The sequence below is a fragment of the Actinomadura chibensis NBRC 106107 genome, from assembly GCF_001552135.1.
GTDB lineage: Bacteria > Actinomycetota > Actinomycetes > Streptosporangiales > Streptosporangiaceae > Spirillospora > Spirillospora chibensis.
In genome coordinates this window covers 1-57671 of the sequence record NZ_BCQP01000036.1, presented here as the reverse complement: position 1 = coordinate 57671, position 57671 = coordinate 1, and the positions used below count along the sequence as shown (strand labels likewise).

Genomic DNA, 57671 nt, shown 5'->3' with positions numbered 1-57671 from the left:
CGAGCATCAGGCCGCGGGAGTCGTCATCTCAGGTCCGGTCGAGGACCGGTCGATTCGCGTGCGGGTGTTCACATCGTCGCTCGGCGGCGCCGAGGACTCGGCGACCGGCGGAGCCGTGATCGGCGTGGGCATCCTCGAATCGGTGGACGGGGTGCGCGGCGACGTCGTCGCGACCCAGGGACCGGAAGACGCCGCACGGCAGGGGCGCCTCGGGCTGAGGATCTCCGGCCCCTACGAAGTCGGGTTGGGCGGCGCGAGCCGAACGATCATGGAGGGCGAGTTCCGGGTCGGAGGCGCGCGGTGAACGCCGAAGTGATCTACCTTCCCGGCGCGGGCTCCGCCGGGCTCGCGTTCGAGCCGCTCCAACGGCTCGTCCCTGGACGCGTCATTCCGATTCCGGACCATGACACGGTTCAGGCCATGGCATCCGCGATCGCCTGTGAAATGGAGGACAGGGGCGGGCCGCGCATCCTGGTCGGCGCCAGCCTCGGTGCGATGGTCGCCCTCGAACTCTACGGTCGGGTGCGGATCGACGGCTGGGTGCTCATCGCCGCGGGCACGGGAATCCGAGTGGACGGCTCGCTCTTCCGGATGCTGGAGGCGACCCCCGAGTCCGCCGCCGGCAAGCTGGCACGCGCCGGTCTGGTGGACGCCGAGCATGACCGTGACCTGCTCGAAATTCGGGTCTGCGACTTCGAGGCCCGCGGGGTCGCGACCATGGCCAATCACTTTCGGGCACTGGCGGCCTATGAACCGGCTCCGATCGAGAACCCGCCGCCCACGTTCGTCATCTGGGGCACCAGGGACCGGGCGGTCTCGTTCGAGTCCCACCTGGAATTGTCGACCGCGCTCGCCGGCGCCCTGATTCCGATCGACGGTGCCGGCCACGCTCCCTTCCTCGAACGGCCGCCGGAGGTCGCCCGTTGGATCGACGACCTCGCCGCCATCGTGTCGGCCCGTGAATTGACCGGCAAAGGAGCAGACGCGTGAATCTTCTCGAAGGGCGGGTCGCCGCCGTCACCGGCGGCGCCCAGGGGATCGGACTCGCCATCGCGCAAACTTTCGCCTCGCATGGGGCGCGGGTCGTGATCGGCGACTTGGACGACGTCAAGGCGAAGGCGGCTGCCCAGGAGATCGGCACCGGATGCGCAAGGGGCACCGGGTGTGATGTCGTATCCGTCGACGACGTGAGGGCACTCGCCGACCTCGCGCGCGACACGTTCGGGGGCTTGGACATCTGGGTCAACAACGCCGGGATCACCCGGGACGCGATCATGTGGAAGATGACGGAGACCCAGTTCGACGAAGTGATCGACGTTCATCTGAAGGGCACCTGGAACGGGATCCGTGCCGCCGCGGAGGTCATGCGCCCGCGGAAGCGCGGATCGATCATCAACATGTCCTCGATATCGGGCAAGATCGGGCTGCCCGGCCAGACCAACTATTCCGCGGCCAAGGCGGGCGTCATCGGCCTGACGAAATCAGCGGCGAAGGAACTGGCCCGGCACAGTGTGCGCGTGAACGCCATTCAGCCCGGCCTGATTCGCTCGGCCATGACCCGGGCATTGGCCCCCGAGGTGTGGGAGAGCAAGGTGAAAGAGGTTCCTCTCGGACGGGCCGGCGAACCCGATGAGGTAGCGGGCGTCGCCCTCTTCTACGCGTCCGACCTGTCTTCATACATGACCGGAACGACGGCGGAAGTGACAGGCGGACGCGCGATGTGACCCGGTTGCGGCTGTTCGGAGACCAGTAAAAAACGCGGAGCTGACCTTTTGGCATGGCGTCCTCATCTGCGGCCGTTCTTGAATCTCCAGTAGGCGGCCGTCAGGAAGACGACGGCGTAGCCGGTCAGGGTCGCGGCGGCCAGGCCGGTGGACGGGACGCGTGCGGCGGGCGGGCCGGTGACCGGGCGGATCGTGGTCAGCGCCTCTGCCGCGTTGACCAGGAGCAGCTTGCTCGGCAGCGTCGAGACCCCCTCGACCGCGCGGGCGATCGGCCAGGCCAGGAACACCAGGCCGAACATGACGGCCATCGCCCCGGCGGTGTGCCGGATCAGCGTGCCGACCGCGAATCCGACCAGGGTCACCACGGTCATGTAGAGCGCCGCGCACACGACGGCCCGCAGCACACCGGGATCGCCGAGCGAGACCGACGCGTGGTGCCCGGACAGGACGGCCTGGCCGAGGAGGAACGCGGTGAACGCGCTGGCCGTGCAGATCGTCAGCGTGAAGGCCGCGAGGACGACGATCTTCGCGGCGTACAGGGTGCGCCGTCGCGGCACGGCGAGGAAGGTGGTGTCGATCAGCCCGGTCCCGTATTCGGAGCTGATCGCCAGCACCCCGAGCGCCGCGAACGCAAGTTCGGCGAACTGGAATCCGGCGAACGACTCGCTGACCGGGTCGAGCGAGGCCGGGTCGACGGCCGTCCAGTCGATGGAGGAGACGTCCAGGAGCCCGACGCCGAGGCCCAGCAGAACCGCGATGCCGGGGACGAGGACGGTCGAGCGGACCGTCCGGAGCTTGGCCCATTCGGCCCGGATCGCGGCCTTCACCGGTCACCCGCCCGGTATTGCACGGACCGGTCGGTGAGGCGCAGGTAGGCGTCTTCGAGCGAGCCCTCGCCCAGCGCGGCCAGCGGCGCGTCGGCCAGCAGCCGGCCGCGGCCGATCACCACCAGGTGGTCGGCGGTCAGCGCCATCTCGCTGATCAGGTGGCTGGAGACCAGGACGGTCCGGCCCCGCGCGGCCAGGCCGCGCAGCAGGTCGCGGGTCCAGCGGACGCCCTCGGGGTCCAGGCCGTTGACCGGTTCGTCCAGGATGAGGGTCGGCGGGTCGGCCAGCAGCGCCGAGGCCAGGCCCAGCCGCTGCCGCATGCCGAGGGAGAAGCCGCCGACGCGGCGGCCCGCGACCCCGGTCAGCCCGGTGAGCTCCAGGACCTCGGCGACCCGTGACCGCTCCAGCCCGGCCGCGGCCGACAGCCAGCCCAGATGGGCCCGCGCGGTCCGTCCCGGATGGACGGCGCCCGCGTCCAGCAGGGCGCCCACCTCGCGGAGGGGACGGGCGAGCGCACGGTAGGGGCGGCCGTTGACCAGCGCGGCGCCGGCGTCCGGCCGTTCGAGGCCGAGCAGCAGCCGCATCGTCGTGGTCTTGCCCGCGCCATTGGGACCCAGGAAGCCGGTGACCCTCCCGGGGTGGATCGTGACCGACAGCCGGTCGACCGCCGTGGTCCGCCCGTAGGTCTTGGTGACCTCGCGTAGTTCGAGCACTCGTACCTCCTTGGTAGGTACGTCCACGGTGTCGGCCCTTGGGCGCCGAGCGCGTCCGCCGCCGGAGCGGTCTGGGCGCTCTGCCCCCGGGCCCGGGTCTCTGCCTGTAGGCATAGGTCTCCGGAGGGATGTGGACGCCGCGATAGCCCTCTTACGCTGGGGCGATGAACGATCGTCCGGCACTCGCGGAAGGGCAGGACCGGCCAGGGGCGCCCGGAACCGCGCGTCCGGTGGAGCGGCTGAAGGCCACGGTCACGGCCGTCCTGGCACCGCACGTGCGAGACCGGGTGGCGGCGGTCGCATTCGCAGTGCCCGCTGCGCTGATGATGGGCAACCACGCGGACCGGGGCATGGCCGCGGCGCTCGGACTCGCGGCCGGCGTCGTGCTGTTCTCGCTGCCGATCGCCTTGGGCCGGCGCCGGCCGCTGCTCGCGCTCGGCCTGCTGCTGACCGGGCTGTGCCTGGTCCGCGTCGTCGACCCGCCCTCGACGGTCGCCGGGCTGGCGGCGCTCGGCTACGTCCTGTGGCCCCTGGCGTCGGGGCCGTACGCTTACGCCGCCCTCGCCCTGGCGCTGGCCTGCGCCTGGACGACGGCGCTGCCCGACTTCCGGCACCGGGGCGGCGCGGTCGCCTTCACCCTGCTCTACCTGCTGATCTGGACGGCCGGGCATGCGCTGGGCATCCAGCGCCGCCAGGCCCGGGCCCGCGCGGAGCAGGCGGCGACCGACGAACGGCTCCGGATCGCCCGCGAGATGCACGACCTGCTCGCGCACGGCATGAGCGTGATCACCGTCCAGGCCGGGTACGGCGCCCTGATCGCCCTCGACCAGCCGGACAAGGCCCAGGCCGCGCTGACCACGATCCAAACGACCGGACGGCACACGCTCAACGAACTGCGCGCCCTCCTCCACCTCCTCCGCCCCGCCACGACCGACCCCACCGGCGTCGGCGCTGATCCTGGCCTGGGCCCCGCGCCGTGCCTGGGCGACCTTCAGCGACTGGTCGACCAGACGGCCCGGGCAGGGGTCCAGGTCGCGCTCGAACTGGACGGCCCGCTCGACGGCCTGCCCGCGCCCTTGGACCTGTCGGCCTACCGGATCGCGCAGGAAGCCCTCACCAACGTGATCAAACACGCCGCCGTCGAGCGGGCCCACCTCCTGGTCCGGCGGACGTCGGACACGCTCACCGTCCAGGTCACCGACCACGGCGGCGGGGCGCCGCGCGGCTACCGCCCCGGACACGGCCTGCTGGGCATGCGGGAACGCGCACTCGTCCACGGCGGCGCACTCGACGCCGCCCCGCTCCCCGAAGGCGGCTTCCGCGTCAGGGCCGTCCTCCCGCTCCCCTCATGATCAGGGTCCTCGTCGCCGACGACCAGGCCCTGGTGCGGGCGGGCCTGGCCGGGATCATCGACACCGCGCCCGACCTCCAGGCCATCGGCGAGGCCGCCGACGGGGCCCAGGCCGTCGCACTGGCGCGTGAGCTGCGCCCCGACGTGGTGCTCATGGACATCCGGATGCCGGTCATGGACGGCGTGGAGGCCGCCCGGCGGATCACCGGCTCCCGCGTCCTGGTCCTGACCACCTTCGACCTGGACCAGTACGTCTACGCGGCCCTGCGCGCCGGAGCCAGCGGCTTCCTGCTCAAGGACACCCCGCCGCGTGAACTACTCGACGCGGTGAGGATCGTCGACCGCGGCGACGCGCTGCTGTCCCCGTCCATCACCCGACGCCTGATCACCACGTTCAGCACCCGTCCCTTCCCACCCGATCCGGGCTCCCTCCCCCACCTCACCGCGCGGGAACGCGAGGTCCTCCTCCTGGTGGCCGACGGCCTGTCGAACGCCGAGATCGCCGCCCAGCTCGGAATCGCCCCCGGTACCGCCCGCGCCCACGTCGCCGCCCTGCTCGGCAAGCTCAAGGCCCGCGACCGTATCCAGCTGGTCATCCTCGCCCACCGCGCGGGCCTGGCCACCTGACCGGCGCCGCACTCGCCGACCCCGCGTCCTGCCGGAGGTGCTTGTCGATCCGCTCAGCGGTCGGGTCGGGCTCTCACGGGCACAACGCGGTGTTGAGCGCGGCGCCCAACGTGGTGATGAGTCCCTGGACGGCTTGCGGCCCGTTGAGGGTCGCCGAGGCGGCGAACCAGCGGCGCCCGTCCTTGGAGGCGGCGGTCAGGGTGAAGTATCCGGGGACGCCGCCCGCGTGGCCGTAGAAGGTGCCGCACTTCAGCGGGATGTTCTCCACTCCGGCGCCGTAGCTGCCGCCGGGTGTCGGGGTGCGCATCTCGTCCAACTGCGCCGGGGCCAGGAGCCGGGGCAGGCCGCGCTGGAAGGTCGCCAGATCGCGGGTGTCGGAGACGATCCGCCCGGCCGCGTCCATGATCGAAGGGTTCAGGGCGGTGACGTCGACGTACCGGCCCGTCCCGCCGTCCAGGACGTAGCCCCGGTTGTGCCTTCCCTTCAGGAAGGTCTCGGTGCCCGGCACGTAGGTGTGGGTCAGGTTCAGGGGGCGCAGGACGCGTTGCCTGACCGCCGTCGCGTAGCGCGTCCCCGTGACCTTCTCGATGATCATGCCGAGCAGCACGTAGTTGGTCTGCGCGTAGTGGAACGTGCCGAGCGGCTCGCGTGGCCGCCCCTTGATCGCCGAGAGGAGCGCGCGCGGCGTCCAGGTGCGGAACGGGTCCTTCAGCGCCCCGCTGTCATCGAACGCCGACTCGTCGGGATACTCCGGCAGCCCCGAGGTGTGCCGCAGCAGATGCCGCACGGTGATCCCCGACGCCCCGTCCGGGACGGCGCCCGGCAACAGCCGTTCCACATCGTCGTCCAGCGAGAGTCGGCCTTCTCCGACCAGCTGGAGGATCACCGTGGCCGTGAAGGTCTTGGTGACGCTGCCGATCCGGAACACACCCTGCACGGCTGGGGCGTGCCCACCAGCCCTGCGGACCCCGTAACGGAACTCGTAAGACCTGCCGTCCACGCCCCACCGGGCGATGACCGAGGGCGCCTTCGCCTCGGTCACCACCTTGGTGAGCGCGTCCTTTGCCGTTGGCGTCTGCGCCACGGCCGTCGCGGGCATGGCGGCGACCATCACGACGGCCAGCGCGGTGGCTCTCATCACTGTCATGCGGGCCAGCCTCTCCAATGACCACCCCCGCCCGGCATCGGGGAAGACCCCCAGATCCCCCGTAGACCGCCAGGAGGACGCGAATTGCCCATCCGGCCGATTGCGCTGGTCGCCGTTGATCGATCGGCTGCCTTCCGACCTAGTTAGAGTTCGACTATGGACAGCCGGGCGTGACCCTAGTTAGAGTTCAAGTGTGGCTTTCAGGATGACGTTGCAGACCCAGATGGTCTTGCAGGCGCTGCTGCGCGACCCCACCCGCGAGCTCTATGGCCGGGAACTCTCGCAAGAGACCGGGCTGATGCCCGGCACCACCCACCCGATCCTGCTGCGACTGGAGACCGAGGGCTGGGTCACCTCCCGCAAAGAGGACATCGACCCGCACATAGAGAAGCGGCCCGCCCGCCGCTACTACCGGCTCACCGCCGGCGGCGCCGCGCAGGCCAGCGCCGCCCTGGCCGGTGCCCGCCGCCCCCGCGCCCTGCGCGGTCTGGCCGAGGGCGGTGCGAACTTCCAATGACCGCCTACGACCGCCTCGGGGTGCGCGGGTCCTTGAAGCTCGCCACGCACAGCTTCGGCGCCCTGGTCTTAGCCTGTCTCGTCGTCACCCTGACCAGTCTCGTCGCCGGCTACATCGGCTACGCCACCGGCCACGCCGAGACCGTGACGCGTCTGATCGAGCACGTCATCGCCAGCGGCCCGGAAACCTCTGAGGGCGCGACGTACTTCAGTTGCGGATTCGCAATCCAGAGCACCACCGCGGGCGGCGCGATCACCGGCCTGGTGTTGATCGTCGGGCTCTCGTCCGGCCGCCTCCGCGCGAAGCTGACCGCGATCTTCGACCGTGCCCACCGCACGCTCACCGTCCTCGCGATCATAGGAAGCGCCTGCACCGCTCTCTTCACTTTCCTGGTGATCACGGGGGCGGCCGAAACCGACCCATCGGACCCGCTCATCCGCGATCTCTCCCTGCTGGCCACCGCCGCGGGTGGCATCGCCGGGGTGCTCGCCCTCGCCGCGGGCGTCCTGACCGCGACCGTGTTGACCGTTGGTGTCCTGGTCCGGGTTCCGGCCGCTCTCCTCGGTGCGGCTTTCACACCCAAGAGACGGGCACCGGCCGACGTCATCGACGGCAGCGTCGTTCCCTGGTCGATCCGAGCGGCCGCGGCGCTCATGCCCCCCGAACACGCACGACGGTGGCGCGACGACGTCGCCGAGTCCCTGTTCGACTACGAGCCCGATGAGCACCCCACCCTACTGCGCGACTTCCTCCTGCACGCCCCGGCCGCCGTCGTCTGGGCCTGGACAGCCACCCTGCAACGCCATGTCTCCAGGGCCGGTCACACCCGAGGACGCCGAGAATGACCACTCCCACCAAGTCCGCCGCCGGCGTCCCGTCCAGCCGTGGAGCCTCCTTCGGCCTGGCCGCCACGATCCTGGCCGTACCGACAGGCGTCGCGCTCATCTACCCGGACCTTGCCGCCATCCTCGCCAGCGCCGAACTCACGCTCCTGCTCGTCATCCTGCTCGCCGCCGTCTTCGCCCCGGACACCATCAGCGAACGCGCCTTCCGCCTGCTTCGCTGGATGACCGGCCGCCCCGAGCCGACCCACACCACCAACCCCGACCAGACCTCACACACCCGCCGTCGATCCGCTGCATGACCGGCACAGATCGAACCCGACCGCTAGACGGGACTGGTCAACCGTCGCCACCAGGTCCCCATCGGCGACGCCCATGGCGCGCAACAGGATCTCGATCGCTTGAGAGCGCAGCGGTCCTAGTCTGACGGCCCGGTCTCGATTTCGCCGCTGGCGGTGAGGCCGAACCGCGCCAATCGGCTGGCCTCGTCAGGATTGTGGGCCTTCAAAGAATCGGCGAGATGCTCGGCGAACGGGCCGCCGTTGTCGGCGAGGGTGCGCAGGATGCCGAGGGCTTGCTCGGTCCGGCCTCGTTCAGCGAGCAGGCCGCCCAGCCGCATGGTCGCATATGGGTCGCCGTTCTCGGCACGGGTGCGTAGTTCCTCTGTCCGGTCTTCCTCGGCGAGCAGGCGAGCCAGTCGCAGGGCCGCGAGGTGGTCGCCGTCGTCGGCGCGGCTGCGCAGTTCATCGGTCTGGCCTTGCTCGGCGAGCAGGTTGGCCAGCTTCATGGCCGCGAACATATTGAGTTCGTCCGCGAGGGTGCGCAGGATGCCGAGGGCTTGTTCGGTCTGGCCTTCCCTGGCGAGCAGATCGGCCAGTTCCGTGGCCGCGTATTGGTCGCCCTTGTCGGCGCGGCTGCGCAGTTCGTCGACTTGGCCATGCTCGGCGAGCAGGTCGGCCAGCCGCATGGTCGCGTGCAGGCCCCCGTTGTCGGCGAGGGTGCGCAGTTCATCGATCTGGCCTTGCTCGACGAGCAGGTTGACCAACCGCGCGGCCGCGTGTGAGTCACCGTTGTCGGCGCGAGTACGCAGCACGCTGAGGGTCTGCTCGGCCCCGCCCTGCTCGGCGAGGAGGTTGATCAGCCGCGTGGCGGCGTATGGGTCGCCGTTGTCGGCACGGGCGCGTAGTTCCTCGACCCGGCGTTGCCTGGCGAGCAGGTCGGCCAGCCGAGTGGCCGCGTCCACGTCGCCGTTGTCGGCGAAGGGGCGCAGGACGCTGAGGGCCTGCTCGATCTGGCCTTGCCCAGTGAGCAGGTCGGCCAGCCGTGTGGCCGCGTAAAGGTCGCCGTTGTCGGCGCGGGTGCGCAACTCCTCCGCCTTGCCTTGCCTGACCAGCAGGCGGGCCAGCCGCATGGCGGCGTATGTGTCGCCATTGTCGGCACCGTGGCCGAGCAGGGGGATGGCGTGGCGGTAGCGAAGCCGGTCGGCGGCACCGCGGCCCAGACGACTGTGGTCGCCGGGGTCGGACAGGTGGGTCAGGCCGGCAGTCCAGAAGGTGGCGGGCGGGCTGTGCGGACGGCGTTGGGGAAGCGCGTGCTGCAGCAGGTAGTCGGCGAGCCGGTAGCCAGACGTGGTGCCCATGGTCATGCCGTCGCTGACGGGGCTGAGCGCGGCCGTGGCGCCGTGCAGGCGCTGGGTGGCGTAGTCCAAGGACTGCTCGAACCAGTTGGCCGGGGCCCTGGCCTGTTGGGCGGGAGTGCAGTAGCCGGGGGCGGCGTCCCGTAGCAGCCCTGCCGGCAGCGGGGAGCGCACGCCCAGCCGGACGGCGTCGACGGCGGCGGTCAGGATCGCGCCCGCGTAGGGATCGGCGTTGTTCCAGCACTCCACCAACTGGGGCGCGGCCGCGATGGTCTGAGTGAACCCGTACTCCTGGTCTCGCAGTGCCGCGCGCAGACGCGTATCTCCGCCGCCCGCGGCGGCGGGGTCGGCCAGGGCGCGGGCACGCTGGTCCTCGGCCGCGGTCGGACGGGCCGGAAGATGCAGGACCTGCGCCAAACGGATCACCTGGCGTTCCGCCCGGTACCGGTCAGCGTCCCCGCCGACGCCGAAGGCCGAGGCCGGTGAAGCGCGATACAGGTCGTGGTAGGACGGCCACAAGGTGCCCACCAGCACGCAGCCGCCCGAGATCAGCTTGTCGGCGGTCCCGGCGGTCAAACCACCGTCACCCATGTGGTCTTGCAGCTCGTCCAGCCACACCACCAGCCGCGGCGGCGGTTCGGCCGCCAGCTCGGCCAGGTGTCCGGGATCGCGCGGGCGCAGCAGCCACCAGTCGCCCAGAAGGGCGCGTACCGCCTCCAGCAGGCAACGGGTCTTGCCGGTCGAGGACCCGCCCACCACCACCACGAACCCGCCGCGTGCGGCGGCGGCCGCCATCCGGTCGCGTATCCCGCTGACCGGTTCACAGTCCAGATCACGCTCGACATAGGCGGGCAAGGTCCCAGGATCCGCACCGGGCACCTGGATCGGCTCGTGCACACCCAACATCCGCCAGTGCGCGTCCCTGACCCGCACCGCGCCGGGCGGCCCACCACCGGCTCCCGCACCGGCGCGGTCGCGGGCCCGCTCCCACGCCTCCCGCCGGTCACGGGGCACCCCGCACACCGCCAGATAGGTCAGCAGCGTCCCGGGGCGGCACAGCTTGCCAGGGTCGAACAGATCCCCCAGGGTGCTCGCGGGCAGCCGTGCCTGCGGCTCACCCGGCGCGCGCGGTAGTGCGCGTGCGGCCTTGTCCAACTCGGCATAAGAACGCGTGCCCCGTAACCGGTTCAAGGCCCGCGCCAGATCCCCAGTGGTGTGCACCTCTTCAGGGTCGGGCATCGCCGATCCCGGCTGCCCTGCCGTCACCACGTCGCGCCGCCTCCCCGTCCGCCTCACTGGCCCGGGAGCCGTTTCCCGGACTCCGCCGGACCCCTGCCCTGGCGCGGGAGCCGGTCCGGGTGAAGCCGCTGTCCAGCCTGCCCTGCCGACGGCGGCGCAGGAGAGAATCCTCCGGGTTGGTCCGGTATCCAGTCCGGAGGCGGCCACGACGGTGACGATGGAGTTCACCGCGGGCCCGGCCGGCCACCCGCTCTCCACAGACCACGGGGAGCACCCATGCGCACCTTCCTGCACCGACACCGCATCGCCCTGACCGGCATCCTGCGCGACGCCCTGCCCGGCGCGGTCACCGCCGGAGCCACCGCCGCCGCCACCACCTGGCTACTCAACTTGCTCGCACACCACCTTTGAACCCGGATCCCACCGAGGGCGAGGCGGCCGCCCGGGTCGCCACCTACCTGACGGCCCTGATCCGCCCCCTCGGAGGACCGGTCAGGGCACGTCCGCCCTCCCCGGCTCGTCAATGCCGAGATAGCCGATGTCGGTGGGTCCGGCGAGCCCCGCTCCCGTCGAAGGACACAGTGTCAGGTGGTTGGGGGTGGGGGGCTCGCTGGGGTGGACGAGGTTGTTGGGGTGCGCCAGCGGCGCATGACCCGGGTGATGGACGACGGTCTGAACAGCGCCGTGGGCGGGACGTTCATGCCGAAGACCTGGAAGATCGTCCGGCAGGTGGCCGGGTCGACGTTGCCCGCCGCCACGACGTGGTCCATGTACTGGTGCAGCAGCTTGACCTTCGCTCCCGGCGGGCGGCCTTGCGTCCAGGGGAAGCGGAGGTCCTCCCCGGTGGCCAGGCCCCACGCGTTGGCCGACTGCGCGGCGGCCACCCGTTGCAGGCGCGCGGAGTCGCGGCGGATCCGGGCGGGGTCCATCCCGTCGATCTCGTCGGCGACGGCTCTGGCGGTCATGGCCGCGACCGTCATGCCCTGGCCGTAGACGGGGTTGAACCGGCACAAGGCGTCGCCCAGCACCATGAAGCCGTGCGGCCAGCGGTCCAGGGACTCGTAATGGCGCCATTCGTTGGCGGTGTTGCGGAACGCCTGAGCGTCCGACAGGGGCTCGGCCTCCCGGAGAACGTCGTACAGGACGGGGCTGCGCAGGCTGCGGGCGTAGGCGAGGTACCGGTCGTCCCTGGTGGGCGGGATGCTCTCCTCGCCGCAGCCCAGGAGCGTGGCCATCCAGCGTCCCCCTTCGACGGGCACCAGCACCCCGCCGCGAGGGGTGTTCGGGCTGGTCTGGATGTAGATCGCCTTCCAGTCCTGCCCGATGGAGTCCGGCAGCTTGTAGTAGCGGCTGGAGTAGCCGAATCCGGCGTCATAGCGTTCCACCGCGGGCGAGGGGTACCCGAGTTCGGTCAACCACCGGGTGGCGTCGGACCGGCGTCCGCTGGCGTCGGCGACCAGTCCCGCGCTGAGGACCCGAGGCTCGGCGGAGCCCTCGCCGCGCACACGGACGCCGTTCACGCCGTCCCCGTCCGGAGTGGCCACCAGCCCCGTGACCTGGCTTCCCTCCAGGAACTCGATGCGGTCGTCGGCCACCGCCATGCGCCGCAGCGTCCAGTCGACCAGGGCCCGGCTACAGGTCATGTCGGCGGTGCCCGAAACCCGGGGGAACCAGCCGACAGGGCTCAGCCACAGGAAGTCCCTGGGGACGATCAACTGGTGGGCGCCCTGGTCGGTGAGTTCCCGGGTCAGGCCGGGGAGGAGGTGTTCGGCGCAGTCCACACCGTGTTTCCAGAACGCGTGGATCTGTGGGGACTGCGGAATCCCCGGCCGGAAAGCCGGCTCCCGCGGCAGGGTGTCGCGCTCGACGATGGTGACGCGGGCGAACCGGCGGGCCAGCGCCCGAGCGGCGAGGACCCCGCTGACACCGGCGCCGATGACGATCGCGTGATCGTCGACATCTCCCATGGCCAGCCTCCCTTTCGGCGCCGACCCGGTCGCCGGGCCTGCCACCCGCTCGGCGGATGCGTCGTCTCCCCTTCTCCACGACGCTCGGCACGTAATCGACCACAGTGAGTGGTCTACATCGCCAGGATGGAGCCTGCCCGGGGACGGGTCAACGGAGATCGAGTGAGCCTGGTATCACCCTTTGTTCACAGGGTTACGGCGGTGGCCTTTGCGAGCGCCGTCCACAGGGGGTGAGCAGGTCGGTGGTTCGTGCGGTGGTGGGGCGGGTTCATGGGCGGCGGCCTTCGGGCGTGGTTTCTACGAAGCGCGGGAAGCCTGCGCTGAAGGACAGGGCCGTCTGGAGGACGCAGATAGCCATGAGGAGTGCTATCGGGGCGGTCCAGGAGCCGGTTGCGTCGCGGAGGACACCGACGGTGAACGGGCCGAAGGCGGCCAGGAGGTAGCCGACGCTCTGCGCCATCGCCGAGAGGGCGGCCGTGTCCGCCGCGGTGCGGGTCCGCATGCTGAACAGCGCCAGGGTCAGCGGGAACACGCCGCCGCCGATGCCGACGAAGACCGCCCAGAGCCAGGGAAGCGTCTCCGGGCGGAGCAGGAGCCCGGCCAGGCCGGCGATCTGGACGACGGTCATGCCCGCGCCGAGCGCTCCCTGCCGCCGCAGCCGCGCCGCCAGGACCGGCACGGCGAAGTACACCGGTATGCCGACGAGGAGGGCGACGGCGAGGAGCGTGCCCGCCTCGTCCGGTGTGAAGCCGGCGTCGAGGTAGACGGTCGGAAGCCAGGCCATGACGACGAAGGCGAGCACGGACTGCGTCGCGAAGAGCAGGGTGACCGACCAGGCGACCGGGCTGTGCATCATGGCCGTCGCCGGCGCGCGGTGCTCGGCCGGGGCGGCGGTCCGGCGCGTCCGCGGCAGCCAGACCGCCAGGGTGACGGCGGCGAGGACGGCCCAGGCCGCGAGCCCGCCGCGCCAACCGCCGGTGGCGTCGCCGACCGGCACGGTGGCGGCGGCGCCGATCGCGGCCCCGGCGGACATGGCGGCGCTGTAGGCGCCGGTGACCTCCCCGACCCGGGCCGCGAACTCCATCTTGACGATCACCGGGACCAGCACGTTCCCCACCGCGATGCCGGCGCAGGCGACGAAGGTGCCCGCGAGCAGGGTCGCCTCGCCGCCGACGACCCGGACGAGCAGCCCGACCACGAGCAGTCCGAGGGCGAGGCCCAGCCCGGTGTTCGCGCCCGCGCGCCGGATGAGCCAGGGCGTCCCCAGGGCGAAGCCGCCGAAGCACACGACCGGCAGGGCCGCCGCGGTGGAGGCGGCGAACGTGGACATCCCGAGGTCGGCGCGGGCCTGGTCGAGGACGGCGCCGAGGCTCGTCACCGCGACCCGGAGGTTCACGGCGACGAGGACGACGGCGACCAGCGCCCCGAGGCGGCGCCGGAACGCGCCGCCGCGCCCGCGCGCCGCGTCGGCGGGACGCGCCAGCGCCGCGTCGACGGGCCGCGCCGGTACCGCGTCGGCGGGACGCGCGGGCCCGGGTTCGGGGGTCCGGCCGTTCGTGCCGGATCGGTCTGGCGAGTCTCCCTCGGCCTCCAGGGGCGGGTGGTCCGTGGTCACGTCGCGGCCCGTCCGGCGGGGCCGCTCGGCGTCGTCGGGCCCATCACGCTCCGGCGGCGGACCGCACGGGCGCGCCGGAGCGCGGAGCCGCCGCGATGAGGGCGCGCACCGCGTCCACGGCGGTGGCGAACAGCGGGTCGCTGGACGGCGCGGCGCCGGTGTCGATGGCGTCCCGGCTCCACATCATCACGACGCCGCCCGTGCGCACCCCGAGCACGGCGCCGACGATGAACACGGCGGCGGTCTCCATCTCCGAGCAGACGGCCCCGCCGCGGCGCCAGGCCTCGAACCGCTCGGTCAGCGCCGCCGCGAGCGGCATCCGGTCCGGTTCCGTCTCGCCGTAGTAGGAGTCCTTGGTGTGCGCCGGCCCGCACCGGTACGGGACGCCCGCGCGCTCGGCGGCCTCCCGGAGCGCGAGCAGCACGTCGAGGTCGGCGACCGCCGGGAACTCGACCGGCAGGTACTGCCTGGTGGTGCCCTCGTCGCGGATCGCCGCGGTGAGGACGGCCAGCTCGCCGTTCGCGGCGTCGGGCCGCATCGAGCCCGACACCCCGATCCGGATCATCGTGTCGACCCCGAGCGCGGCGAGTTCCTCGACGGCGAGGGCCGTGGACGGTCCGCCGACGCCCGTGGAGGTCACGAGGACCCGCTCGCCGTCCAGCGTGCCGCGCCAGGTCTCGAACTCGCGGTTGCGGGCGACGAACTCCGGGGCGTCGAGGAGCGCCGCGATCGAGGCCACCTGGTCGGGGTTGCCGGGCAGGAGCGCGTACCGCCCGACGTCCCCGGCGCGAAGGTGCAGGTGGTGGGCCAGCTTGTCGCCGTTCATCCAGATCCTCTCGTACATCAATTGCGGGCATACAGTGCCACAATCCACATACGTTCGTCACTATTGACATACACCGACAAGCCCGCCTACGGTTCCGTCCACGGAACTGACAGGAGGAGGCGACCGTGCGGCACACGCCGACGATGGAGTCCGCGCTGCTGGCGTTCATGAGCGCCCAGGAGGGCCCGGTGGGCGCGCGGGCCGCGACCCGCCACCTGCGGGAACGCGGCTTCGACGTCAGCGAGTCGACGGTGAGCCGGCTGCTCAACGACCTCGACGAGCGCGCCCTCACCCAGTCGCTGGGAAAGAAGGGGCGCATCCTCACCGAGGAGGGCAGCCGCGTCGCGGCCAACCAGCAGTTGGACAGCCGCCGTGAGTCGTCCTTCGCCGACGCGCTCGCCATGCGCGACGTCCACGACCTGATCGACCACCTGATCGGCCGCCGGGGCATCGAGCGGGAGGCCGCGCGGGCCGCCGCCCTGCGGGCGCGGCCGGAGGAGGTCGCCCGGCTGCGGGAGATGGTCGCGACGGACGGCGAGGCGCGCTGGCGGGAGCGGCTCGCCTTCCACAAGACGATCGGCCAGGCCTCGCACAACAAGCAGATCCAGGCCATCAGCATGACCGTGTTCGACGAGCGCCTCGACGTGCTCGAACGACTGCTCATCATGATCGGAATCAAGCGGGACGCACTGCTTCGGTGGGACCAGGAGCACCGCGGCATCGTCGCCAGCATCTCGGACCGGGACGCCGACGGCGCCGAACGGCTCATGGTCGTGCATCTCGACGGAATGATCCGTGAGACGGAGCACTTCGCCAACAGCGGAAACGCTCACGTCATCCACACGCTGCTCGCGGAAAACGACCTCGCGTAGAGCGCTAGCCCCATTCACCACGGCGATCACGACGACGACTCTTTCGGGAGCACGAATGACCCACACCTGCACGCCGCCCGGCATGGGCCGGCGTTCCTTCCTCCGGGTCGCCGGTCAGGGCGCGGCCGTGGCGGCGGTCGGCTCGGCCGTCCCCTGGCTGTCCGCCTGCGGTTCCAGCGACGCCGCCGGCGGCAAAGCCGGAAAAGGCCGGTTCGCGGTGAAGCTCGCCTGGATTCCGAACGCGGAGTACGCGGGCATCTTCATCGCGGCCGAGGACGGCCTCTACACCAAGCAGGGACTCAACGTCGACGTCCTGCCGGGCGGGCCGAACTCCGCGGTCGTCCCCATGGTCACGACGAGCCGGGTCGACCTCGGCGTCGAGGCGATCCCGGAGAACGTCGCCACCGCCGTCGCCCGCGGCGCGAAACTGAAGATCGTCGGGGCCGGGCTGCTGAAGAGCCCCGAGTCCTGGATCTCGCTCGCCGACCGTCCGGTCAAGAGCCCCAAGGAGATCGAGGGCAAGAAGCTCGGCATCACCCTGGCGGGGAAGAACACCGCCCTGGTGTTCATGAAGCGCAACGGCGTGGACGTCAGCAAGGTGAAGCTGGTGCCGATCCAGTTCGACCCCGCGCCGCTCGCCGCCCGCGAGGTGGACGCGATCTGGGGGTTCGCCTCGAACCAGCCGGTGTCGCTGGAGCTGCGCGGGGTCAAGACGCACGTGATGCCGCTGGCGGACTTCGGGTTCAACCGGATGCAGAGCGTCTTCTTCGCGTCCCAGAAGACGCTGGACGACCCCGCCGCCCGCGAGCGCGCCCGCAAGTTCATGGCGGCCAGCAGGCAGGGCTGGGAGGCGGCGCTGCGCGACCAGCGGCACGCCGCCGACGTGATCGTCAAGCGGTACGGCGCGAAGCTCGGCCTGAAGCACGACGAGCAGGCCAAGTCGCTCGCCGCCATCGCGCCGTACGTCAGCGGCGACGGCGGCGCCGCGTCCAAGGGGCTGTTCTGGATGTCCGACGCGCTCATCCAGGAGACGATCACGAGCCTGAGCAGCATCGGGATCAAGCTCGACACGTCGCTGTTCACCAACGAGCTGCTCGGGGGGTGAGGCGCGCCATGCCGGAGGAGAGAACACTGCCGGACGCCGATCCGTCCCGCGCCACCTCAGACGATGCGCAGGGCGCCGAGGGGATTCGCACGAGCGGCTTGAAGAAGACGTTCAGCGGCAAGGGGGCGTCGGTCGAGGCGCTGCGGGAGTTCACCTTCTCGTCCCGCCGCGGCGAGTTCGTCGGGCTGCTGGGCCCGTCCGGGTGCGGCAAGTCCACGGTGCTGCGGATGCTGGCCGACCTGGAGACCCCGACCGCCGGGACGGTCACCGTCCACGGCCGGACGCCGCGCGAGCTGCGCGAGGGGCACGGCGTCGGCGTCGCGTTCCAGGACGCCGGACTGCTGCCGTGGCGGAGCGTCGAGGCCAACATCCGGCTCCCGCTGGAGGTCGCGGGCCGGCGCGGCGGCGACGCGGTCGCCGACCTGATCCGGCTGGTCGGGCTCACGGGGTTCGAGAAGTCGCGGCCGTCGCAGCTGTCCGGAGGCATGCGCCAGCGGGTGTCGCTGGCCCGGTCCCTGGTCACCGACCCCGAACTCCTGCTCCTGGACGAGCCGTTCGGGGCGCTGGACGACCTGACCCGCCAGCGGCTCAACTTCGAGCTGCAGCGGATCTGGGCGGAGCGGGGCACGACCACGGTGCTGGTCACCCACGGCATCGCCGAGGCGGTCCTGCTCTCGGACACCGTGGTCCTGATGTCACCGCGGCCTGGAACGATCCTGGACGTCGTCCGGGTCGACCTGCCGCGGCCGCGCACGCCCGAGATCCTGCAGGACGGCGCCTTCCACGCGCTGTGCGACGAGCTGTCGGAGAGGCTGTTCGCCGGCCACGGGAACGGGACGCGCCCATGAGCACCCCCGCCCGGCAGGAACGGGAACGTTCCATGAGCGGCTCCGCCCGGCGGGAGCCCGGCGGCTCGGCGGCCGCGTCCTCCCGGCGGGGGCGCGGCGGCTCCCGGAAGGCGGCCGTCCGGAGGGAACGGGGCGCCTCTCCGGACGCTCCCGGCCCGCGCTGGGCCGCGCGCCTGCGGAACGCCGTCCCGCCCCTGATGACGGTGGCGGTGCTGGTCGCCGGCTGGCAGGTGCTGTCGCTCGGCGGGTTCGGGTCGCTGGTGCCGCCGCCCGGCGACGTGCTCGCGCAGATGCGCGACGACGCCGACTACTACGTCCCGAACGCGGCCGCCACCATGGCGTCGGCGTCGCAGGGCTACCTGTGGGGCAACGGCATAGCGATCGCGCTGGCCCTGTGCACGCTGCCGTTCCCCCGCGTCCAGGCGCTGTTCGAGCGGGTCGCGGTCGGCGCGATCGCGCTGCCGCTCATCGCCATCGCGCCGCTGCTCGCCATCGCGTTCCGCGGGAACGTCCCGAGCGTGATCCTCGCCGCGCAGGCCGTGGTGTTCACCACCCTGGTCGCCGCCGTCCTCGGCCTCGCCGGGGTGGACCGGACGTCGGTCGACGTGGTGCGCGCCGCGGGCGGCTCGGAGTGGACGGTCATCCGCAGGGTGCGGCTGCCCGCCGCGATCCCGAGCCTCGTCGGCGGGCTCCAGGTCGCGGCGCCGAGCGCCATCCTCGGCGCGATCATCGGGGAGTACATGGGCGGCGAGGAGGGACTCGGGGTCGCGATGATCCAGGCGCAGGGCGCGTTCGACGTCCCCCGCGCGTGGGGCCTCGCGATCGTGACCTCGCTGCTCGCCGCCGCGGCGTTCCTGGCGCTGCCGCTGGTGGTGCGGCTGGTCCTGCCCTGGACGCGGTCGACCGACACCGTCCTCGGCGCGCGTCCGGCGAGGCCCGGGCGGCGGGACGCGCGGCTCGCCGCCCGGCTGCCGCGCACCGCCTTCGCGGCGGTCGCGACCCTGGCGGGCGTCGTGCTCGGCTGGTGGCTGCTCGTCCTCGTCGTGCCGGGCGGCGCCGAGGTGGCCCGGGGGCCGCTGCAGGTCGCGCCCTACTTCGCCACCGGGGACACCCAGCTCGTCACCGCCTCCGGCGAGGCCGAGGACCCGCTGCCGTACCTGCTGTCGTCGCTGCTGCGCACCATCGGGGACGCGGGCGTCGGCTTCCTGGTCGGGCTGGTCCTCGCGGTGGCGATGGCCGTCGTCGCGCACGAGTTCCCGGTGATCGAGCGGGTGCTGATGCCCATCTCGATCGCCCTCCGGTCGATCCCGATCGTGGCCGCGATGCCGCTGCTCGCCCTGATGTTCGGGCGGGGGATCGTCGCCGTGACCGTCCTGATCGCGGTGATGACGTTCTTCCCCATCCTCGTCAACGTGCTGCTCGCGATGAGGGCCGTCCCGCAAAGCGCCGTGGACCTGCTCACCGCCGTGGGGGCGGGGCGCGTGCACCGCCTGACGAAGCTGCTCATCCCGTACGCGCTGCCGGCGCTGCTGGCCTCGGTCAAGATCGCGCTGCCGCTGTCCATCGGCGCGGCCATGGTGGCGGAGTGGCTCGCCACCGGCTACGGGCTCGGCGCCTCGATGACCGTCGCCGCGACCCTGTCGGACTACGACTTCGTCTGGGGCGGCGTCGCCACCGTCCTGCTGGCCTCGCTCATGGCCTACCGCCTGGCCGGCGCGCTGGAGGACGCCGCGCTCAGCCGCCTCGAGTAGCCGGCTTGAGCGGCTGGAGCGCGAACATTCACCATCCCGGGGCACCGGGAAGTAGGAGAGGGCGAATCATGTCCAGAATCATCCTGTCCAACGTCCGCCCGTACGGCGTGGGCGACCCGAAGACCATCACCGTCGCCGACGGGACGATCAGCGCCGTCGGCACGGAGCCGCCCGCCGACCTCGGCCCGGCCGACCACGTCGAGGACCTCGCCGGGCAGATCGTCCTGCCGGGCTTCGTCGACGGCCACGCGCACGCCGACAAGAGCCTGTGGGGCGAGCCGTGGGTCCGGCGGACGTCCGAGCCGATCACCATGGACCAGATGTTCGAGGACCAGTTGCGGCAGTGGGCGGAGACGACGACGCCCGTCGCCACGCGGGCGCGCGCCTTCCTCGACATGTGCGTCGCGTACGGCTCGACCTCGATTCGGACGTTCACCGACGTCGCCCCGGAGATCGGCCTCGACGGCGTCCACGGCCTCCTCCAGGTGCGCGCGGACATGGCCGACCTCGCGGACCTCCAGATCGTGGCGTTCCCCCAGCTCGGCATCCTGCGCAAGCCCGGCACCGCCGAACTGCTCGACCAGGCGCTGCGGGACGGGGCCGACGCGATCGGCGGGCTGGACCCGGCCGGTGTCGACGGAGACGCCGCCCGCCAGCTCGACATCGTCTTCGGCCTCGCCGACAAGCACCAGGTGCCGGTGGACTTCCACGCGCACGAGTCCGGCGAACTGGGCATCTGGCTCATCGAGCGGATCGCCGAGCGGGTCAAGGCGCTCGGCATGCAGGGCAAGGTCAGCCTGTGCGACGTGTTCAGCCTGGCCGACCCGACGCCCGCGCAGTTCGATCGCCTGGCGTCGGTGCTCGCCGACGCGGACATCGCCGTCGCCGTCGGCGTCCACGGGCTGCTGCCGGTGCCGGACGTCAAGGCCCTGCACGCGCGGGGCGTGCGGATGTGCCTGGGATCCGACTCAGCCCGCAGCCGCTGGTCGCCGTGGGGCGAGGGCGACATCCTCGCCAGGGCGACGTTCCTGGCCTACAAGCAGTACTGGCGCAGGGACGAGGACCTGGAGTTCGCGGTCACCATGGGCACGACCCTGGGCCGCGAGGTCCTCGGCGCCCCGCCGTGCGACCTCAAGGCCGGAGACGTCGCCGACCTGGTGGTCCTCCCGGGCGAGGCGGTCGGTGAGCTCGTCGTGGCGCCGCCGCCGCGGACGCTCGTGATGAAGCGCGGCAAGATCGTCGCCCGCTCCGGCGCCCTGGTGCAGGCATGACCGCCCTGGCACTGGCGCGGGAGGCCGCGGACGAGCTGCGTAACCGCACGTCGGTCGACTCTTTCGACGTCGCTTTGGTGATGGGTTCGGGCTGGGTTCCGGCGGCTGATGCGCTGGGCGCTGCGGAATTGGAGCTGGGTGTCTCCGAGTTGCCGGGGTTCGCTCCGCCTGGGGTGGAGGGGCATGCCGGGCGGGTCCGTGTCCTGGAGGTGTCTGGCCGCCGGGCCCTGGTGTTCCTTGGCCGGACGCATCTGTACGAGGGGCGCGGTGTGGATGCGGTGGTGCACCCCGTCCGGACGGCGTTGGCGGCCGGGGTGGGGACGGTGGTGCTGACGAACGCGGCGGGCGGGCTGCGGCCCGAGCACCAGAAGGTCGGGGAGCCGGTGCTGATCGCCGACCACCTGAACCTGTCGGGGGCCAACCCGCTGTCGGGGGCGTCGTTCCTGGATTTGACCGAGGCGTACTCGGAGCGGTTGCGGGCCTTGGCCAGGGAGGTGGATCCGACGTTGTCGGAGGGGGTGTATGCGGCGTTGCGTGGGCCGTCGTATGAGACGCCCGCCGAGATCAGGATGCTGCGCACGCTCGGTGCGGACATGGTCGGCATGTCGACCGTGCTGGAGACGATCGCGGCGCGGCGCGGCGGCGCCGACGTGCTGGGCGTGTCGCTGGTCACCAACATCGCGGCGGGTCTCGCGGGTGAGCCGCTCGACCACGAGGAGGTCCTCGCGGCGGGCCGCGCGGCCGCCGGACGCATGGGCGCCCTCCTCGCGACCGTCCTCGGGAAGCTGTGAGCGACCTGCGGGCGCGGGCCGGGGACTGGCTCGCGCAGGACCCCGACCCCGGCACCCGCGCCGAGCTGCGGGCCATTCTGGACGCGGGCGACGACGAGGCGCTGGCTGACCGGTTCGGGGCGCGGCTGGAGTTCGGGACGGCGGGGCTGCGCGGCGAGCTGGGCGCCGGTCCGAACCGGATGAACCGGGTCACGGTGATGCGCGCGGCGGCGGGCCTGGCCGCCTGCCTACCCCCCGACAGCCGGGTGATCATCGGGTTCGACGCGCGGCACGGCTCACGCCGGTTCGCCGCCGACACCGCGGCCGTGCTCAGCGGGGCCGGGCTGCGTCCCGAGGTGTTCGCCGAGCCGGTGCCGACGCCCGTCCTGGCGCACTTCACCCGGAGCTTCGCCGACGTCGTCGCGGGCGTGATGGTCACGGCCAGCCACAACCCGCCCCGCGACAACGGCTACAAGGTGTACTGGGCGGACGGAGCGCAGATCGCCCCGCCGACCGACGCGGAGATCTCCGCCGCCATCGACGCGGTCGGACGCGTCGACGAGCTGCCGCTGGGCGAAGGCTGGCCCGTCCACGACACCACCGACCTCTACCTGGACGCGGTGTCGTCCCTGCGCCTGGGCTTCACCGGTGACAGCGCCCTGTCGATCGTCTACACGCCACTGCACGGGGTGGGGCGCGACGTGCTGCTCGCCGCGTTCGACCGGGCCGGGTTCCCGGCCCCGGTCGTCGTGCCCGAGCAGGCCGAGCCCGACCCCGACTTCCCGACCGTCGCGTTCCCGAACCCGGAGGAGCCCGGCGCGCTCGACCTCGCGCTGGCGCTGGCCCGCGAGCGCGGCGCGGACCTGGTGATCGCCAACGACCCGGACGCCGACCGCTGCGCCATCGCCATCCCCGACAAGGGCGGCTGGCGGACACTCACCGGCGACGAACTCGGCGGCCTGCTCGCCGAACACATCCTCCGCCACACCACCGGCGACGACCGCCTGGTCGTCACGACGATCGTGTCGTCCTCGCTGCTGCGCGCCATCGCGGCCGGGCACGGCGTCCGATACGCCGAGTCACTCACCGGCTTCAAATGGATCATGCGCGCCGCCCGACCCTCCGACCGGATGGTGTTCGGATACGAAGAAGCACTCGGCTACAGCGTGGGCGACGACCGAGGCGTCCTGGTCAACGACAAAGACGGCATCAGCGCCGCACTCGCCATCACCGCACTCGCCACCCAGGCCCACCGCGACGGCCGCACCCTGCCCGACCTCCTGGACGACCAAGCCCGCCGATACGGCCTACACGCCACCACACAGGTCTCCATCCGGGCCCAGGACCCGTCGATGATCACAGCGGCAATGACGCGGCTACGCAAGGATCCCCCGCCCCGGCTCGGCGGGCGCGCCGTCGAGTCGCTCGACGACCTCGCCCACGGCTCGAACGGCCTACCACCCACCAACGGACTCAGATTCCACCTGGCCGAAGGCGCCCGAGTCGTCATCCGCCCCTCCGGAACCGAACCCAAACTCAAGTGCTACCTGGAAGTCGTCCACCCCGCCGGGAACGACGTCACAGCGGCCCGCGCGCAGGCCAAAGCCGACCTGGACGCCCTTCGCGCCGACCTCATCACCATCATCAGTTGATCGCGGGACGGCGTGACGACACGCTCCATGGTCAGCGCCCGATCTAGACCGTGGTGTGTGCCCACTCGGTGCGCGGCCGATTTCAGGCCCCGAACAAGCAGTACGACCTGCCTGGCGTTAGCACGGACCTGGGGGCGCCATCCCAGGCCGACCGCCAGGCTCATGGGGGCGGGGGCGCGTCGGCGCAGAGCACCTGTAGTTGCACCATCATGGCGAATCTCTGGTCGGGATCGTTGAGATCGCACTGCCCGACCTCAGCGGCCCGCCGGAGCCGGTACCGGAATGTGTTCTGGTGGACGGCGACCGATTCGGAGGCCGCCGCGACGTCCCCGAACGCGTACAGCCATGCGCGGAGGGTCTGGACGAGGTTGCCGCGGTGCCGGCGGTCGTAGTCGGCCAGCCGCGCCAGCGCGCCCGTCGGCCGCTCGCTTCGAGCCGTGGCGAGGTCGCGCAACTCCGAGATCAATGCTTCGCCCTGCAGTTCGTCGAAGCGGCCGATCCGCCGGTGGGGGCCTCCGTCGCGGAGCACCCGCAGAACCCGGTCGACGCAGGAGCGGCTGTGGGCGACGTCGGGCAGGCCGAACGCCACCGGTCCCACCGCGGTGATCGGCGGCAGCCGGTCGCCCACCCTGCCCAGGAAGTCCTGAAGGATCCGCACCGCGCGGGTCTCGGCCTTCTCCGCGGCCCCGGTCAGGGGCACCAGTCCGTAGCTGACCGCTCCGACCGCCGCCGCGGCCGACCGGGGGTGGATCGCGGACAGGTGCAGGGCGAACGCGTCGCTGAGCTGCTGTCGCTCATGGACCACGGCCGCGCTGTCCAAGCCGTCGTAGCGCGGGCTCCGCTCGTCGAGAGCCACGCCGAGCACGAGCAGCGCCTGACCCGACAATCCGAGCCGTTCGAGCGCCTCACCCGCGGCGGCGCCGCCTTCGAGCGCGGTGCTCAGCAGGTCGGCCCGCATCCGCCGCTGCACGTCGGCGCCGGCGCGGACCCTGAGCATGTGCAGCGCGACCAGCTTGGCCGACTCGCGCAGCGCCTCCTCACGCTCCTCGCTGAGCCGGGCGGGCACCGCCGCCCAGATGGAACCGAGCACCTCGTCCCCCGCGCGCACGGAGATGGCGACGCGCGGCAGCGTCAAGCCGCCTATCCCGTCAAGGGTGGGTTGGATGAAGACGGGCTGGCCGCTGCGGAGCAGCTCCCGGAAGACCCCGCGCTCGTGCAGGACGCGCGCGTACCGCTCCGGCACCTGCCGGCCGAGGATCGTCTCGACGCGGGACGGGTCGGCCTCGTCCTGGCGGCCGGAGAAGGCGAGCACGCGGGAGCTGCGGTCCTCGATGGTGATCGGCGCGTCGAGGAGCGCCGCGATCGCGTTGGCGACCGCGAACAGGTCGCCCGCGGGCAGCCCGCCGAGCGACTCCTCCTCGGGAGGCACCGCTCCCGTGCCCTGGGTGAGCAGGGAGCGGAGCAGCTCGCTCAAGTGGCCCCACGGCGCCCCGCGGCGCAGGCCGAGCACGGTGACCGCCGCCTCGTCCGCGGCGGCCCGCACCTCGTCGGTGAGCGAGATCGGCGCGCGGAGGACGAGCGCGGCCGCGTTCTGGCGCCCCAGCACGCGTATGAGCGCGGCCACCTGGTCCGAAGCGTCCACCCCGACGCCGAGCACCAGGGCATGCGGCGGAAGCACCGGCTGGTCGAGCGGGTCGTGGAAGACGACGGCGCTGATCTCGCCGGGACGGTCGGGGTCGCCGTACGCGAGTTCGAGCAGGGTCGCGCCGAGGTCGTCCACGACCCGGCCCAGGCTCCTGCGGGGACGCGCGGTGCTGACATGCTGCTCCACCGTCTCATGGTAAGTAAGCACTGGATTGCCACCAAGTCGGAACCGTCATGCCCAGTGGGCCTTCGTCGTGGTCAACCGTTCACAAGGTGAGCCACTCACTCGCGGTGGTGACCTCGGCGAGCCGGTCCGGCACCGGGGCCAGGCCGAGCCCGGGGCCGGTGGAGACATCGAGGTGGCCGTCGTCGAGCACGAACGGCTCGGTGATGTCCGAGGCGTAGTACCGCCCCGACGCCGAGGTGTCGCCGGGCAGGGTGAACCCGGGCATGGCGGCGAGCGCGACGTTGGCGGCCCGGCCGAGGCCGGTTTCGAGCATCCCGCCGCACCACACCGGAACGCCGTGCGCCACGCAGACGTCGTGGATCCGGCGGGCCTCCAGGTATCCGCCGACCCGACCGGGCTTGATGTTCACCACGCGGCAGGCGCCGAGCCGGATCGCGGCCACGGCGTCGCGGGCGGAGGCGATGGACTCGTCCAGGCAGATCGGCGTCCGGACCCGCTTGGCCAGTTCCATGTGGCCGAGCATGTCCTCCTCGTCGAGGGGCTGCTCGATCAGCAGGAGGTCGAAGGGGTCCAGCCGGGCGAGCTGCCGCGCGTCGGCCAGGGTGTAGGCGGTGTTGGCGTCCACCTGGAGCAGCAGATCGTCGCCGTACCGCTCGCGGACCGCGCGCACCGGCTCGACGTCCCAGCCGGGCTCGATCTTGAGCTTGACGCGGACGTAGCCCTCGGCGAGGTAGCCCTCGACGGCGTCGAGGAGCTCGGGAACGCTGTCCATGATCCCGACCGACACACCGCACGGAACCCGTTCGCGCACGGCGCCGAGCTCGCGGCCGAACGAGCGGTTCTCCGCGCGCAGTTCGGCGTCCAGCACCGCCATTTCGAGGGCCGCCTTGGCCATGCGGTGACCCTTGAACGGGGCGAGGACCTCGGCGACGGAGCGTGCCGCCGACAGCCCGGCCGCCATCACCGCCGGGACGAGGAACCGGCGCAGCACGTCCGCGGCCGCGTCGACGTATTCGGCGGAGTACCGGGGGCTGGTCATCGCCACGCACTCGCCCCAGCCCTCGGCGTCGTCGGCGATCACGCGGACGAGCAGGACGTCCCGGACGCTCTCGGTGCCGAACGACGTGCGGAACGGCGCTACCAGCGGCATGGAGATTCGGCGCAGTTCTACACCGGTGATGTTCATGATTCCCTCCGTACGACGTACCAGCCGGTCCGGTCGAAGCCGTCGATCCGGCCGCCCCGGCCGGTCAGGTCGATGAGCGCCGCGCGGACGGCGAGGCGCCAGCGCCGCGCCAGCTCCGGCTCCGCCGCGCGGAGCGCCGCGATGTCCGGGGGCACGGCGACGAGCGAGGTCGCGCCGTCGAGCCCGCCGGGGACCGGGCCGCCGTCCTCGGCGATGCCCAGCGCGACGACGGCGCCCGCTCTGAGCTCGGTTTCGGCGATGCCGCCGACGCCGCTCGCGGGTCCGGCGAGGCCCCCGTCCCCGTCGCGGAGCCGCCAGCGCACGAGAAGCCGGTCGGAGTAGTCGTCGCCGTTGAGGGCGTCCAGCATCGGGCCGTAGAAGTCCGGCAGGTACTCGACCGGTCGCGCGGCCAGCTTGACGAGGTTGAAGTAGGCGTTCCGAGCGGCCAGCGGGTCGAACGTCCAGGCGATCTCGGAGACGCCGCGCAGCAGCGCCCACGCCCGCTGGTGCAGTTTGAGCGCGAAGCCGACGCCGCGGCCGGCGGCGGCCGGGGAGACGCCGGCGATGTGGCTGTGGAGGGCGCCGCCCGCCGGGGCGTGGAAGAACCCCACGCAGGCGCCGACCAGGCGGTCGCCGTCGAAGGCGCCGACCACGTAGTTGCCCGCCTTGGCGAAGGCGCGCAGCAGGTCGATGGTCACCGGCGGGTTCGCGGAGCGGCCCCAGATGGCGCCGAACAGCCCGACGAGGTCGGTGAGCTCGGCGAGTCCGGAGAGTTCGCGCACCGAGACGCCGGCGGCCCGCGCCGCGGCGTCCGCGGCCCGCAGCGCGTGGTCCAGCACCGGCTCCGCTGCCGTTGCGCTGCTATCGGTCACGGCGTTCCCGCTCCTCAGCGTGTCGGGGGTCCCGCGGGCGCCCCGCGGCGGACGTGGCGAGCGGGCCCGGCGGGTCCGCCAGCAGTCGTTCGACCAGCGCGCGCAACAGCGAGGTGCGCGGCGGCATCTCCTCGATCAGCACGTGCTCGTCGTCGGCGTGCGCGCCGCCGCCGACCGCGCCGAGGCCGTCCAGGGTGGGTGTGCCGACGCCGGCGGTGAGGTTCCCGTCGGACGCGCCGCCGACCGCGGCCCGGGCGGGCTCGGGCAGTCCCCGCCGCGCGGCGATCCGGCAGAGCAGCTCGTAGAGCGGCGCCGAGGCGGCCGCTTCGAGCGGGGGCCGGCTCGACCCGGCGGTCGTCTCGACGCGCGCCCCGGGCGTCCCGGCCCGCAGGGCGCGGAGCGCCCGGTCGACCCGCTCCTGTTCCGCCACGGTTCTGGCCCGTACGTCGACCGCGAACACTCCCTCCGCCGGGACGGTGTTGGCGGTGGCGCCCGCGCGGGCGACGGTCGGCGTGACCGTGGTACCGGCCTCCTGGTCGGAGAGCGCGGCGACGGCCAGCACCTGGCGGGCGAGCTCAAGGGTGGCGTTCACGCCCCGCTCGGGCTCAAGCCCGGCGTGGGCGGCGCGCCCGGTCACGCGCACCTCGTACTGCGAGGCGCCCTTGCGCTCGGTCTTGAGGGCGCCGCCGGCGGACGCCTCGAGCACCAGGGCCGCTGCCGCCGCCCTGGCCTCCCGCTCGACCAGTCGGTGGGAGCTGGGCGAGCCGACCTCCTCGTCGCCGGTCACGAGCAGGGTGACGCCGTCGAGGCCGGCGGCCGCGTGGAACGCCATGACCAGCCCGGCCTTCATGTCGAAGCAGCCGGGTCCGCGCAGGATGCCGCCCTCGACGGCGCACGGGTGGTCGGCCAGCGAGCCGAGCGGCCAGACCGTGTCGTGGTGGCCGAGCAGCAGGACCCGTGACGGTCCCGTGCCGAGCCGCCAGCGCAGGTGGGTGCGACCGTCCAGCACGATCCGCTCGGGCGCGACGCCGAGGCGGGCGGCGCCGACCCGCGCGACGACCTCGGCCGAGCGCGCGACGGCGGCCCGGTCGCCGGAGGGCGACTCGCACTCGATGAGGGTGCGCGCGTCGGTGACCATGTCGCGGAGGACGGCCGTCACCGGCCCGCCTTCGGGGTCGCGCGAACACCGGTGTGCACGTACGGCTCGCCCGTCGGCAGTTCATAGAAGACGACCGGCTCCCAGGTCTGCGCCCCGGGCGGCTTGACGGCGAACAGATCCGGGCCGACGGGGACCAGCGGGTGCTCGTCGACCGGGTCCGGCACCAGCTCGGCGAGCGGCCCGGTGATGGTGGTCCGGATCAGCGGCCCCGCCGGGCCGTTCTCGACCTCGATCCGCACTCCGGCCCGCTCGTAGACGCCGACGTGGCGCGCCACGTCGGCGGTCACCGGTTCCGGCGGTGGCGCGAACGGCCGCGGCATCGCGACGCCGGCGACCTCCGCGAAGATCTCCCGGTACAGGTCCTCGTACAGGTCGCGGGCGTGGCCCCCGTTGGTGAGCAGGGCGACGGCGAGCCCCTGCGCGGGCAGCATCCGCAGGAACGCGGACTGCCCGAGTGTGTTGCCGTCGTGGCCGATCAGGCGGTGCCCGTCCCAGCCGAACCGGACCCAGCCGAGCCCCCAGGAGTCACCGAGGATGTGCTTGTCGGGCAGGTCCGCCTGGTGCGCGGCCATGGCGGCGGCGCTCTCCGCGCTGAGGACGCGCGTGCCGTCGGACGCGACGCCGCCGGTCAGGTGCAGGCGCGCGAAGGCCAGCACCTCGGCGGCGGTGGAGACGATCAGCCCGGCCGGGCCGAGCGAGCGGGGCAGCGACCAGGCGGGGGCCGGGACGATCTCGCCGTCGTGCTCGTCGTGACCGGCCGCGGCGGAGAAGAGCAGCGCCTCCTCGGGCAGGGTCACCGTGTGCGTCAGCCCGAGCGGGACGCGGAGCCGATCGCGCAGCGCCTGGTCCCAGGTCTGCCCGGTGACCTTCTCGATCATCCGGCCCAGCAGCGAGTAGCCCGAGTTGCAGTAGGAGAAGGTCGCGCCCGGCGGGTGGTTCTGCCCGGCGTCGCCGAGGACGGCGACGTATTTCTCCAGGCAGTCGTCGCCGCGGCCGGTGTCGGTGAACACGTCGCCGTCGATGCCGCTGGTGTGGTTGAGCAGGTGCCGCAACGTGACCGACTTCGTGACGTCCGGGTCGGCGAGGCGCAGCTCCGGCAGAACCTCGGCGACCGGGGCGTCCAGCGTGAGCAATCCCTCGTCGACCAGGGCCATCGCCAGGGTCGCGGTCCAGACCTTGGTGATCGAGCCGATCTGGAACAGCGAGTCGGTGCCGACCGGTGCGCCGGTGCGGACGTTGAGGACGCCGTGGGCGGCCTCGACCAGCTCGTCGCTTGATCCGTTCGTCCCGACGCGGAGGATGGCGAGCTGCGCGCCCGGCACGTTGTGCCGCTCGGAGAGCCGGGCCAGCCGACGCCGCCAGTGGGCGGCGTCCACGCGGGCCCGGCCGCCCCGGCGGGTGTGCTGTTCGAGCCAGTCCAGCACGCGGTGGTTGAAGTCGAGCCGCTGCGAGGGCGGGCCGAGCAGGATGAACACGTGCGAGGCGCCCGGGTAGACGACCAGCCGGGTGGGGACGCCCTGCTGGCGCAGCGCCGTGTGCCACTGCTGCGCCTGCCCGACCGGGCAGACCAGGTCCGCGTCGCCGTGCAGGAGCAGGGTCGGCGTGCGCACGTCGGCCACGCGGGTGAACGGCGACATGGCGGCGTACTCCGCGGGCTTCTGCCACGGGAGGCCGCCGAGTTCGTAGGCGCTGAGGAAGTGGCCCTCGAAGCTGGAGCCCGCCATGCTCACCAGGTCGCCGACCGTGCCCCCGGCGACGGCCGCCGCGAACCGGTCGTCGTGGCCGGTCAGCCAGCAGGTCATGAAACCGCCGTAGCTGTAGCCCGCCACCGCGAGCCGGTCCGGGTCCGCGAACCCCTCGGCGACGAGCCGGTCGATCGGCTCCAGGAAGTCGGCCGCGTCCGCGACGCCCCAGCCGCCGTGGACGCCGTCGTAGAACGCCTCGCCGTATCCGTCGCTGCCGCGCGGATTGACCAGCAGCACCGCCCAACCGCGGTCGACCAGCTCGTGGTGGTAGAGGTGGATCTCGTCCGCGGCCGTGTTCCACGCGTTGTGCGGGCCGCCGTGCACGTCGAGCAGCAGCGGCCACGGGCCGCCGCGCGCGGGGTCGTACATCAGCCACGCCTGCACCTCGGTGCCGTCGGAGATGGTGAACCAGCGTTCTTCGCGCGGGTACGGGTCCACGTCGGCGAGTGCGGCGCCATGGTCGGTCAGCACCGTTTCCGCCCCGGTCGTCAGGTCCACGACCGCGATCTCCCCGAACGACGTGGGCGTGGTGAGCGCGACCGCGGCGCGGCCGCCCGCGACCGACAGCCCCGAGACGACCCTGCCGGGCCCGGCCACGTCCGGGCGCGCGTCGCCGCCGTCGGTCATGACCGACCACAGGTGGGTGCAGCCGTGGTCGCGCAGGCAGAAGAAGACCCGGTCCTCGTGCTCCTGCGGCAGGCCGCCGGGATAGGCGGGGGCGCCGGTCATCACGTTGCGGTCGAGTGCGCCGGAGAGGTCGGCGACCGCGCCGTCGGTGACGCGGACGCGGTACAGGCGGGCGTGCCCGACGGGGTCGCCCGGCCACCCGGCCACGAGCAGCGCCGTGCCGTCGGGGGCCCAGCCCACGGTGGCGGCCGCCCCGTCCGCGAAGGCGAGCACTCGCGGCCGGGCGTGCGGGGCGTCCACCTCCAGCAGGTGCACCGGGCTGCGGTGCACCAGGTCGCTGCCGGCGCCGGCCTTGCGGACGAAGGCGAGAACGGAGCCGTCCGGCGACCAGGCCGGGTCGCCGGCGCTCTCCGGGCCGTCGGTGAGCTGCCGGACCTCGCCGCCGTCCAGGTCGAGGACGTGCAGTTGCCACCGCACCGGACCGTGGAACCCCGCGCCGTCGGTCTGGTAGTCGAGGCCGTCGGAGACCATCGGCCCCAGCGCGCCGCCGGTCGGGTCGACCGGCGCGGCGAAGGCGAGCCGGCGGCCGTCCGGGCTCCAGCGCGGGGCCCCGGCCCCGAGCGGCAGATCGGTCACCCGCTCGGGCTCCCCTCCCCCGGCGTCGAGCACGGCTACCTGTCCTTCTCTGAGGAAGGCGAGCCGGCGACCGTCCGGCGACCAGGCCGGCGCGGCGTCGGCCGGACCGGAGGTGAGGCGGCGGGGCGCCCCGCCGTCCGCGTCGACCAGCCAGAGCTGGTCGACGGTGCGGTCGCGGTCGCGGTCCAGGGTCCGGAGTGTGTAGGCGACCCGGCGCGCGTCCGGCGACAGCGCGGGTTGCGACGGGACCGCCAGGTCGGTGAGGTCCTCGATGCGCGGTCGTCGGCTCATGGCTTGCTCCTTCGTGTCGTTCGCCCGGGTACGGCGGCGAGCAGTTCGCGCGTGTATTCGTGGCTGGGTTCGCTGAGCACGCTCGTCATGGGTCCCTGCTCCACGAGCCGGCCGCCTCGCATGACCGCGACGTGCGAGGCGACGTAGCGGACGACCGCGAGGTTGTGGGAGATGAACAGGACCGCCAGGCCCAGCTCGTGCTGGAGCCCGCGGAGGAGGTTGAGCACCGCCCCCTGGACCGACACGTCCAGCGCGGACGTGATCTCGTCGGCGATGATCACGCGCGGGCGCGCCGCCAGCGCCCGCGCCAGCGCGACCCGCTGGCGCTGACCGCCCGACAGCCGGGACGGGACGGCATCGGCGCAGGACGGGTTCAGGTGCACCAGTTCGAGCAGCCGCTCGACCTCGGCCCGCCGCTCGGCGCGCGAGGCTCCCGGCGGCATCGCCTCGGCCACGCTGGCGCCGACCGTCATCCGCGGGTCGAACGACGAGTACGGGTCCTGGAAGACCATCTGCAGCGGACGCGGCCGGCCGCGGGTCGGAACCGGCGCGCCGCCGAGGGTGATCCGGCCGCGGCTGAGCGGAGCCAGCCCGACGGCGGCCCGGGCCAGCGTGGACTTGCCGGAGCCCGACTCGCCGACGAGCCCGACCACCGCGCGGTCCGGGACCGTCAGGTCGACCCCGTCCACGGCGGTCTTGTGGCCGTAGCGGACCGTGACGTCCTCGAAGCGCAGCTCGTTCATGGCGACTCCACCAGCTCGTCGGTGTCCCGCTCGACAGGCCGGTCCGGCAGCGGCTCGTCCGCGTGCCAGCACGCGACGCGATGGCGCGACTCGCCCGGGTCGGCCGCCAGCGGCGGGTCCTCGGCCCGGCAGCGGGCGTCGGCGAGCGGGCAGCGGTCGGCGTAGGCGCAGCCGGGCGGCACGTCGCCCGGGTCGACCGGCCGGCCCGGGATCGTCGCGAGCGGCTCGGCCGGGTCGGTGGTCATGTCGGGCACCGTGTCCACCAGCGCCCGGGTGTAGGGGTGCCGCCGGGCGGCGGTGGCCAGCTCGGCGGCCGGCAGGTCCTCGACGATCCGGCCGGCGTACATCACGAGGACCCGGTCACAGACCTCGCGGACCACCGCGACGTCATGGCTGATCAGGACCAGCGCGACGTCGTCGGCCGCGCGGATCGCGGCGAGCAGGTCCAGCACCTGCCGCTGGACGGTGACGTCGAGGGCGGTGGTCGGCTCGTCCGCGACGATCAGCGCCGGGGCGCCCATCAGCCCCATGCCGATCATCGCCCGCTGGCGCATCCCGCCGGAGAACTCATGGGGATACTGGCGCGCCCGCGCGTCCGCGTCGGGGATCCGGACCGCGCTCAACCGGTCGACCGCGCGGGCCGTCGCCTCCCGGCGGCCCATGCCCTGGTGGTGCGCGGCCGCTTCCGCGAGCTGGGCGCCGATCCGGCGGACGGGGTTGAACGCGGTCATGGGGTCCTGGAAGACCATGGCCAGCCTGGTGCCCAGCATCCGGCGCCGGGCCGCGGTGTCGGGCCCGAGCAGGTCGTTTCCGAGGAATTCGAGCCGGGAGGCGTCCACGCGGCTGTGGTCGGCGAGCAGCCGGGTCACCGCGAGGGCGGTCATGGACTTGCCGGAACCCGACTCCCCGACGATGCCCACCGCCTCGCCGCGGCGCACGTCGAATGAGACGCCCCGGACGGGTCGCACCGGACCCGACGGCCCGGAGACGGTGACCTCAAGGTCGCGGACGTCGAGCACCACATCCGACGGCCCGCCCTCCTCGCCGCGGTCGGTGCGCGCGGGCCCGGCCGCCGACCCGGCGCGCGTGGCGGGGAGCCCGCGCAGGCCCTTGCCGACCGGTACGCCGAGACCGTGGGCGACCGCCTCGCCGAAGAGGTTGAACGCCAGCCCGGCCAGCAACAGCGCCGCTCCCGGGGCGAGCGCCGCGGCCGCGTTCACGTACATGTTGCCGATGCCCTCGTAGAGCAGGCGGCCCCAGTCGTAGGAGGGCGATTGGACGCCGAGGCCGAGGAACGACAGGCCGGCGAAGGACAGCAGCGCGGTCCCGGCGCCGATGGTGGCGTTGACGATCAGCGGTTCGGCGATGTTCGGCAGCACATGGCGGACCAGGATCCGGGGGCGGCCGATCCCCATCGTCCGGGCGGCCGCGACGTAGTCCCGCGCGGCGACCCCGGCGACGAGCGTCTGGGTGAGGCGCGCGAACGCGGGCGCGCCCGCGAGCCCGATGGCGAGGACCGCGCCGGTGGCGCCGACGCCGAACACGACCGCGAAGAACAGCGCCAGCAGCAGCCCGGGGAACGCGACGGCTATGCCCACCCCGGCCGACACCAGCCGGCCGAGGCGGCGGCCGAGCACGAACGGCGCCGAGCCGAGCAGCAGCCCGAAGACCGCCGAGATCACGATGGCGAGCAGGGCGAGCACGATCGACAGCCGGGAGGCGACGAGGACCCGGAGGAGGATGTCCCGGCCGAGGCTGTCCGTCCCCGCCCAGTGCCGGCCGGACGGCCGGGCCAGGGTGTCGCCGGGATCGACGGCGTCGGCGTCGGCGCCCCACAGCACCGGCCCGAGGACGGCCAGGGCGACGACCGCCGCCACGAGCGCGGTCGCGGCGAGGCCCAGTGGGGTACGGACGACTCGGGTCCAGCGTCCTTGCATCCGTCAGTCCTCCCGGATCTTCGAGCGGGGATCGAGCAGGGCGAGGGCGACGTCGATGACGAGATTGATGATCAGCACGCCGACGCCGTACACGAGCACGATCGCCTGCACCACCGGGTAGTCCTTGGTGAGGATGGACCGCACGATCGTGCTGCCGAGGCCCGGCCAGGCGAAGATGTTCTCGACCAGGACGGTCCCGGCGACCATCGCGCTCAGCAGCAGCCCGCCCATCGTCAGTGCGGCCGTGACCGCGTTGGGCAGGGCGTGGCCGAAGTAGATCGTCCGGGCGGGCAGGCGCTTGGCCCGCGCCGTGCGGACGAAGTCCGCCTCGATCACGCCGACCATCTCGACGCGGACGATCCGGGCGAGGATCGCCGCCGGCCCGATCGCCAGCGAGAGCACCGGCAGCGCGTACGCCGCCGCGCTCTCGTCACCGGCGACGGGCAGCCACCCGAGCTGGATCCCGAACACGTAGACCAGCACGACGCCGATCAGGAAGTCCGGAACGGTCGCCACGACGACGCTGGCCGCGGTGAAGGCGAGCTCGGTCCGCCGCCCGCGACCGCGCCGGGTCAGCACGCCCGCGACGACGCCCAGCGGTATCGCCGCGACCACGGCCGCCAGGAAGGCGAGCACGGCCAGGGAGAGCGTGGCCGGCAGCCGCTGGGCCACCACATCGGAGACGGGCAGCCGCGCGACGAGCGATGTGCCGAGGTCTCCGGTGAGCAGCCCCTTCAGGTAGTGGAGGTACTGGACGTGGATCGGGTCGTCCAGGCCCAGGGCGCGCCGGCGCGCCTCGACCAGGTCCGCCGGCGCGGTGGGGCCGAGCGCTCCCCGGACCGGATCCCCGGGGATGAGGTGGATCATGGCGAAGGACGCCGTCACCAGCACCCACAGCGAGATCAGCAGCCGCCCGAGGCGCCGGACGCCGAACCGCACCCACGGACGGGCCCAGAACCGCGGTCGCGCCAGGTCCGCGGGCCCGCCCGGGGCGGTCGAGGTCACCGACATGTCCACTGCCGCCCTTCGCTACTTCGCCAGCATGCGGATGCTGGTCGGGACGAGCTGGCCGGGCGTCTGGAATTCCGCGGACCTGCCGAACGTGCGCACGACGTTGTTGGCGAACGGCACGACGTCCCCCTTGGCGATCAGGCCGGATTCGGCGGCGAGCCAGTCGCGGCACCCGGCCACGCCCTGGACCCCCATCGCCGACTTCACCGCCGCGTCGTAGTCGGGGTCGGAGATCCCGGCGAAGTTGTTCCCGTCCGGCGCCGCCGGCCCGGAGAGGAAGGGCACGAGTTGGTCCGGCGCGATGACGTTGACGGGGACCCAGGTGACGTCCCAGTCCCCGGCGCCGAAGAGGGTGCCGGTCAGCGTGGTCTCGTTCTGGCTGTGCGCGGTGGCCTTCACACCGACCGCCTTCCACTGCCGCACCGCCAGTTCGGCCGCGGCGTCGCCGCCGGTGCCGTTGTTGTTCTGGTACAGGAAGGTCAGCGCCAGCGGCTTGCCGCCCTTGGCGCGCATGCCGTCGCTCCCCTTGGTCCAGCCCGCCTGGTCGAGCAGCGCGCCCGCCGCCTGCGGGTCGTGGCCCGGCAGCGCGCGGGAGACCGAGTCGCCGCGGCAGGCGACCGGCTCGTTCGCGGCCAGCGTGGTGGCCGCGGTGCCGCGGCCCGACGTGAGCACCTTCCGCAGCTGGCCGAGGTCGATCGCGAGGGTCAGGGCCTTGCGGACCCTCGGGTCGCTGGTGGGCCGGCCGACCCGCTGGTTGTACCACTGCTCCCCCACGAGAGCCGAGGTCTTGGCGGCGTACAGGCCCGCCTTCTCCAGCCGCTCCGCGTCGGCCCCGACGATCTGAGCCGCGGTCAGCCCGCCCGAGAGCAGCAGGTTCGCGGCGGTCGTCCCGTTCTCGACGACCTTGATCACGACGGTCTTCGGCAGGCCCCTCGTCGCGGTCGTCGCACCGTTCGGACCCCAGGTGTAGCCGTCGCGGATCGCGTAGGTGTAGTGGTCCCCCGGCGCGGCCTCGACCAGCTTGTAGGGCCCGGTGCCGGCCGTCGCCGTCTTCAGCGAGGACCGCTTCTTCATGCCGCTGGGACAGACGATCGGCAGGATGGACAGCCCGTTGAGGACGAACGGGGCGGGCTGGGCCAGCGTGAGCGTCACGACCCGCGTGGCGTCGTCGGCCTTCGCCGTGGCGCCGACCGGGAGGAAGGCGCCCAGGAAGGGGCTCTTGTTCTTGGGATCACCGACGAAGTTGATGTTGTCCGCCACGTCGGAGGCGGTGAGGCGGGCGCCGTCGGAGCAGGTGATGCCGTCGGCGAGCGTCAGCGTGACCGTCTTGCCCTTGACCTGCCAGCTCTTGGCCAACGCCGACTGGATCTCGCCGGTCTCGGCGTCGACGCCGACCAGCGAGTCGTAGGCGAACTGGGTGACGGTGTTCAGGGCGCTCTCCGCGCCCATCTGCGGGTCCAGGGCGCCCGGGTCCGAGGAGAGCCCGAGGGTGAAGGTGCCGCCGTCGACCACCTCGGCCTTCCCGCCGCCCTTCGAGCCGCCCCCGCAGCCCGCGAGCGCGGTCGCGGCCAGCGCGAGGCAGAGGCCGGGGATGCCCACAGTGCTCAGTTTCATTTTGGTTCCGTCCCGTACGTTCTCGTGGCTGGGATCAGTGATCAGGCGCCGGCGCGGCGGACCGCTCGGCCGAGGTGCAGGTACAGCGCGCGGCCGGTGCCGTCGTCGCCCACGAACGCGTGCGGCGTGTGCGCGCCGCCGTCGGCATGGACCGGAATCAGCACGTCGTCGCGGTAGTGGACGAGCTCGGTGCGCTTGACCCGCTCGCCCATCTCCGCGAGGACTCCCTTGGGGGTCTGCTCGATCCAGATCCGCCGGTCGCCGTCCTGGCTGACGGTGAGGTCGAAGGCCTGGGCCGAGTAGGTGCCGACGTACCGCTCCGCGTCGATCGGCCGAGCCCGCTCGGGCGGGACGGGGAGGGCGGGCAGGGCGACATCGGCGAGCTCGCCGAGGACGCGGCCCGCGACGTCCTGGTGGAGCGAGACGGCGTCGCCGCCGTTGGTCAGGAGCGCGACGGCCAGCCGGGCGTCGGGGACCATCCGCAGGAAGGCCGCCTGCCCGATGGTGTTGCCGTCGTGGCCGACGATGGCGCCGGCGGGCGTGTCGAACCGTTCGAAACCGAGACCCCAGGACGTCCCCATGACGCCGAGATCGGGCAGGTCGACCTCCCGTTCGCGCATCCGGGCGGCGGTCCCCGGGGCCAGCACCCGGGCGCCGTCCGCCGCCACGCCGTCGTCGAGGTGCGTCCGCGCGAAGGCGACCAGGTCCCGGGGCCTCATCGCGAGCATCGAGCCGGCCGGGGCGTTCGACCGCGCCATGGCCCACACCGGCGCGGGCGCGTATCCGGCGCCCGGTTCCGGCTCGATGTGGCCCACCGCGGCGCGGAACATGATCGCCTCGTAGGGACCGGTGGCGGTGTGGGTGAGCCCCAGCGGCGCGATGAGGTGTTCGCGCAGGCACGCGTCGTACGGCCGCCCGCGCAGCGCCTCCACGAGCCGGCCGAGCACGCAGTAGCCGGCGTTGTTGTAGGAGAACCGCTCGCCGGGCGGGAAGAGCTGCGGCACCTCGCCCAGGGTCGCGACGTACTTCTCCAGGCAGTCGTCGCCTACCCCGGTGTCGGTGAGGATGTCGCCCTCGAACCCGGCGGTATGGCCGAGCAACTGCCGGACGGTGATCCGCGCGGCCGCCTCCTCGTCGGCGACGCGGAACTCCGGCAGGTAGGCCCGCACCGGCTGGTCGAGGTCGACCTCGCCCTCGTCGGCCAGTTGCATGACCAGGGTGCTGGTCCAGAGCTTGGTGACCGATCCGATCTGGAAGACCGAGTCCGCGGTCGCCGCCACTCCGGTCGCCTTGCTGAGCGACCCGGCTGCTCCGTCGACCACCTGGTCGCCCTGCGCCACGGCCCACCCCGCGCCCGGCACGTCGTGCCGTTCGAGCAGCGACGGAAGCCGCTCGTCGAGCCAGGCCCGAATGTCCTCAAGGTTGCCCATGCGGCTTGATGGTAGAGACAGTGTCACACAGGGAGTTCGTCGGCGACGACAATCTGCGGCCGCCGATTCGTTGTATTCACCAGTGATCCCCCACGCTGAAGGATGTCGGCTCGACGGCGGGCGATGAAAAAACGGGCCGGTTCCTGAATCAGGAACCGGCCCGAAGGCGCTCTCGACTCACCGGGTCCGGACGCGGACCGCCGTCCGCCCGCCGAATTCGAGCATCGTCACGCGCCCGGCCTCGTTTCGGATGAAACGGCCGGTGCGTTGCCGGGTGTCCTCGGCCCGCGCGAAGACGTCGTCGTCGACGAACGCCACGGTGAACGGCGGCGGCGAAGGCGCGTCCTGGTCATCCGGAATGGTCATCCGCACGCTGAGGTTCTCACCCGCGACACTGATTTCGAAGCCGAGGTCCCCCGTCTCGAACCGTCCGACGAAGCCGGACAGATCATCGACGGGCACTGTGGGCACGGTCGGCGGCGGGGTGATGCCCGCGACGTTCTCCAGGGCCCACCGCACGACCGCGGCGCCGACCGCGCCGCCTCCGCCGCTGTTCGTCAGAACGGTGACCGCGAAGTCCTCGCCCGGCACCGTGATGAATTCCGACACCTGGAGGAAACCCACGTTGCCGCCGTGGCGGACCACGGCGCGCTCGCCGTGCCGGGTCCGCAGCCAACTCAGGCCCACTTCCTCGAAGGCGAGCGCGGCACGCCGGTGCGGTCGCCACATCAGCTCACGCCCGGCGTCGCTGATCGGCTTCGTGCCCGCGGCCTCGCCGGTGAGGAAGAAGCGCGCCCAACGCAACTGATCGCGCGCCGACGACCAGAGGCCGCCCTCCGGGTTCCCCGCCCGGCTGAGTCCCATGGACGAGGGAACGGCGGGGCCGTCGGCCGTGAGGGCGTGTCCCGCGGAATGCTTGCGGAGGAGCACCTCCCACGGCAGGAACAGGGAATCGCGCATCCGCAGCGGTTCGAGGATGCGGGTACGGACGAGATCCTCGTATGACGCGCCGCCGACGACCTCGGCCAAGCGGCCGGCGAGCATGAACCCGGTGTTGCTGTAGGAGAACACGGTCCCGGGCGGGAACACCTGCGGCAGTTCGCCGAACCGGCTCACGGCCGCCGCAAGGGCGTCGTCCCCCCACCCGGCTTCGATGTCGCGGTCGCCGAGGAAGCCCCCGGTGTGGGTGAGGAGATGTCGTGACGTGACGGCCTCCCGCGCCACCGGATCCGCCAGGACCAAGTCGGGCAGGTACGCCACCACCGGTTCGTCCAAGTCCAGCAGGCCCTCTTCGGCCAGCGCCACCAGAAGCGCGGCGGTGAACGTCTTCGTCGTGGACCCGATCATGAAGAGGGTGTCCTCGTCGACCGCGTACTCGGAGTCCGTGATGGTCACGCCGGTAGACAGGAGACTCTCCCCGCCGTTATGAAGAATCCCGACAGCGGCGCCGGGTACTCCGGACTGCCGGGCCGTCTCATCGAGCAGCGCTTGGAGTTCCGGGTAAGAGCCCATGGTCCGGACCCCCTTCGTCAGTGGGACTTGACCTCGACGCTATCGACGCGGTGGCACAGCCGACTTCGTCGCGTACACCGAATCGCAGCAGGTCGTTCGTCCGAACGGACGAGGTCGGCCGCCCACCGCCCGCGGGCGAGTGCCTATCGCCCCGAGCGCAGCTCATCGACGGCGAGCCGGGCCGCGCGACCGATGGCGGCGTCCACCCTCGGCAACCGGTCGGCCAGCGAGTCGGCCCGGGTGAACACGGCGACCGCGTACCGCCTGCCGTCCGGGTAGCTGACTACTCCGGCTTCGTTGCGGATGGCGGGCAGGGTGCCCGTCTTCGCGGCGACGCCGACGTCCGGCTCGAAGCCGGAGCTGAGCCGGTGCGGCCAGACCTGCCTGGCCATGATGTCGCGTACCCGCTCACACGCTGCCGGCGGTCCGGCGCCGTCGGTCCAGACGGCGTCGAGGAGCGTGGTGATCTCGCGCGGCGTCGACGCGGTCGTGCGCGCCGGGTCCAGCACCGCGAGTCGCCAGATCTCGTGGGGGTCAGCCGCGGCGAGCGCGGCGTCCGGGTCCTGGCGGTCGTCCCCGCCGAGATCGGCCGCGATCGAGGCGAACAGATCCGCACAGCATCCGATCAGCCGCGTCCTGTGTAGCCCGAGGTTGCGAAGGACCTGGTCAACGGCTGCTTTCCCGATGCGGCGGAAGACGACGTCCGTGGCCGCGTTGTCGCTCAACGTCATCATGAACAGCACGAGGTCGCGCCATGTCATCGTCACGTCGTCGGCGCAGCCGGCCGTGCCGATGCCGCCGATGCGATACCCCGACGTGACCGTGATCCGTTCGTTCTCGTCGAGCCGCCCCGCGGCCACCTCGCACGCGTAGGCGACCGCGACCGGCACCTTGAACACCGATGCCAGGACTACGGGATCCTCAGCGCCGACACTGACCTCGGGGCCATCGCAGACGCCGACCTCGCGGGCGTGCAGGAAACCGCGCGCCCCCGCCGACCCGAACACCTCTGCTATCTCCGATTCCACCGGCGACCTGGTGCCTTGACCCACCCTCGAGCTCCTTGAATCACCGACGAGCACAAGCGACACCGATGAGCGTCGCCGAGCGACGGTCGTGCCGCATCGTCGAACCCGACGAATTGACCGAGCCCGAATCGTCGGCCGCGGCACACTCGTCCGACGAATGGGGGCGTTCGCCTTGGACCGAGGGCGACCCGCCACCACCGCGCCCTTGATCTGGCGATCACGACAGCCGTCTTACGGCGGGGCGATGGGAGACCTGAAGGAAACGGTAAGGGCCGTCCGGCAGCTTTGAGTCATCGAAACCGGCGCCGGGCAGGCGCCGGAAGGAAGAGGGAGCAGCACGATGCGCAAGCTGATCGAGTCGACGTTCGTGTCACTGGACGGGGTCATCAACGACACCACTCCGTCGACGGCGTCCCGAGCGGAGCCGCAGCACTGGGGCATGCCCTACTGGGACGACGACCACGGCAACTACTCGGCCTCCTTGATGAAGAGGGCGGACGCCATCCTCGTCGGACGGCTCACCTACGAGGCAATGGCGGACGCATGGATGTCGCGGGCCGGGGACCCCGTCGCCGACATGATCAACGCGATGCCCAAGTACGTGGCGTCGCGGACACTGACGGAGGCCCCCAGGTGGAACGCCACCCTTCTCAAGGACGTTCCCGAGGAGGTCGCCAAGCTCAAGGAGCAGCCGGGCAAGGACATCCTGAAATGGGGCACCGGCGAACTCGACCGCACCCTCGTCGAGCACGGCCTGGTCGACGAGTTCCACTTCTGGTATTTCCCCGTCATCCTCGGGGCCGGCCTGCACCTGTTCGAGGGCGCGGGCTTCGACACGACGCACCTGAAGCTGGCCGACGTCAACCGGTTCGAGTCGGGAATCGCCGTGCACGTCTACGTTCCGAAGTAGACGGTGGTGAGCGGTTCAGGCCCGGTCCTCGTCCGCGAGGGTCCGGGCCTGTTCGGGCGTGAGTTCGGCGCCCTGCTTGAAAAGGGCGTCGAAATCGGGCTCCGCCCGGCGAACGGCCGCCGTGATCCGGTCGAGTTCGGCCTGGTCGGAGGGCGATGGCGGCAAGATGGTCCCGCGCCGCGCGGTCTCGGCGGCGCCGAGCAGCCGCGCGGCGGCGCCGGGGCGTCCGTCCAGCGCCACCGCCTCCGCCATGCCCGTGAGCGCCCACGCCATCCCGCGCGCCGAGGCCTGGTCGCGGCATGTCGCGAACGCCTCGCGGTGGTGGGCGAGCGCCGTCGCCGGGTCGCCGCGCCGCGCGGCCAGCAGCCCCAGCTCGGCCAGGACCATCGGCAGGTACGGCGGGCTGCTCTCCGCGGTCTGCAGCCCCCGGGCGGTCGCCAGCAGCCGGCGCAGGTGCTCCTCCGCCTGGTCGAGATCGCCGCCGCGGCGCGCGGCGAACGCCACCGAGAGGGTGGCGAACACCTCCCCGGCCTGGCCCTGCTCCACCGCCAGCCGGCGCGCCCGCTCGCCCTGCTCGCGGGCGCTCGCGTAGTCGCCGACCTGCACCGACGTCCAGGCGAGCCAGCTCAGCCGGTCGGCCGCGTCGGACCAGAGCCCGAGATCCTCGGCGATGCGGAGGCCGTCCCGGGCGAGCCGGGTCGCCGCGGCGTGGTCGCCGGTCATGTCGGCGAGGCCGATCAGCCAGCTCGTGGCCTGGAGCACGCCCCACTCGTCGCCCAGCTCGGCGAACAGCTCGGCGCCGCGCCGGGCGTCGTGTTCGAGGGCGTCCAGGTCCCCGCGCATGTGGGCGAGCATGGCGCGGACGCTCAGCACCGCCGCCTCGCCCCAGCGGTCCCCGGCGGCGCGGGCCGTGTCCAGGGCGGACGCCAGCAGCTTCGTCGTGGTCGTCTCGTCGCCCGAGCTGATGATCGAACTCGCGAGGAACCACTGCGCCCGGACGCGTTCGACCGGGTCCGGCACCGCCTCCGCGTCGCGCAGCGCCCCGGCGACGAGCTCCGCCCCGGACCGGCCCCGCATGAGCGCCAGCCCGGCGTGCCAGGCCGCCGCCTTCGCCCGGACGCCGGCCGGCGCTTCGCCCGGCGCGTCCAGGGCGGCGGCGAGCACCCGGTCGGCCTCGGCGAACCGGCCGCGCAGGAACCAGTACCAGGTCAGCGTCCCGGCCAGGCGCAGCGCGCGGTCCGCCGCGCCGTCCCGGTGGAAGGCGTCCAGGGCCGCGCGCAGGTTCGCGGTCTCGGCGTCCAGCCGGAGCAGCCATTCGCGCTGGTCAGGGCCGCGAAGCCGCAGGTCGGCCGACGCCGCGAGCGCCAAGTAGTGGTCGGCGTGCCGGCGGCGCAGCGCCGCCTCCTCCCCGGCCTCCCGCAGCCGGTCGTGGCAGAACGCCGACACCGTCTCCAGCAGCCGGAACCGGGGCCCGGCGGCGCGGACGACGAGGGAGCGGTCCACGAGCCCGGCGAGCAGGTCGAGCACCTGGCCGGGCTCGACCTCGTCCCCGGCGCACAGCGCCTCGGCGGCGTCGAGCGTGCATCCGCCGGAGTGGACGGCGAGGCGGCGCAGCACGGCCCGCTCCGGACCGGTCAGCAGCCGCCAGCTCCAGTCGATCACCGCGGCCAGGGTGCGCTGGCGCGCGGGCGCGTCCCGGGGCCCGGTGCCGAGCAGGCCGAACCGGTCGCGCGGCACGCGCAGCCGGGCCGCGAGCTCGGCGACGCCGAGCGCGGGCACCCGGGTGGCGGCGAGTTCCAGGGCGAGCGGGATGCCGTCCAGCCGGCGGCACACCTCCGCCACGGCGGCGGCCGTCTCCGGCGCCGGGTCCAGCCCGGCCCGCGCGAGGAACAGCCGGACGGCGGGCGACCGGGACAACCGGTCCGGGTCGTCGGTGCCCGGGACGTCGAGTGGCGCCACGTCCCAGCGCGCCTCGCCGCGCAGCCGCAGCGGCTCCCGGCTCGCGGCCAGCACCCGCAGGCCGGGCGCGACCGGCAGCAGCGCCGCGGTCAGCCCGGCGACCGGCTCGATCACGTGCTCGCAGTTGTCCAGCACCAGCAGCGTCCGCCGCTCGCGCAGCGCCGCCGCCAGCCTTGCCCCGGCGCCGGTGCCCGCGTCGCCCGGCGCGTCCGGGATGGACAGGGCGGACAGCACGATCTCCGCCGGGTCGCCGTGTCCGTCCCACGCGGTCAGGTCGACCAGCCACACGCCGTCCGGGTACGCGTCGGCCGCGGCGCGGGCGGTCGCGATCGCGACGCTGGTCTTGCCCACGCCGCCCGGGCCGGTCAGGGTGACGAGCCGTCCCGCCGCCAGCAGCTCGCGGACGCGCCGGACGTCGTGGTCGCGTCCGATCAGCTCGGTCACCGGGGCCGGCAGGTTCGTGGTGGGCCTCACCGGACGCGGCACGGGCGCCGGCGCCCGCTCGGCCGGGTCGCCGGCGAGGATCGCCGCGTGCAGCGCGGTCAGCTCCGGGCTCGGGTCGAGCCCCAGCTCGTCGGCGAGCCCGCGGCGCAGATCCTGGTAGCTCTCCAACGCCTCGCCCACCCGGCCCGCCCGGTAGAGGGCACGCATGTGCGCCGCGCGCAGCCGCTCCCGGTACGGCTGCCGGGACACCTGCTCGCCCAGCTCGGCGACCAGCTCGCGGTGCTCGCCGAGGGCCAGGCGCGCCTCGGCGAGCGCCTCCGCCGCGGCCAGCCGCCGCTCCTCCCAGCGGGTCACGGCGGCCCGCGCGAACTCCGCGTCCGCGAAGTCGGCCAGGGCCGGGCCCCGCCACAGGTCCAGGGCCTCGGTCAGCAGCCCGGCCGTCGTCCGCGGGTCGTCGGCCGCCTGGGCCAACTCGGCCAGGTGCGCGAACCTCGCCGCGTCCACCGCGCCGGGCGCGGCCCGCAGCGCGTAGCCGGGCGGCTGCGACACCACGAGGTCGCGCGCCCCGGACTCGGCGTTCGCCAGCGCCCGCCGCAACTGCGACACCCGCACTTGCAGCGCGGCCGTGGGATCGGCCGGCGCCGCGTCGCCCCACAGGTCGTCGACGAGCCGGTCGGACGACACCGCTCGCCCTTCGTGGACGAGCAGGTCCGCCAGCAGCGCCCGCACCTTGCGGCCGGGGATCGCGACCGGCTCGCCATGATCCGTCCAAGCGGCCAGCGGCCCCAATACCCCGAATCTCACCTCGGCAGTCTACGAGTCGGAAAGCGTCCGCTTATGGCCAGGCGCCCCGCCAGGATCCGGCCTCGGCAGGTCCGCCGACCCGGTGCGACACCCGGTCTCACCGGTCGGGGGTGAGGATGGGTTTGATGTCCAGGATCGGGGTCGCGTCGAGGGCCTCAAGGTTTTGGACGTGAACGCGCGAACCGGTCACGGCGAGGACGTGCACGGTGTGCAGGCCGATCGGGTTGGGCCGGTCGGGCGACCGGGTGGCGAAGACACCGGTGACCGGCCGGGAGGCCTCACCGCGCGGATGGACGGCGAGGGTGTCGCGGTCGGCGCGGTCGAGCCAGGTGAACAGCAGCGCATCGGTGCCGGGGGTCAATCCGTCCAGGGCGGGGGCGTACTGGTCGTCGAACACCAGCCAGGCGTCAGGGGCGCCCTCATCGGGCTGGCGTGGCGCCTGCTCGCGATCGGTGAGGACCGACACGACACGCCCGACCGGGCGCAGTGTGTAATCGCTCAAGGCTTCTCCAGAATTCGCGAGCACCGGGATTGGATTCGCTATGGGCCGGACCGTATACCGAACGTCCTGCATCGACGGTCGGATCGCGCCGTCGACAAAGGATGCCATATCTGAACGCGGCTAGCCGACACCCGGTGGGCGACTTCGCCGGGGCACACCGACCGGGTGGAGCCGGGCCGCCCCCGCTTCGACCTGCGCTGGCCTATTCAGGGACCGCCGCGACAGGAATGCCCTCTCATTGTTCGGCTGTGATGGACCGGGCACCACAGCATTGAATTCGCGTACCCGGTGCGGAATGGAATGCAGCATCGGGGAAACGGGTCGGCGTTGTCGACCCGGCCAGCGAGCGGTCCCGCGGTCTCGGCAAGGTCTGTGTCCGCCTCAGTTCCGCGTCGGCTCCGGCGCGTCTTCACTCATGAACCGCGCCCTTAGAAGTCGCCTGCCGCTGGGAGTGCGGGCCGATGGATCCAGGCGGCAAGGTCCGCGGGCGCGCATTCGGCGACTCGGGCGGCGTACCGGGGAAGCTCCTCCTCGCTGAGGACCTGCCGCCACTGGCCTGTTGTTCCGCTGCGGAAGAACCGGCTGGGGTCGTGATAGAAGCCGTCGTGGCTGGCTTCGGGCGCGAGCTCGTCGGCCCGGCCCTTCATGGCCGCGAACGTCGCGGCCTGGACCAGGTCCGGCCAGGCTGTTTCGGTGATGGCGATCCCGAGCCGGGCCGCCATGTAGCGCATCTGCCCTTCGAGGTCATCAAGGAGGTCCTCGTAGCGCAGCAGCACGATGTTCGGCTGGTCGCGGACCTGCCAGAACGTGTCCAGATGGTGAAGCATGATCTCCAGGTCGGACACGGCCTTCCCGGGCGCGGCCGGATCGACCCAGGACCAGAAGCGCTCGCGCGCGGTCCCGCTCGGCGGGGACGGAGCGGCGGCCAGCAACTGGTCGAGGACCGCGGCGCCCACGGCGTCCTCCCGCAATGCCAGGGTCACGGCCCGGTCGGTGTTGCCGGCGTGGTTGTCCAAGGACACGGCCACATCCCGGGGGTCCCGGCTTGCGCAGAGGTAGGTGACCCGGTCGTCGAAGGGCAATCCGTCCAGCGGCACATGGGTCTTGATGAACCGCCGGTGCGCCTGTGCCTCAAGGTCGGCCAGCACTTCGGGGAGCGGGCGCAGCAGGACGTCCAGCCACGGCGAGATCTGGTCGAGCGGCCGGTCAAATGTCGCGCTCTTGAAGATCTCCAGGGCGCAGATCATCTGCAGCCAGGTCGTGCCGCACTTCGCCGGGGTGCTGATCACGATGTCGCCGGGACGGAACGCGAACCCGTCCCAGCGGGCCGAGTCCGTGAAAGAGGTCTGGTAGCGAACACGTCCCCCCGAGCCCATGTGGGAAGAATCGCGGCAACCAGATCGGGCCGTCAACCATGCCGTGAATGACCGGAGCGCCTCGCCGGCGCGATGCCCGGGGCCCGAAGCGGACGCGCAACGCGAAAGCCGCCGGCCAGATGTGTTCTGGCCGGCGGCTCTCATGTGGTGGAGGTGGCGGGAATCGAACCCGCGTCCTTCGGTGATGGGTCAGGGCTTCTCCGGGTGCAGCCTGCTTGGCGTTTTCTCAGTCCCGGCGCTCACGCAGGCGTGTCGCCGACGGACTCAGTCGCTGTTAGGTGTTCCTACCGGCCCCGCGACCGGGCTGGTAGGTGGAGTCTCCTAGCGATGCCAGACCCCGGGTCGGAGACGCTCCCGGGCTGACAGAGTTCGCTCCTCGCTCAGGCGGCGAGGGCGAACTCGGACTGCTTCTTGTTGGCAGTTATTGGTTTGCTGTCACAGGATTTACGAGGTCACGACAGCAACCCTCGACCCGCTTCCCCTGGCTCGAACGACCGAAGTCGAAGCCGGTCACCCCCATGTTGAGTTGTCAAGACGGAGTCCGAGGACGTCCGCACGACGACGTTACAAGGATAACGCGGGCACCGGCAACGTCATTCCCCGGCCGGGCACCCGTGAGCCCCGGTGGGCGTGCGCGTGGCGCGCCCACCGGGGTCGACCGGCAGGGTCGGGCCGGTCCGGACGGCAGAGCCTCCCCCGAGACGAGGCTCTGGTCTCATCACGGCGACTGGGGTCCGCAACCCCCCAAGCGGAAGCCCAGTCACCCGGAAAGACGCACGGGGGTGACGGGTTGGTTGCGTCCCGGGCGTAAAGAGCTGACAAAGTCGCGGCGCGGCCCGGTCAGCCTGTGGTTCGGGCGGTCCGCGGCGCGCCGCGCAGGAACAGCGCGGCGATCTGGGCGGTGGGGACGCGGCCCTCGACGGCGAGCGCGAAGGCGCGGTCCCCGGCGGAGCCGACGAACCAGGAGACCGTCTTCGTGCGTCCGCCCTCCTGGTAGGTGGTGAGCGCGGCCACGCCGACGACGTCGCCGGACACGCGCGCGGGTTTGGCGTTCCCGCGCGTCGCCGTCTGGCCGAGGACCTTCTTGAGGCTGGCGATCGGCTCCGGCTGGAGGCTCTGCGCCTGCGGCGGCTGGACGCTCTGCGGGATGTCCTTCAGCACGTACGGCGGCCGCCACGTGCCGCTCTGCGCCGCGCCCGCGACCAGGGCCATCGCGAGGGGGCTCACCTGGACGTTCCCCTCCCCGATCATCATCGCGGCCTTCTCGCCCTCGTTGGCGGGGGTCGGCACGGAGCCGGTGAACGCGGGGACGCTGAGCCCGTAGTCCTTGCCGAGGCCGAACTGCGCCGCCTCCTTGACGAGGGCCTGCGCGTCCAGCTTGGAGCCGAGCTGGGCGAGGGCGGTCTTGCAGGACGTGGCGAAGTGGTCGGCCAAGGTCCCCTTGCCAAGCCCCCTGTTCGCGAACGTCTTGCCGCCGATCGTGACGGTGCCGGGGCAGGTCGTCTCCGTGGACGGCTTCATCCCCGCCTGGGAGAACAGCGCCTCGGTGGACACGATGCCGAAGGCCAGGCCGGGCGGGTAGCGGCCCTCGAACGCGAGGTTGCGGCCGTTCGTCCCGTGGTTGGACACGGCCAGCACCTCGCCGGTGCTCGGCCGGACGGCCACCATCGACGCCGGATAGGGCAGCTGGCCGAGGGCGGCGTCGGCGCGGGCCTGGAAGGTCGGGTCGAGGGTCGTCTGCACGGCCTGCGGCTTCTGGCCCTCCCAGGACCGCAGCTCCTCGGTGTTCTTGCCGCTCTCGTCCTGCGCGACGACCTGGACGGTCGGGGTGCCCGCCAGGCGGCGCTGCTGGAGGAGCTGGATGCCGCTGACGCCGATCGTGTCGCCCGGCTGGTAGGGGGCGCCGACCTGCTGGAGGCGGTCAGCGGTCGCGGGCCCGAGGTTGCCGATCAGCTCGGGCGCGTAGCCGGGCGCGATCGGCGCCTGGATGCCCTTGAACTGGAGCCCCGGCACGTTGCCGAGCCGCTGGATCAGCCCGAGGTGCGCGGGGACCTGGAGGGTCAGCAGCGGCAGGAACTCCTGCGGCGGGGCGGACCGGACGCGGCCGAGGAGGCGCTCGGCGTCCAGCCGCCGCCCCCCGTCGATCTTGGTCTGCTTGGTGAGCAGGTTGATGGTGCGCTGCGGGTCGGCGAGCTGCCCGGGGTACACGCCGACCATGTACGCGCCGGTCACCCGCAGCACGGACCGGCCCTGCGTGTCGGTGATCAGGGCGCGCTTCGGCACCTTGGTCACCACCGCGAGCCGCTGCCCCTGCTTCAGCTTCGTGTGGATGATGGACGGGCTCCACACGACCTTCCACTTGCCGCCGACGCGCCGCAGGTGCATCAGCCCCGGGTACTCCCACGGCTGGCCGTTCTCACCGAGGTCGATCTTCACGGTGAAGCGCGCGTCGGCCTCGTCGCCCTTCTTGACGATCTGGTCGACCTCGCTGCCCGGCACCTCGGTGCCGAGGGACAGCCGCAGGGACGCCGCGTCGAGCTGCTGGCGGACGCGGCTCAGCGCGTCCTCCACCTGGTCGCGGTCGAGGCCGACGGTCCGCCCGGCGGCGGCGTGGTAGTTGCCGACCTGCCAGGCGATCAGGAAGTCGCGGACGGCGGGCATCGCCGACGGCTCGGCCCAGCACCCGGTGGTCATCGTCGCGACGAGGGCGCCGCAGCCCGCGAGCGCGACCGCCCGGCGGCCGCGCCTCCAGGCCGGCGTCCGCGTCCCCGCCGGAGCCCGCCTCCGGCCGCGCTTGCTCATCGACACCCTTCACCGTCTCCTGAACCGGGCCGCCGCAGCCTTCTGCATCTCCCGCTCGGCCTCCCGCTTGGCGATGGCCTGACGCTTGTCGTACGACTTCTTACCACGGGCCAACCCGATCTCGACCTTGGCCTTGCCGTCCTTGAAGTAGAGCGAGAGCGGGATCAGCGTCCAGCCCGGTTCCTCCGACTTCGTGATGATCTTCTGGATCTCGCGCTTGTGCAGCAGGAGCTTGCGGCGGCGGCGCGGCGCGTGGTTCGTCCAGGTGCCCTGCGTGTACTCCGGGATGTGGACGTTCTCCAGCCAGATCTCGCCGTCCCGCACGTGGGCGAAGCCGTCGACGAGGGACGCGCGCCCCGCGCGCAGCGCCTTGACCTCCGTGCCCATCAGCACCATGCCCGCCTCCCACGTGTCGTCGATGTGGTAGTCGTAGCGGGCCCGCTTGTTCTGGGCGATCAGCTTGTTCGACGTGTCCTTCTTGCGCCCGGTGTCCCGTGCCACTTCGTCAGTCCTTGTCCGTCGCGTGCAGGCCGCGCAGCACCGTCCGGGCGCGGCGCTCGGCCTCCCTGGGTGGACGGTCGGCGGAGACCGCCACGTCGGGCTCTATCCCGACCCCGTCGAGCGTACGGCCGCCCGGGGTGCGGTAGCGCCCGACGGTCAGCTCGATCACCGATCCGTCGCCGAGCCTGATGGGTTCCTGCACCGACCCCTTCCCGTACGTACGCGATCCTACGATCACCGCGCGGTCGCGGTCGCGCAGGGAGCCCGCGACGATCTCCGCGGCGCTCGCGGTGCCCGCGTCGACGAGGACGACAACGGGCGTCCGCCCGTCGCCGGGCCGCGTCACCGAGCGCCGCTGGACGGGCCCGCCGCGCGGCTCGTACGTCACGACGGGCCCGCCGGTGAGGAACGCCGACGCCGTCTCGACCGCCTCGTCCAGCAGGCCGCCCGGGTTGCCGCGCAGGTCGAGCAGCACTCCCCCGGCGGGACGGCCGGACGACGGCCCGCCCCCGGTCACGGCGGCGCGGACCGCGCGCCCTGTCCCGCGCGTGAACGCCCCGACCCGGATCAGCCGGGCGCGGCGCGGCAGGTCGGTCACGGTGACGTCGCCTCCCTGGACCGGCGTGCGGACGAGATGGAACCTCCTGGTTCGATGATCGCGCTCCACCGTGAGTTCGACCGGTTCGCCCGGACGTCCGCGCAGCGCGGCGGCGACCCGCCCCACGTCCCAGCCGGTCACGGACGCGGCGCCGACGCCGGTGACGACGTCGCCCGCGCGGACTCCGGCGCGCGCGGCGGCCGTCCCCGGCTGGACGCTCGCGACCAGCACCCCGGCGCGCCCGTCGGCGGCGCCGAGCCAGAGCCCGACGCCGCTGTAGTGGCCGGTGAGGCGTCCGTCCACGTCGTCGTACTGGCGGGCGGAGTAGTAGCGCGCCCACCTGTCGCCGAGCCCGCGCAGCATGCCCTCGATGGCGGCGCGGTCGAGCTCGCCGCGGCCGACCGGCTTCGCGGCCCGGCCGCCGATCGCGGCGGCGGCCTCGTCCAGCACCGACCCGCCGGCGGCGGCGGTGTGCCGCTTCGGGCTCGGGCCGCTCACGACCCCGGCCCCGTACGCGCAGACGATCGCGGCGGCGACGGCGCAGCCGCGCGGCAGGCGCCCGGCCCTCCTGCCCTCGGAAGGTCTCCGGGGCCGCCGCCTCCGAAGCGACGCGGACCGGAACATGCGGCAAGTGTAGGGCGGCACGCGACGCCGGATCCGGCGGTCCCGCCGGATCCGGTCAGCGCGTCAGATTCTGAGATATCTCCGGAGCGTCAGGAACGACGAGAGCGCACAGAGCAGCACTCCGAAGCAGATCGACACGATGATGACGGCCACCACGGTGCTCCAGCCGAGCTGGCTGACGAGCTGGACGTCCCCCGCCAATCTGTCGATCAGCAGTTTCTTGCTGAAGACAAGCAAGATGGACGCGAACAGACCTCCGATCAGGCCCGCGATCGCGCCCTCCAGGATGAACGGCATCTGGATATAGGTGTTGGACGCGCCGACCAGCCGCATGATGCCCGTCTCCCGGCGCCGGTTGAACGCCGACAGCCGGACCGTGTTGCCGACCAGCATCACCGCGGCCACCACCTGGATCAGCGCGATCATCAGCGCGGCGACCTGGAGGCCGTTCAGGATCCGGAAGAACCGCTTCAGGATCTCCTGCTCGTTGATCACCGTGTCCACGCCGGGACGGCCGAGCACCGCCTGCGAGACCGCCTTGTACTCCTCGGGGTTCCGCAGCTTCACCCGGAACGAGTCGGGGATGTCGCCCTCGCGGGTGCTCTCGACGAAGCCCGGCGAGCCGGAGAAGCGGTCCTTGAACCGGGCGTACGCCTGCTGCTTGCTCTCGTACTGGACGCCGGAGACCTGCGACATCCCCTTGAGCTGCGCCTGGAGCTGCTGCCGCTCCTGCTCGGTGACGTCGCGCTTCTGGCAGCTCGGGTTGGAGCTGGTCTTGGCGCACAGGAAGATCGAGACCTCGATCTTGTCGTACCAGTAGCTCTTGGACGCGCGGACCTGTTCGCGCAGGAGCATCCCTGTGCCGAAGAGCGCCATGGCGATGGCGACGGTGATGACGAGGGAGATCGTCATCGTCATGTTCCGGCGGAGACCGATCCAGATCTCCTGGAGAACGAACTGTACGCGCATGCCTCGCTGTCCTTGATCGCCTGTGTCCCGCCGGAAGCCTGGGCCGTCCGCGCCGGAGAACGGCCGGAGCGCGGCCTGAACGGCGGCCCGAGCGCGGCCCGATGCGGGGGTCCTGCCTCTGGGCCTCGGGGTGTCGTACGACCCGGCAGGAATCGATGGTTCAGATGGTCTGGTACGCGGTCTGACTGGTACGCGGGTTTAGTACGCCTGGCCGTACACGCCGCGGGACTGGTCGCGGACGACCCGTCCGTCCTCCAGCTCGACGACACGCTTGCGGAACGCGTCGACGATCGCGGCGTCGTGGGTGGCCATGACGACGGTGGTGCCGGTCCGGTTGATGCGGTCCAGCACCTTCATGATGCCGATCGAGGTGGCGGGGTCGATGTTCCCCGTCGGCTCGTCCGCCAGCAGGATCATCGGCCGGTTGACGAAGGCCCGCGCGATGGCGACGCGCTGCTGCTCGCCGCCGGACAGCTCGTCCGGCATCCGGTGGGCCTTGCCCTCCAGGCCGACGAGGTCGATGACCTCGGGGACGACCTTGCCGATGAAGCGCCGCGGCTTGCCGATCACCTCTAGGGCGAACGCGACGTTCTCGAAGACGTTCTTGTTGGGGAGGAGGCGGAAGTCCTGGAAGACGCAGCCGATCCTGCGGCGCAGGTGCGGCACCTTCCAGTTGCTCAGCCTGCTCAGGTCCTTGCCCGCCACGTGCACGTGACCCTGGGAAGGACGCTCCTCTTTCAGGATGAGGCGCAGGAAGGTCGACTTCCCCGAGCCGGACGGACCCACCAGGAACAGGAACTCGCCCTTTTCGATGGCGACGTTCACATGCTGCAGGGCTGGTCGGTTCTGGCTCGGGTAGACCTTGGTGACGTTGTCGAAATGGATCACGGCTGCATCACGGCGGTTCAGTCTAGGGGTTGGGGAGCGGCCCGGCGCGCGGTCGCGGACTCGTCCGCACCTCGCGTTCCGCGCCGCCCGGCTCCGCGACCAGGTGGGACGCTGAGCCTTGGAGCAGTGTAGAGGGGTGAGTCAACTGGCTCGTCCCACTCGGAGTGGTACGGCCGCCCGGAGGCGGCGAGGCGTCCGATCGGTGAACATTCGTCGTCCGGTTCGCGAGCGGTGTCCGGTTCGGGGGCGACGGACGACGAACGAGGACGCGGTGCGTGCCGTCCGATCAGTGCCATGCGAACCCGTCTCCCGACGTCCGGCCGTTTCGTACCGTCTAGCTCCCGGACTTGCCGGAACGACCATACAGTCCGGCTACGCTGGATGATGGCGAAAGATACCTAATGGGTGGTCGCACACCCGGCGGGTGGACGTTTCGCGCACGGACCCGCATGCCGTTCTCGGAGATTGGGGCCACGACATGAGCTGCGAACATCTGATCTGCGCTCGGTGCTCGAACCCGGTGGTCGAGGGACGCTGCGCCACCTGCCGGGAGGCCCGGTCGGAGCTGCACCGGCACGGCCCCTCGGTGCCGCCGTCGGTCGTCCTGGCGGGGCTGGTCGCGCTGTTCTTCGTCGCGCTCGTCCTGCAGCGCGTCTACGGCTAGCCGTCCGCGGCAGGCCCTTGGACTCTCAGGGTTTCTTGATCGGCGGGGTGGCGGCCTTGGAGATCGCGCCGTCGTCGGCCACCAGGTGCGCCTTGGCCTGGGTCTTGCCCTTCTTCGCCCGAGGGGGGTCGTAGGCGGCGAAGTGCAGGGTCGCCGTCGTGTCGACCTCGTTGCCCTCGACGGTCCCGTCGAGCAGATGCTCCGCCTCCTCCGGGATCTCCGGCTTCGGGGTGGACGGGTCCTTGGCGACGAGGGAGCTGGTGCGGAACAGGGAGTAGACGATGAGGCCGCCGCCGTGCTCCGTCCGCAACCCGAAGTAGGGGAACGGTGTCGCGGTGTAGACGACCTGGAGCGTGAGGTCGTGTTTCTTGGCGTCCTTCTTGGCCCGCTTGGCCTTCTGGTAGTAGCCCGTCGTGACCGCCCCGGACTTCATCACCTTGGCGGCGACGCTCCGCGGGCCCTCCGCCGCGATCGTCGCCTGGATCCCGCCCACGTCGCGCGGCCGGATCAGCACCGACGGGTCGTCCGCGCCGAGCGCCGTCGCGTACCCGGCGTCGTCGATCTCGACCTTCGGTTCCTTGGCCTTCGGTTGGAGGAGGGTCGCGAGCGTCAGCCGCCACGAGTCGGACGGCCCGCGCAGGATGAACGCCATCAGCGCCCGCCGCTTGCTCTTGGCCTCCCCCGCGACCGAGCGGTCCACGGACGCCACGAACCACTGCGGGTAGCCGTCGTCCTTCAGCTTCGGCACGTACAGCCTGGGCTCGCCGTACTCGAACCGCCGCACCGGGTCGCCGTCGTAGGCGGCCTTGCGGAACTCGGCGGCGGTGAGCTGGGACTGGCCGTCGGACGTCCAGGTCAGCGCCAGCCGCTCGTCGCCCGCCGCGCGCGCCACGTCCTCGTCGGTGACATAGGTACGGAACGCCCGCTCCGCGACCTTCGGGGTCAGCGGGACGGACGGCGGCGGCGACGTCGAGGGCATGCTGACGGTGGGCCGCGCCTCCGTCCGGCCCTCCCCGCCCCCCGCGCAGCCCGCGGCGAGCGGCAGGACGAGGGCCGCTCCGGCCACGACCGTCCGCGTGAATCCGTACACAGATCCGTCCCCCGGACCGAGCTCCATGCCGACCGTCCTCCGGCCGGGCTCCCTCGGCCCGTGATTCTTCCACCATCATGATATTGGCGGGACGCCCGGCCGCTCGTCCGGTACGGAACGCGCGGGCGGCCCGCACGTCGTCCACGGTGTCCGCGCGTTGTCCACAGGGCGTCGGCGCGCGACCAGCAGTGCCGGGACGGCGCTAAGCTCGGGGGCGTGGCAGGCATCGAACCGGAAGAGGAGCTCAAGGAGCTCGGCTCGACACTGTCCGGCATCGAGCAGGTGCTGGACCTCGACGGCATGCGGCGCGACATCGCCGAGCTGCGCGAGCAGTCCGCCGACCCTGAGCTGTGGAACGACCAGGAGCGCGCCCAGTCGGTGACGCGCCGCCTGTCCTACCTGGAGAGCGAGCTGAACCGGGTCGAGGGGCTGCGCCAGCGGCTGGACGACACCGTCACGCTCTACGAGCTCGCGGGCGAGATGGACGACGAGGCCACCCGCACGGAGGCCGACGAGGAGCTCGCGGCCCTGCGCAAGGCCGTCCAGCAGCTTGAGGTCCGCACGCTGATGTCGGGCGAGTACGACGCCCGCGAGGCGCTCGTCACCATCAACGCCCAGGCGGGCGGGGTCGACGCCGCCGACTGGGCGGAGCAGCTCCAGCGCATGTACCTGCGGTGGGCCGAGCGCCACAACTACCCGACCGAGGTCTACGAGACGTCCTACGCCGAAGAGGCCGGGATCAAGTCGACGACCTTCACCGTCAAGGCCCCCTACGCCTACGGGACGCTGCGCGGCGAGCACGGGACGCACCGGCTCGTCCGCATCTCCCCGTTCGACAACCAGGGCCGCCGCCAGACGTCGTTCGCCGGGCTGGACGTCGTCCCGGTGGTCGAGCAGAGCGACCACGTCGACATCGACGAGAACGACCTGCGGATCGACGTGTACCGGTCGTCCGGGCCCGGCGGCCAGGGCGTCAACACCACCGACTCCGCGGTGCGGATCACCCACATCCCGACCGGGATCGTCGTGTCCTGCCAGAACGAGCGCAGCCAGATCCAGAACAAGGCGACGGCGATGAACGTCCTGCAGGCGAAGCTCCTGGAGCGCAAGCGCCAGGAGGAGGCGGAGAAGATGTCCGCCCTGCGCGGCGAGGGGACGAGCAGCTGGGGCACGCAGATCCGCAACTACGTGCTGCACCCGTACCAGATCGTGAAGGACCTGCGCACCGGCGTCGAGGTCGGCAACCCGTCCGGCGTCCTGGACGGCGACATCGACGAGTTCATCGAAGCCGAGATCCGCTGGATGCGCCAACAGGGCCAGTAACCCGACACCGCCCCACGCGGCCGCACAGGCGGCGGCCCAGGTGGCGGGGGCGGCGGGACCCGGGCGGAAACTTTTCGGCGACTTTCGTGTTCGGAGCGTGACCTGGCGGTCACTCTGCGAAGATGTCCTGCGGTCCGGATCGCCGACGCCATATCGGGGGGCTTCGCATGGCCGCACGCACCGTCACCACCGCCTCAGTCACCTCATCCCTGCTGGTCGCCGCGGCGCTCAGCGCGGGATGCTCGGGCGGCGGAAACACCTCGTCCGCAGAACAGGGCGAACCCGCGGGCACACCCGCACTCAGCAGGGCGCAGGCCGAGCGGGTGCTCGCGTCCTACACCGACCGCGCGAACCAGGCCGCGCGGCGCTTCAACGGAACGGCCCTGCGCACGATCGAGGCCGAACCGCAACTGTCCATGGACGTCGCGGCGCTGAAGTTCCGCCGCGCCGCCAAGCAGCGGCCGCCGAAGGTGGAGTTCACGCCGACGGCGTACTACATCCCGCGCCTGACCGGGTATCCGCACTGGTTCGCGACCGCCGCGGTCAGCGGGAAGGGCAACCAGACGCTCCGGCACGCGATGCTGTTCACGCAGGCCAGTGAGGGCGCGCCCTGGCTGCTGACCGCCGCGCCCTACTCCGGGGAGGACGTCCTCAGCCGGGTCGCGCTCGCCCCGGACGGCACGGCCACGCCGGTCGAGCCGCGCGCCGGGGGCCTCGCCGTCCAGCCGGAGCGGCTGCCGCAGGCGCACGCCGCGCTGCTCACCGAGGGCCCGCGGGCGTCGGGCGCGGCGTTCCTCGCCGACGGCGCGAAGACCAGCGAGACGTACAAGGCGCTCCAGCAGGGCGAGAAGACCCTGGCCGGACGCGGCGTCACGCTGTCGTCGCGGTTCTCGGCCGCCCCGTACGGGGTGTACGCGCTGCGCACCAAGGACCGAGGGGCGCTCGTCTGGTACGTGTTGCGGCAGAACGAGGCGTACTCGTCGTCGCGGCGCGGCGCGCTCACCGTCGGCGGCGACCTCCTCGGTCTCGCCCCGGCCCGCGCCGCGACGACGCGGATGGACACGACGGTCCTCGTCCAGTACCTGGCGGCCGTTCCGCCGAAGGGACGCGCCGCCGTCGCCGCCATGTACCGCAAGGCCGTCGCGGTGCACGGCTCCTGACCTCCACCGGGTGCCGGGTGGTCTCGCTCCTCCGACCGCTGCGGCGAGCCCGACCGGCACCCGGTGGTGTTACTCCGCTTCCGCGCTCCCCACGGGGCGGGCGGCCGCAGGGCGCCCAGCGCCCGGAGGCCGCCC

47 protein-coding genes, 1 other RNA gene and 1 pseudogene (1 of these 49 running past the window's edge) are annotated in these 57671 nt (G+C 72.5%); 20 read left to right on the top strand and 29 right to left on the bottom strand.

Translation table 11 applies throughout. From position 1 onward, the window contains the following. The 3 genes in view from ACH01S_RS20615 to fabG are tightly spaced (each overlapping or abutting the next) and all read left to right on the top strand, a layout consistent with a single transcriptional unit that may run on beyond the window. On the top strand, positions 1-304 hold the end of the coding sequence (locus ACH01S_RS20615) for a PhzF family phenazine biosynthesis protein (RefSeq protein WP_067893656.1). The gene continues 512 nt to the left of window position 1, outside the view; the window shows 304 of its 816 coding nt (coding positions 513-816); the start codon falls outside the window, past its left edge; the stop codon is at positions 302-304. Continuing rightward, positions 301-990, top strand: a complete 690-nt coding sequence (locus tag ACH01S_RS20610) for an alpha/beta fold hydrolase (protein WP_067893654.1) — start codon at positions 301-303, stop codon at positions 988-990. Before ACH01S_RS20615 ends, ACH01S_RS20610 begins: the two co-directional genes overlap by 4 nt. Then, complete coding sequence (fabG, locus tag ACH01S_RS20605; RefSeq protein WP_067893652.1) at positions 987-1724, top strand: 3-oxoacyl-ACP reductase FabG; 738 nt, start codon at positions 987-989, stop codon at positions 1722-1724. Before ACH01S_RS20610 ends, fabG begins: the two co-directional genes overlap by 4 nt. 62 nt (positions 1725-1786) lie before the next feature. On the opposite strand, the gene ACH01S_RS20600 is transcribed toward fabG, so the two are convergent. Next, complete coding sequence (locus ACH01S_RS20600; protein WP_067893650.1) at positions 1787-2551, bottom strand: DUF2705 family protein; 765 nt, start codon at positions 2549-2551, stop codon at positions 1787-1789. Positions 2552-2628: 77 nt separating this feature from the next. Further along, a pseudogene (locus ACH01S_RS20595) lies at positions 2629-3264 on the bottom strand (ATP-binding cassette domain-containing protein); the annotation flags it as partial. Between the two features lie 164 nt (positions 3265-3428). Here ACH01S_RS20595 and ACH01S_RS20590 point away from each other — a divergent pair. After that, the gene (locus tag ACH01S_RS20590) at positions 3429-4616 is read left to right on the top strand and encodes a sensor histidine kinase (RefSeq protein WP_148344068.1); all 1188 of its coding nucleotides are present in this window, start codon (positions 3429-3431) and stop codon (positions 4614-4616) included. Further along, positions 4613-5242 (top strand): response regulator, encoded by a 630-nt coding sequence (locus ACH01S_RS20585; protein ID WP_067893643.1) that lies wholly within the window; start codon positions 4613-4615, stop codon positions 5240-5242. The genes ACH01S_RS20590 and ACH01S_RS20585 overlap by 4 nt, the downstream gene beginning before the upstream one ends. A 73-nt stretch (positions 5243-5315) precedes the next feature. Here the strand turns inward: ACH01S_RS20585 and ACH01S_RS20580 are convergent, their stop codons facing one another. Continuing rightward, positions 5316-6389, bottom strand: coding sequence for a serine hydrolase domain-containing protein (locus ACH01S_RS20580; RefSeq protein ID WP_067893642.1), 1074 nt, complete (start codon positions 6387-6389; stop codon positions 5316-5318). Positions 6390-6582: 193 nt separating this feature from the next. On the opposite strand from ACH01S_RS20580, the gene ACH01S_RS20575 reads away from it, so the two are divergent. From ACH01S_RS20575 to ACH01S_RS20565, 3 genes are read left to right on the top strand one after another with little or no spacing between them, the layout of a single operon-like run. Continuing rightward, a complete protein-coding gene (locus ACH01S_RS20575) occupies positions 6583-6906 on the top strand; it encodes a PadR family transcriptional regulator (protein ID WP_246236412.1) in 324 nt (107 codons plus the stop codon). Further along, on the top strand, positions 6903-7751 hold the full coding sequence (locus ACH01S_RS20570; protein WP_067893640.1) for a hypothetical protein: 849 nt from the start codon (positions 6903-6905) through the stop codon (positions 7749-7751). Before ACH01S_RS20575 ends, ACH01S_RS20570 begins: the two co-directional genes overlap by 4 nt. Then, positions 7748-8050: a hypothetical protein gene (locus tag ACH01S_RS20565; RefSeq protein WP_067893638.1), complete on the top strand. Its 303-nt coding sequence runs from the start codon at positions 7748-7750 to the stop codon at positions 8048-8050. Before ACH01S_RS20570 ends, ACH01S_RS20565 begins: the two co-directional genes overlap by 4 nt. A gap of 116 nt (positions 8051-8166) precedes the next feature. Here the strand turns inward: ACH01S_RS20565 and ACH01S_RS20560 are convergent, their stop codons facing one another. Then, complete coding sequence (locus tag ACH01S_RS20560; RefSeq protein ID WP_067893636.1) at positions 8167-10623, bottom strand: tetratricopeptide repeat protein; 2457 nt, start codon at positions 10621-10623, stop codon at positions 8167-8169. A 276-nt stretch (positions 10624-10899) separates the two neighbouring features. On the opposite strand from ACH01S_RS20560, the gene ACH01S_RS46095 reads away from it, so the two are divergent. Further along, the gene (locus ACH01S_RS46095) at positions 10900-11034 is read left to right on the top strand and encodes a hypothetical protein (protein WP_255220295.1); all 135 of its coding nucleotides are present in this window, start codon (positions 10900-10902) and stop codon (positions 11032-11034) included. A 173-nt stretch (positions 11035-11207) separates the two neighbouring features. Here the strand turns inward: ACH01S_RS46095 and ACH01S_RS20555 are convergent, their stop codons facing one another. The 3 genes from ACH01S_RS20555 to ACH01S_RS20545 all read right to left on the bottom strand — a co-directional run bounded on the left by ACH01S_RS20555 (position 11208) and on the right by ACH01S_RS20545 (position 15049). Further along, positions 11208-12590 (bottom strand): NAD(P)/FAD-dependent oxidoreductase, encoded by a 1383-nt coding sequence (locus tag ACH01S_RS20555; protein WP_067893635.1) that lies wholly within the window; start codon positions 12588-12590, stop codon positions 11208-11210. A 268-nt stretch (positions 12591-12858) separates the two neighbouring features. Next, positions 12859-14205 (bottom strand): MFS transporter, encoded by a 1347-nt coding sequence (locus tag ACH01S_RS20550; RefSeq protein WP_083980914.1) that lies wholly within the window; start codon positions 14203-14205, stop codon positions 12859-12861. A 43-nt stretch (positions 14206-14248) separates the two neighbouring features. Next, positions 14249-15049, bottom strand: a complete 801-nt coding sequence (locus ACH01S_RS20545; protein WP_067893633.1) for a nucleoside phosphorylase — start codon at positions 15047-15049, stop codon at positions 14249-14251. 107 nt (positions 15050-15156) lie between these two features. Between ACH01S_RS20545 and ACH01S_RS20540 the strand changes: the two genes are divergently transcribed. The 7 genes from ACH01S_RS20540 (at position 15157) to ACH01S_RS20510 (ending at position 23300) form a co-directional block, all read left to right on the top strand. Continuing rightward, positions 15157-15903, top strand: coding sequence for an FCD domain-containing protein (locus ACH01S_RS20540; RefSeq protein WP_067893631.1), 747 nt, complete (start codon positions 15157-15159; stop codon positions 15901-15903). 55 nt (positions 15904-15958) lie between these two features. Beyond that, on the top strand, positions 15959-17008 hold the full coding sequence (locus ACH01S_RS20535) for an ABC transporter substrate-binding protein (protein ID WP_067893629.1): 1050 nt from the start codon (positions 15959-15961) through the stop codon (positions 17006-17008). A gap of 8 nt (positions 17009-17016) precedes the next feature. Then, the gene (locus ACH01S_RS20530; RefSeq protein WP_067893627.1) at positions 17017-17856 is read left to right on the top strand and encodes an ABC transporter ATP-binding protein; all 840 of its coding nucleotides are present in this window, start codon (positions 17017-17019) and stop codon (positions 17854-17856) included. Then, complete coding sequence (locus ACH01S_RS20525) at positions 17853-19607, top strand: ABC transporter permease (protein WP_148344069.1); 1755 nt, start codon at positions 17853-17855, stop codon at positions 19605-19607. The genes ACH01S_RS20530 and ACH01S_RS20525 overlap by 4 nt, the downstream gene beginning before the upstream one ends. Before the next feature lie 68 nt (positions 19608-19675). Then, positions 19676-20878 carry an amidohydrolase gene (locus ACH01S_RS20520; RefSeq protein WP_067893623.1) on the top strand — a complete coding sequence of 401 codons (1203 nt, stop codon included), beginning with the start codon at positions 19676-19678 and terminating at the stop codon, positions 20876-20878. Beyond that, a complete protein-coding gene (locus ACH01S_RS20515; protein ID WP_067893621.1) occupies positions 20875-21669 on the top strand; it encodes a purine-nucleoside phosphorylase in 795 nt (264 codons plus the stop codon). Before ACH01S_RS20520 ends, ACH01S_RS20515 begins: the two co-directional genes overlap by 4 nt. Beyond that, on the top strand, positions 21666-23300 hold the full coding sequence (locus ACH01S_RS20510; protein ID WP_067893619.1) for a phospho-sugar mutase: 1635 nt from the start codon (positions 21666-21668) through the stop codon (positions 23298-23300). Before ACH01S_RS20515 ends, ACH01S_RS20510 begins: the two co-directional genes overlap by 4 nt. Positions 23301-23460: 160 nt before the next feature. Here ACH01S_RS20510 and ACH01S_RS20505 read toward each other — a convergent pair whose 3' ends face one another. The 12 genes from ACH01S_RS20505 to ACH01S_RS20450 form a co-directional block, all read right to left on the bottom strand. Beyond that, positions 23461-25131: a helix-turn-helix domain-containing protein gene (locus ACH01S_RS20505; RefSeq protein ID WP_067893617.1), complete on the bottom strand. Its 1671-nt coding sequence runs from the start codon at positions 25129-25131 to the stop codon at positions 23461-23463. 79 nt (positions 25132-25210) lie between these two features. Beyond that, positions 25211-26317, bottom strand: coding sequence for an o-succinylbenzoate synthase (menC, locus tag ACH01S_RS20500; protein ID WP_067893615.1), 1107 nt, complete (start codon positions 26315-26317; stop codon positions 25211-25213). Further along, positions 26314-27189, bottom strand: a complete 876-nt coding sequence (locus ACH01S_RS20495) for a GNAT family N-acetyltransferase (RefSeq protein WP_148344070.1) — start codon at positions 27187-27189, stop codon at positions 26314-26316. The genes menC and ACH01S_RS20495 overlap by 4 nt, the downstream gene beginning before the upstream one ends. Further along, positions 27179-28348, bottom strand: a complete 1170-nt coding sequence (locus tag ACH01S_RS20490; protein ID WP_067893611.1) for a M20/M25/M40 family metallo-hydrolase — start codon at positions 28346-28348, stop codon at positions 27179-27181. Before ACH01S_RS20490 ends, ACH01S_RS20495 begins: the two co-directional genes overlap by 11 nt. Beyond that, positions 28345-31647, bottom strand: a complete 3303-nt coding sequence (locus ACH01S_RS20485; protein WP_067893609.1) for a serine hydrolase — start codon at positions 31645-31647, stop codon at positions 28345-28347. The genes ACH01S_RS20490 and ACH01S_RS20485 overlap by 4 nt, the downstream gene beginning before the upstream one ends. Beyond that, entirely contained in the window at positions 31644-32390 is a 747-nt protein-coding gene (locus tag ACH01S_RS20480; RefSeq protein WP_067893608.1) for an ABC transporter ATP-binding protein, read from the bottom strand. Before ACH01S_RS20480 ends, ACH01S_RS20485 begins: the two co-directional genes overlap by 4 nt. After that, positions 32387-34327, bottom strand: coding sequence for a dipeptide/oligopeptide/nickel ABC transporter permease/ATP-binding protein (locus ACH01S_RS20475; protein ID WP_067893606.1), 1941 nt, complete (start codon positions 34325-34327; stop codon positions 32387-32389). Before ACH01S_RS20475 ends, ACH01S_RS20480 begins: the two co-directional genes overlap by 4 nt. A 3-nt stretch (positions 34328-34330) precedes the next feature. After that, a complete protein-coding gene (locus ACH01S_RS20470) occupies positions 34331-35338 on the bottom strand; it encodes an ABC transporter permease (RefSeq protein ID WP_083980939.1) in 1008 nt (335 codons plus the stop codon). 18 nt (positions 35339-35356) lie between these two features. Then, positions 35357-36952, bottom strand: a complete 1596-nt coding sequence (locus tag ACH01S_RS20465) for an ABC transporter substrate-binding protein (protein WP_067893603.1) — start codon at positions 36950-36952, stop codon at positions 35357-35359. Positions 36953-36993: 41 nt separating this feature from the next. Continuing rightward, complete coding sequence (locus ACH01S_RS20460; RefSeq protein WP_067893602.1) at positions 36994-38382, bottom strand: serine hydrolase domain-containing protein; 1389 nt, start codon at positions 38380-38382, stop codon at positions 36994-36996. A 177-nt stretch (positions 38383-38559) separates the two neighbouring features. Then, positions 38560-39894 carry a serine hydrolase domain-containing protein gene (locus ACH01S_RS20455; RefSeq protein WP_067893600.1) on the bottom strand — a complete coding sequence of 445 codons (1335 nt, stop codon included), beginning with the start codon at positions 39892-39894 and terminating at the stop codon, positions 38560-38562. A gap of 143 nt (positions 39895-40037) precedes the next feature. Next, positions 40038-40922, bottom strand: coding sequence for a serine hydrolase (locus ACH01S_RS20450; RefSeq protein ID WP_148344240.1), 885 nt, complete (start codon positions 40920-40922; stop codon positions 40038-40040). Positions 40923-41262: 340 nt separating this feature from the next. On the opposite strand from ACH01S_RS20450, the gene ACH01S_RS20445 reads away from it, so the two are divergent. Beyond that, entirely contained in the window at positions 41263-41832 is a 570-nt protein-coding gene (locus ACH01S_RS20445) for a dihydrofolate reductase family protein (protein ID WP_067893596.1), read from the top strand. Positions 41833-41847: 15 nt separating this feature from the next. On the opposite strand, the gene ACH01S_RS20440 is transcribed toward ACH01S_RS20445, so the two are convergent. The 9 genes from ACH01S_RS20440 to ftsE all read right to left on the bottom strand — a co-directional run bounded on the left by ACH01S_RS20440 (position 41848) and on the right by ftsE (position 53299). Continuing rightward, the gene (locus tag ACH01S_RS20440; RefSeq protein WP_067893590.1) at positions 41848-45039 is read right to left on the bottom strand and encodes an AfsR/SARP family transcriptional regulator; all 3192 of its coding nucleotides are present in this window, start codon (positions 45037-45039) and stop codon (positions 41848-41850) included. 97 nt (positions 45040-45136) lie between these two features. After that, positions 45137-45541, bottom strand: coding sequence for a tRNA (N6-threonylcarbamoyladenosine(37)-N6)-methyltransferase TrmO (tsaA, locus tag ACH01S_RS20435; protein WP_067893588.1), 405 nt, complete (start codon positions 45539-45541; stop codon positions 45137-45139). Positions 45542-45969: 428 nt separating this feature from the next. Continuing rightward, positions 45970-46917 carry a sulfotransferase domain-containing protein gene (locus tag ACH01S_RS20430; protein ID WP_067893586.1) on the bottom strand — a complete coding sequence of 316 codons (948 nt, stop codon included), beginning with the start codon at positions 46915-46917 and terminating at the stop codon, positions 45970-45972. Positions 46918-47062: 145 nt separating this feature from the next. Continuing rightward, positions 47063-47435, bottom strand: a transfer-messenger RNA (tmRNA) gene (ssrA, locus tag ACH01S_RS20425). A gap of 322 nt (positions 47436-47757) precedes the next feature. Further along, positions 47758-49719 (bottom strand): penicillin-binding transpeptidase domain-containing protein, encoded by a 1962-nt coding sequence (locus ACH01S_RS20420; RefSeq protein WP_067893584.1) that lies wholly within the window; start codon positions 49717-49719, stop codon positions 47758-47760. A gap of 9 nt (positions 49720-49728) precedes the next feature. Beyond that, positions 49729-50220, bottom strand: a complete 492-nt coding sequence (gene smpB / locus ACH01S_RS20415; protein WP_067893582.1) for an SsrA-binding protein SmpB — start codon at positions 50218-50220, stop codon at positions 49729-49731. 4 nt (positions 50221-50224) lie between these two features. Beyond that, positions 50225-51442 carry a S41 family peptidase gene (locus ACH01S_RS20410; RefSeq protein ID WP_067893580.1) on the bottom strand — a complete coding sequence of 406 codons (1218 nt, stop codon included), beginning with the start codon at positions 51440-51442 and terminating at the stop codon, positions 50225-50227. A 63-nt stretch (positions 51443-51505) separates the two neighbouring features. Then, the gene (gene ftsX, locus ACH01S_RS20405) at positions 51506-52411 is read right to left on the bottom strand and encodes a permease-like cell division protein FtsX (RefSeq protein ID WP_067893578.1); all 906 of its coding nucleotides are present in this window, start codon (positions 52409-52411) and stop codon (positions 51506-51508) included. Between the two features lie 198 nt (positions 52412-52609). Continuing rightward, positions 52610-53299, bottom strand: a complete 690-nt coding sequence (gene ftsE, locus ACH01S_RS20400) for a cell division ATP-binding protein FtsE (protein WP_021597771.1) — start codon at positions 53297-53299, stop codon at positions 52610-52612. A 478-nt stretch (positions 53300-53777) separates the two neighbouring features. Between ftsE and ACH01S_RS20395 the strand changes: the two genes are divergently transcribed. Further along, positions 53778-53963, top strand: a complete 186-nt coding sequence (locus tag ACH01S_RS20395) for a hypothetical protein (protein ID WP_067893576.1) — start codon at positions 53778-53780, stop codon at positions 53961-53963. A gap of 25 nt (positions 53964-53988) precedes the next feature. Here ACH01S_RS20395 and ACH01S_RS20390 read toward each other — a convergent pair whose 3' ends face one another. After that, positions 53989-55080, bottom strand: coding sequence for a DUF8094 domain-containing protein (locus tag ACH01S_RS20390; RefSeq protein ID WP_067893574.1), 1092 nt, complete (start codon positions 55078-55080; stop codon positions 53989-53991). Between the two features lie 189 nt (positions 55081-55269). On the opposite strand from ACH01S_RS20390, the gene prfB reads away from it, so the two are divergent. Both prfB and ACH01S_RS20380 read left to right on the top strand, forming a co-directional pair. Next, positions 55270-56376 carry a peptide chain release factor 2 gene (gene prfB, locus ACH01S_RS20385; protein ID WP_067893571.1) on the top strand — a complete coding sequence of 369 codons (1107 nt, stop codon included), beginning with the start codon at positions 55270-55272 and terminating at the stop codon, positions 56374-56376. 167 nt (positions 56377-56543) lie between these two features. Next, positions 56544-57536, top strand: a complete 993-nt coding sequence (locus ACH01S_RS20380; protein ID WP_067893570.1) for a DUF8094 domain-containing protein — start codon at positions 56544-56546, stop codon at positions 57534-57536. Positions 57537-57671: the final 135 nt, after the last annotated feature.

What these genes read in the sequence shown, in the direction of transcription:
- ACH01S_RS20520 (WP_067893623.1), top strand. Translation starts at nt 19,676, where the DNA reads ATGTCCAGAATCATCCTGTCCAACGTCCGCCCGTACGGCGTGGGCGAC.
- ACH01S_RS20485 (WP_067893609.1), bottom strand. Translation starts at nt 31,647, where the DNA reads ATGAGCCGACGACCGCGCATCGAGGACCTCACCGACCTGGCGGTCCCG.
- ACH01S_RS20470 (WP_083980939.1), bottom strand. Translation starts at nt 35,338, where the DNA reads ATGTCGGTGACCTCGACCGCCCCGGGCGGGCCCGCGGACCTGGCGCGA.
- ACH01S_RS20565 (WP_067893638.1), top strand. Translation starts at nt 7,748, where the DNA reads ATGACCACTCCCACCAAGTCCGCCGCCGGCGTCCCGTCCAGCCGTGGA.
- ACH01S_RS20515 (WP_067893621.1), top strand. Translation starts at nt 20,875, where the DNA reads ATGACCGCCCTGGCACTGGCGCGGGAGGCCGCGGACGAGCTGCGTAAC.
- ACH01S_RS20535 (WP_067893629.1), top strand. Translation starts at nt 15,959, where the DNA reads ATGACCCACACCTGCACGCCGCCCGGCATGGGCCGGCGTTCCTTCCTC.
- ACH01S_RS20555 (WP_067893635.1), bottom strand. Translation starts at nt 12,590, where the DNA reads ATGGGAGATGTCGACGATCACGCGATCGTCATCGGCGCCGGTGTCAGC.
- ACH01S_RS20420 (WP_067893584.1), bottom strand. Translation starts at nt 49,719, where the DNA reads ATGAGCAAGCGCGGCCGGAGGCGGGCTCCGGCGGGGACGCGGACGCCG.
- ACH01S_RS20460 (WP_067893602.1), bottom strand. Translation starts at nt 38,382, where the DNA reads ATGGGCAACCTTGAGGACATTCGGGCCTGGCTCGACGAGCGGCTTCCG.
- ACH01S_RS20390 (WP_067893574.1), bottom strand. Translation starts at nt 55,080, where the DNA reads ATGGAGCTCGGTCCGGGGGACGGATCTGTGTACGGATTCACGCGGACG.
- ACH01S_RS46095 (WP_255220295.1), top strand. Translation starts at nt 10,900, where the DNA reads ATGCGCACCTTCCTGCACCGACACCGCATCGCCCTGACCGGCATCCTG.
- ACH01S_RS20525 (WP_148344069.1), top strand. Translation starts at nt 17,853, where the DNA reads ATGAGCACCCCCGCCCGGCAGGAACGGGAACGTTCCATGAGCGGCTCC.
- ACH01S_RS20480 (WP_067893608.1), bottom strand. Translation starts at nt 32,390, where the DNA reads ATGAACGAGCTGCGCTTCGAGGACGTCACGGTCCGCTACGGCCACAAG.
- ACH01S_RS20530 (WP_067893627.1), top strand. Translation starts at nt 17,017, where the DNA reads ATGCCGGAGGAGAGAACACTGCCGGACGCCGATCCGTCCCGCGCCACC.
- ACH01S_RS20560 (WP_067893636.1), bottom strand. Translation starts at nt 10,623, where the DNA reads ATGCCCGACCCTGAAGAGGTGCACACCACTGGGGATCTGGCGCGGGCC.
- ACH01S_RS20455 (WP_067893600.1), bottom strand. Translation starts at nt 39,894, where the DNA reads ATGGGCTCTTACCCGGAACTCCAAGCGCTGCTCGATGAGACGGCCCGG.
- ACH01S_RS20590 (WP_148344068.1), top strand. Translation starts at nt 3,429, where the DNA reads ATGAACGATCGTCCGGCACTCGCGGAAGGGCAGGACCGGCCAGGGGCG.
- ACH01S_RS20445 (WP_067893596.1), top strand. Translation starts at nt 41,263, where the DNA reads ATGCGCAAGCTGATCGAGTCGACGTTCGTGTCACTGGACGGGGTCATC.
- ACH01S_RS20430 (WP_067893586.1), bottom strand. Translation starts at nt 46,917, where the DNA reads ATGGGCTCGGGGGGACGTGTTCGCTACCAGACCTCTTTCACGGACTCG.
- ACH01S_RS20380 (WP_067893570.1), top strand. Translation starts at nt 56,544, where the DNA reads ATGGCCGCACGCACCGTCACCACCGCCTCAGTCACCTCATCCCTGCTG.
- ftsX (WP_067893578.1), bottom strand. Translation starts at nt 52,411, where the DNA reads ATGCGCGTACAGTTCGTTCTCCAGGAGATCTGGATCGGTCTCCGCCGG.
- ACH01S_RS20410 (WP_067893580.1), bottom strand. Translation starts at nt 51,442, where the DNA reads ATGTTCCGGTCCGCGTCGCTTCGGAGGCGGCGGCCCCGGAGACCTTCC.
- menC (WP_067893615.1), bottom strand. Translation starts at nt 26,317, where the DNA reads ATGAACATCACCGGTGTAGAACTGCGCCGAATCTCCATGCCGCTGGTA.
- ACH01S_RS20585 (WP_067893643.1), top strand. Translation starts at nt 4,613, where the DNA reads ATGATCAGGGTCCTCGTCGCCGACGACCAGGCCCTGGTGCGGGCGGGC.
- ACH01S_RS20395 (WP_067893576.1), top strand. Translation starts at nt 53,778, where the DNA reads ATGAGCTGCGAACATCTGATCTGCGCTCGGTGCTCGAACCCGGTGGTC.
- ACH01S_RS20570 (WP_067893640.1), top strand. Translation starts at nt 6,903, where the DNA reads ATGACCGCCTACGACCGCCTCGGGGTGCGCGGGTCCTTGAAGCTCGCC.
- ACH01S_RS20475 (WP_067893606.1), bottom strand. Translation starts at nt 34,327, where the DNA reads ATGCAAGGACGCTGGACCCGAGTCGTCCGTACCCCACTGGGCCTCGCC.
- ACH01S_RS20545 (WP_067893633.1), bottom strand. Translation starts at nt 15,049, where the DNA reads ATGTACGAGAGGATCTGGATGAACGGCGACAAGCTGGCCCACCACCTG.
- ACH01S_RS20580 (WP_067893642.1), bottom strand. Translation starts at nt 6,389, where the DNA reads ATGACAGTGATGAGAGCCACCGCGCTGGCCGTCGTGATGGTCGCCGCC.
- ACH01S_RS20465 (WP_067893603.1), bottom strand. Translation starts at nt 36,952, where the DNA reads ATGAAACTGAGCACTGTGGGCATCCCCGGCCTCTGCCTCGCGCTGGCC.